Source organism: Delftia deserti, assembly GCF_042653485.1.
Classification (GTDB): Bacteria; Pseudomonadota; Gammaproteobacteria; order Burkholderiales; family Burkholderiaceae_C; genus Comamonas; species Comamonas acidovorans.
The window spans coordinates 3877088-3932656 of record NZ_JBHSIH010000001.1 but is presented as its reverse complement, the minus strand read 5'-3'; the positions used below and the strand labels follow the sequence as shown (position 1 = coordinate 3932656).

The window sequence follows — 55569 nt, the reverse complement described above, 5'->3', positions numbered from 1 at the left end:
GATCCAGGGCTGGCCGAACACGCGCGCCAGCCAGGCCGTGGAGAACTCCAGCGGCAGCGCCGCATTGCCGGCCTGCTTGAAGCTCAGCTGGGCCAGCGTGTCGAAGGCCATGAGCACCAGAAAGCCAATGAAATAAAAGCGCTTCATACCGGTATTTCAGTTCCTTGATGCTCGCTCTGCACGCATCGCGTGGGACTGCCGCGGCGCATGCGCGGGACGCCGAGCAAGAGCCGCCTCGCAGCGAAGGTGTCGTCCCCCTCCCAGGGGGAAGCGGCGCAGCCGCTCAGGGGGTATTCCATCTTCAATGCAGGCCCACGATGGCGACGCCTATGGACACGAGGACAATTCCGGCGACCCGCATGGGTGCCAGCTTCTCGGCAAACAGCAGCCGGCCCGCGATCATGATGGCCACGATGTTGATGGAGCCCAGCAGCACGCCTTCGGACAGCGGCACCAGCGAGAGAAAGGCCAGCCACAGCACGAACTCGGCCACATAGCAGCCCACGCCCAGCCACAGCCAGGGCCTGGAGGCCATGAAGCGCCAGCGCGCCAGGCCGTCGAGTTCACCGGGCTGGCTGGCGGCGGCCTTGAAGGCCAGCTGGCCCCCGCTGTCCACCAGCACGTTCAGCACCCACAGCGTGATGACCAGCGGCGACAGATCACTGCCCATGCCGCGCGGCCTCCGCATCCCGCACCTCGCGGGGGGCGGCACCGCTGGCGATGCGCGCCACGAATTCGGTGGTGCGCGCGATCACGGTGCGGCGGTCGCGGTCGATGGTGACCATGTGGTAGCTGTTGTCCAGCAGCACCAGCTCGACATGGGCCTGGCTGGCGCCGTGCACGATGTCATGGGCGTTGGCCACCGACGAGATGTCGTCGTTGCGCGCATGGATGACCAGGCAGGGCGAGCGCAGCTGGGGCAGGCGCGCCAGCACATGGGCCGAGAGGCGGCGCAGCTCGATGATGGACCACCAGGGATTGCCCGGCAGGCCGGCCGCCGCGCTGTCGCCCGAATGCATTTGCTCGACCACGCGCGCGCGCAGGGCCTCGTCCTTGATGCCGTAGGGCGGCTGCTCCATGAACACGCTGTGGCGGCCAATGCCCAGCGCGCGGAACAGCGGCAGCAAAAAGGCCAGGCGCGTGTAGAAGGGGATGCTCCAGCCGTCGTAGCGGAAGGTGGTGGACAGGGCGCAGACGCCGTCCACCTTGTCGGGGTGGCGCTGGGCCACGGCCAGGGAGAGCACGGCGCCCATGGACAGGCCGCCGACCACCACATGGTCCATGTGCTGCGACAGCCGCTGCAGGCCGGCCTCCACGCTGGCCAGCCAGTCGGTCCAGCGCGTGTCGACCAGATCTTCCATGCTGCCGCAATGGCCGGCCAGCTGGACCGCATAGACGGTGAAGCCCTGCTTGTTCAGCCCCTTGGCCAGCAGGCGCATCTCGGCCGGCGTGCCCGTGAGCCCGTGCACCAGCAGCACGCCGGTGCGCGCGGCAGCGCCCGTGCCGGGCATGACGAATTCATGCTCGGTCACGCAGACGCTGTCCAGCCCCGTGGCAGCAGCCTGCTCGCTGTGCTGAACCAAGGAGAGCCCATCACTCAAATTCATGTCAATTTTCCATGACGCTGCGCGTCGCCCTCTGACCATGAAACTGGCGTGCCCTGAGGCCAGAGACACCAAGGAAGGGCCTTGGCCGGCCGCGCCGCCCCGCACCGAAGGTGTCGTCCCCCTTGGGGGGCGCCGTGCAACGGGAAGGCGCGAAGCGACTCAGGGGGTGGTATGTCATGCCAGCGCCTCCAGGCTCAGGACCACCTTGTCGAGCAGGGCCGTGGCCTGCTCGAAATGCTCGAAGGGCGCATGGGCGATGCCCCGGCTTTCGCAGTGGGCGATGAGCTTGTACTTGGCCAGCACGAAGTCGGCCCGGCCCGAGACGCAGAAGTCCGAGGTGCTGTCGCCCACGTAGAGCACGCGGCCGTGCAGGGCCTGCTGCTCGGCCAGGCGCTCGCACTTGCAGTTGCCGCTGGCGCGCGCGCACTGCGCGCTGGCCCAGGGAGAGTCCAGGCGCCAGCTGCGCTCGCCGGTCTGCACCAGGCGGTTGGCGATGACCTGCAGATGGCCCAGGCCATGGCGCTCCAGCACATGGCGTATGGCGTAGTCGATGCCGTCGCTGACCACCTGCACCACCATGCCGAGGGCCTGGGCGGCCGCCACGAAGCCGGCAAAGCCGGGGTCGATCTCGATGGTGTCCAGGTGGGCGCGCAGCCCGGCCTCGTCCATGTCCAGCAGCGCGACCTGGCCCTTCATGCATTCGCGCGAGCCGATCTCGCCGCGCTCCCAGGCGTCCTCCAGCTCCTGCCAGCCGGGCTTGCCGAAGCGGTTGAGCAGGGTGTCGGTCACGTCCAGCAGGCTGATCGTGCCGTCGAAATCGCTTTGCACCATCCAGCCGGGGGCGGCGGTGTCCAGGTACAGGGGAATGCGCTTATTCATGAAAAAGCACCCTTACGTTCTGGCCCACGCGCACGGCGGCGGCGGGGGCCTGGTCGAAAACCAGCACACAGTCGATGACGCGCACCGGCCCGCGCTGCTGGTCGTCCTGCAGCCGCGCCGTGCCGTAGACGGGGCTGATGCGCAGCACACGTGCCGAGGGCAGTTGCTGCTGCGCGGCGCCATCGGCGTCCAGCGTCACCGTGGCCCGCATGCCTTCGCGCACGGCGGCGGCGAAGCTTTCGTTGATTTCGGCGCGAACCTGCAGCGGGCGCTGCGGCAGCAGCACCACGGCCGGCGTGCCGGGCACGGCCTGGCTGCCCGCATGGGTGGCCAGGCGCACCACGGTGCCGGCCTCGGGCGCGCGCAGTTCCTGGCGCTTGTGCTGGGCGCGCAATTGTTCGAGCTTGCGCTGTGCCACCTGGGCCTCGGCCGCGGCCACGTCGATCTCGGCCTGGGCATCGCGCAGCGCCTGCGCGGCCTCGTCCACGTTCTGTGCATCGGCGGCGCCCTCGCGCGCTGCGGCCTGCCAGCGCGACAGGGTCTGCTTGAGCTGGGGCAGGCGCGCGGCGCGCGCCTTCTGGCGCGCCTTGGCCAGCTGGGCCTCGGACTCGGCCACGGCCAGGTCGGCCTGGCCGGTATCGTCGGCCAGCCTCAGCAGCAACTGGCCCCGCTGCACGGACTGGCCTTCCTTGACGGACAGCTGCTGCACCACGCCGGCAACGGCGGGCGACAGGTCAAGCAGGCCGCCTTCGACCTCGATCTTGCCGCGCGCCACGGCCACGGCCGCCGGGCCGTTTTGCTGCGCCTTGGCGCTGACCTGAGCGGCGTTGGCGGCAGCGTCGTGCGAAGGACCGCAGCCCGCCAGCAGCGCGGCGGCGGCCAGCGCCGCAGCCAGACCGGCAGTGGAAGCGGCAAAGCCGCTCATTGGGTACTTCATTCTTTTTCCTTCAACGGAGAGGTCTGGCGCCAGTCGCTGCGGATGGCGCCGTCCTCCATGCCGAGCACGCGGTCGGCATGGCGCACCAGGCGTGGGTCATGGCTCACGCACAGCACGGTCGTGCCATGGTTGCGCGCCGCGCGGTGCAGGATGTCGATGACGCGCTGGCCGCTTTCGGCATCCAGCGCACTCGTGGGTTCGTCGGCAAACAGCAGCTGAGGCGCCTTGGCCATGGCGCGGGCGATGGCCACGCGCTGCTTTTCGCCGCCCGACAGTTCGGCCGGGCGCATGTGGGCGCGGTGGGACAGGCCGACCTCGTCCAGCGCCTGCTGCGCGCGGCGCAGGGCCTCGTCGCTGCGCAGGCCCATGTAGCCCAGGGGCAGCTGTACCTGCTCGATGGCCGTCAGCGCCGGGAACAGGTTGAAGCCCTGGAAGACGAAGCCCGTGTGGCGCAGGCGGAATTTCTCCAGCGCCCGCGTGCCCAGCTTGCCCAGGTCCTCGCCCAGCGCCATGGCGTGGCCGCTGTCGGGCGCCTGCAGGCCCGACATCAGCGACAGCAGCGTGCTCTTGCCGCAGCCCGAGGGCCCGGAGATCAGGCTCAGCTCGCTCGGGTACAGCGACACCGAAAGGCCTTGCAGCACCTGCACGCTGACCATGCCCGACAGAAAGGACTTGCACAGGCGCACGGCCTCCAGGCTGGGTGCCGTGCGGGGCGCCGCCGTGGGCGCGGGGGAGTGGGCATTCATCACGTTCATGGCGTCTGGCCGTCTTCAGCGCAGCAGCGTGGCCGGGTCGGCGCGCAGCAGGCTGCGCATGGCGCCCAGGCCCGACAGCAGGGACAGCACGGCCACCAGCACGGCGCAGGCCAGCACGGCCGATGCGTTCAGCGCCACGGGCACGCGGTAGGCCATGGCCAGGGCCAGCAATACGGCGCTGGCCAGCGCGGCCATCACAAAGCCCAGGCCGCCGATCCAGCAGGCCTGCTCGACCACCACGCGGCCCAATGCCGCGCGGCTCACGCCCAGCGCGTTGAGCACGGCGTACTCGCGCGAGGAAGCGGCCACCACGGCCTTGAGCGACTGGCTGGTGACCACCGAGCCCACCAGGCAGACGATGACGGCCATGAACAGCACGCCCGCGCCGGCACCCGTGTCGAACATCCAGTAGCGCTGCGAGCGCCGCGCGAATTCCCTGGCCGTCCATGCCTCGTAGGGGCCGAAGCTGGGCGTGGGCTGGTTCAGGCGCTGCTTCACGGCCTTGGCCGAGGCGCCCTGGCGCACACGCGCCACGAAATAGGTGCTGCCCTGGCCGGGGTCGCCCGCAATCCCGCGGGCCGTGGCCAGCGAGGCCAATACGTTCACGCCGCCCAGGCCACGCAGGCCGTCCACGGCGGCCACCACTTGCACGCGGTGGTTGTTGACCCAGGCCACACCGCCTTCGTTGGTGCCCAGCGTCTGCAGGTCGGCCCGGTCCACGATCACGGCGCCGGGCTCGCGCAGGCGCTGGCGCTGCCAGGGCTGGAGCACGTGGGAAAACAGCATGGAGGCGTCATCGGTGGCAATGCCCGACAGGTAGACCGACACGCCGCCGCCGTGCTCGCTCGCCGCGCCGCCGGCCGCCGAGTCCGAGCGCCAGTCGCCATCCACCCAGACATAGGGCTCGACCGCTGCGACATCGGGGTCCATGCGCAGGCGCATGTCCACGTCGCGGCCGATGGTGCGGCCGAAGTTCACGCTCTGCGTGCCCGGGTAGCCGATCCACAGGTCGGCCGAGGAAGCCGTCACATACAGCGCGGCCGAGCCGAAGATGCCCAGCACCAGCGCGGCCTGCATGGCCAGCAGCACGCCGGAGAAGCCCACGGCGAAGACGGAGGGAATGAAGCGGCGCCACTCGTGCACCAGCGTCTTGCGTGCCAGGGCGATCATGAGGGCGCCCCTTCTGCCCGTGAGGCCCGCGGCGCCATGCCGCTGTCGGCATCGTCCTTGTCCTCGGCCGGCAGCGGCGCGCCACCCAGGGCCTTGTACAGCGCCACGTAGGCCAGCGCATGGGCGGCCAGGGCCGTGGTCTGCTCGCTGCGCGCCTGCAGCGCGGCGCGCCGGGGCGCCAGGCCGCCGAATTCGCTGGCCAGGCCCAGCTTCAGGCGCTGGTCCTGCACGCGCTCGCGTTCGGCCAGCACCTGCTGGGTGGACTGCAGCGAGGCGATGCGCTCGCGCTGGGCGTCCAGCGCGGCCAGCGCGGACTCGACCTCGGCCACGCCGTCGAGCACGCTTTGGCGGTAGGCCTGGACGGCGGCCTGCAGCGCCAGCTCGCTGGCGTCGGCCTGCGAGCGGCGGCGGCCCCAGTCGAACAGGGGAATGTCGATCTGCGGCCCGAAGGTGGGTGCGTTGTCCTGCGTGGTGCGAAAGTTCTGGGTGATGTTGAACGAGTACAGCAGCGAGCCACCGAGCACGAAGCGCGGGTACAGCGCCGCATGCGCAATGCCCTGCTCGGCTGCAGCACGCTCCACGGCAGCCTGCGCCACCTGGATGTCGGGGCGCGTGCGCAGCAGGTCGGCCGGCAGGGCGGCCACGCCCAGTGCCTGGGCACCGGGCAGCGGGGCCTTCGCATCGGCCTGCAGCCACTGCGCCTCGGGCCGCGTGCGGCCCAGCAAGGCGGCCAGCATGTGGGCGCTGCGGGCCTGGGTTTCGCGCAGGCTGGCACGCAACGCCGCGCTCTGGCCGGCCTGCAGTTGCAGCTGGTGCACGGACTCTGCCGTGCCCAGGCGCTGCTGCTGGCGCACCTGGGCCAGTTGCAGGGCACGCGCATCCAGCAGTGCCTGCTCGTCGATCAGGGCGCGCTGGCGCTGGGCCATGCGGATGTCCAGATAGCGGTGGACCACATCGGCCACCAGGGCCACGCGGGCCGCCTGCAGGCGGCCCCGTGCGTCAAGCACGGAGGCGGCGGCATTGCGCTCGCCGGCCTCGCGGGCGCCGAACAGGCCCAGGTCCCAGCTCACGTCGATGCTGGCGTGGAAATACGAGTCGATGGCCGCAATGTCCTGCAGCGTGCGCGCACCGGCCGTCAGCACGGGCTGGAAGGCCGATCCGGCCGTGCCGGCCAGCAGGCGCTGCTGGCGCAGCCGCGACTGTGCCTGGGCCAGGTCCAGGTTGGCGGCCAGCGCCTCGTCCACCAGGGCGTCGAGCGCCGCATCGTCCCAGGCCTTCCACCAGCCCTGCAGGTCGGGCGCGGCGGCGGCCCCTGCGGCCGGCACGGGCTGCGTCCACTGGCCCGGGACCGTGCCGTCCAGCTGCGCAGGCGGCGGCGAGGAGCAGCCGCCCAGCGCCAGGACGGCACCCAGGCACAGGCAGGAAAAGCGGTGCGTCGCGGCGGCAGCAGTGTTCACAGGGTGGGCAGGGGCAGTCGGAAAGAAGGGTGGAGGGAGCCGGCGGGCCCGGGGGACCATGCCTCCAGGAATGTCCATTGGACGCGGCCAAGCTTGCGGCAGGTTGCAGGCTTTATGGAGGGAATATGGAGACATGCGCGGCAGCGGGCATCACCCCATAATGCGCTTTTGAAGCCGCCTGCGGCGGTCTGAGGCAACGCCGCAGGCCCGCAGCGACCGGCCCCGGTGCCTGCCATGAATACGTCCACCCAGCCCGCCACCACCCCCCTCGTGCTCGTCGTCGAAGACGAGCCCGCCATCGCCAGCATCCTGACGGCCTATCTCGAGCGGGATGGGCTGCGTTCGCGCATGGCCTCGGACGGACAGGAGGCGCTGCAGCTGTTCCGCCAGCTGCGGCCCGACCTGGTGCTGCTGGACATCCACCTCCCCGGCATGGACGGCATCGACGTGCTGCGCGCCATCCGCGACGACAGCCAGACGCCCGTGATCATGGTCACGGCCCTGGCCGACGATGTGGACAAGCTGCTGGCCCTGCGCCTGGGCGCCGACGACTATGTGGTCAAGCCCTTCAACCCGCCCGAGGTCGTGGCCCGCGTGCGCGCCGTGCTGCGCCGCACCCAGGCGCGCAAGAACCCGGCGCCCGCGCCCATCCGCGTGGGCCCCATCGAGATCGATGCCGAGGCGCACAGCGCCGTGGTCTACGACAACGAGGGCCGCGCCCTGCCGCTGCCCCTGACGCTGACCGAGTTCCGCCTGCTGGCCTGCCTGGCGGCCCAGCCCCGGCGCTGCTTCTCGCGCTCCCACCTGATCGAGCACTGCCTGCCCGAGAGCGATGCGCTGGAGCGCGTCATCGACTCCCACCTGTCCAAGCTGCGCCGCAAGCTGCAGCTGGCCGGCCAGGAAGGCCTGATCGAGACCGTGCGCGGCATCGGCTACCGGCTATGGCCCTGGGACTGAGGCCCAACCGCATCTGGGTGCGCTTCGGCCTGTGGATCACGGCCACCGTGCTCAGCACCATTGCCCTGCTGGCCATCGGCGTGCTGGTGTTCTCGGAGATCCAGTACCGCGATTTCTACAGCAGCCTGCCGCCGGCCGTGCAGATCGAGCTGGACGAACTCAACGCCCAGTCGCTGGAAGACAGCCCGCGCGCCATGCAGATCTACGGCCAGTACTGGACGGGCGATCTGCTGTTCGGCGAGAAATGGTCCCTGGTCATCGGCCTGCTGGTGTGCCTGCCCTTCGGGCTGGCCGTGGGCTTCTGGGTCTCGCGCCTGGTAACGCGGCCCCTGGCGTCCATGGTCGAGGTGGCCAAGCGCGTGGAGCTGGGCGACTTCAGCGCGCGCGCCCTGCCCGGCAAGGCGCATGGCGAGATGGCCGAGATGGTGGTGGCCTTCAACCGCATGATCGATTCGCTGGAGACGCTGGAGACCGAGCGCCGCGCCACGGCGGCCTCGATCTCGCACGAGCTGCGCACGCCGCTGACCGTGCTGCAGGCGCGCCTGCATGCCATCTGCGACGGCGTCATCGCCGCAGACGACACCGAGCTGAACACGCTGCTGTCCCAGGTCGAGCACCTGGGCCGGCTGGTGGGCGACCTGCACACGCTGTCCATGGCCGATGCCGGCCAGCTGTCGCTGCAAAAGCAGCGCCTGGACCTGGCCGAACTCGTGGCCGAGACGCTGGATCACCTGCACCCCCAGCTCCAGCAGCATGGCATGCAGCTGGAGATGCACCTGCCCGCGCCCAGTGACATCGGCATGGCCGACATCCGTGCCGACGCCGACCGCATGCGCCAGATCCTCTCCAACCTCGTCAGCAACGCCATCCGCCATGCGGCCAGCGGCGCATGGCTGGGCGTGGCGCTGACGGTGGAATCCGATATCGAAGGCCACGCCTGGGCCGTGCTGCGCATCAGCGATGCAGGCCCCGGCCTGCCCAGCGAGCTGCGCGCCCACCCCTTCCAGCGTTTTGCCCAGGTGCCCGGCAAGCGCCGCCGCGAGGGCTCGGGCCTGGGCCTGTCCATCGTCAAGGCACTGACCGTGTCCCAGGGCGGCAGCGTGCAGGCCGACGACTCCGAGCAGGGCGGCGCCCGCTTCACGCTGCGCTTTCCGCGTGTCTGATCCTGCGACTCGACAGGGCCGCTGAAGGCCGCTGGAACCGCTACGCGGACGGAGCCTGCGCCTCGCGCAGCAGCGCATGGATGGCCCAGCCCAGCGGCGCGCGCAGCTGCGGCAGCGTCTGCTGCGGCCCCAGGGCCAGCAGCGACTGCGACACCCAGCCATAGGTCAGCGTGTGCAGCAGCCGTGCCAGGGGCTGGGCCGGCTCGGGCAGTGGCGGATCGCAGTCCTGCAGCGCCATGGCCCATAGCTGCACATAGGCCTGGTAGTGGCGACGAAAGGGCTCGGGCGCGGACACCTTGCGCTCCAGCATGAACAGCACGGCCCACATCGGCGCCTCGCGCGCAATGCCATCGACCAGGGTGTCCAGCAGGCGGTCCACGCGCGTGGCCAGCGGCATGCCGGCACTGTCCTGCAGCGTTTGCAGCCCCTGGGCGTGCAGGGCCTGCACCTGGCGGTGGATGCACATGGCCGCCAGCGTGTCCATGTTGCCGAAGTATTCATAGAAGGTGCCCAGGCCCACGCCGGCCACGGCGGCTACCTCGCGCACCGTGGTGCGCTCGTAGCCCTGCTCGATCACAAGCCGAACAAAGGCGTCCTGCAGCGCCTGCGACGTGGCCTGCGCGCGCGATTGCAGGGGGCGGCGCCGCACTTTGGGCGGCTGCGGCTGCTGCCTTGAAACCCGAACACCTTTGCTGGGCATTTTTCCTAGACTTTTGCGTTGAGACCAATGATCACGGAGACACGCATGAGCAACGGCCAGACATTGCAGAGCTGGGACACGCACGAGGTCCTGAACCAGTTCGACGAATACACCGATTTCAACCTGCTGGAGGCCGACCCCGCCCTGGCCGAGGCCCTGCAGCGCAGCGGCGCCGCACGCCACATCCCTTCGCTGTCGCGCTATGCGCAGCAGCTGGGCGAGCGCGCCACCTGGGAACTGGCCGAGCAGGCCAACCGCCACACGCCCGAGCTGCACCGCTTCGACGCGCGCGGCCGCATCATCGACGCCGTGGAGTTCCACCCGAGCTGGCACACGCTGCTGGGACTATACCGGCAGCAGGGGCTGATCTCCCTGCCCTTCGAGGACAGCAGCGCGGGCCGCTGGAGCGCCTGGGCCGCAGGCTTTTACCTGCACGGCCAGGTCGAACAGGGCACGCTGTGCCCGGCCACCATGACCACGGCAGCCATCCCGCTGCTGCAAAAGGAACCGGCGCTGTGGAAGCAGCTGCAGGGCAAGCTGTTCAGCCACGAATACGATCCGCGCGACCTGCCCGTGGCCGACAAGGCATCGATGTGGCTGGGCATGGGCATGACCGAGAAGCAGGGCGGCTCCGACGTGCGCGCCAACACCACGGTGGCCATGCCGGTGCACGCCGGCGGGCGCGGCGGCGAGTACCTGCTGCGCGGTCACAAGTGGTTCTTCTCGGCACCCATGTGCGATGCCCACCTGGTGGTGGCGCGCATGGGGGAAGGCGGTGGCCAGGCCTGCTTCTACGTACCGCGCTGGCGCCCGGACGGCAGCAGGAATGCCGTGCGCGTGCAGCGCCTGAAGGACAAGGTCGGCAACCGCAGCAACTCCAGCAGCGAGGTGGAGTTCGAGGACGCCTGGGGCATCCTGATGGGCGAGGAAGGCCGGGGCATTCCCACCATCATCGAGATGGCCACCTACACCCGCCTGAACTGCGTGCTGGGCAGCGCCGCCATCCTGCGCTCGGCCACGGTGCAGGCCCTGGCCTATGCGCGCCGGCGCAGCGTCTTCGGCAAGCTGCTGGCCGAGCAGCCGCTGATGCGCACCGTGCTGGCCGACCTGGCGCTGGAGAGCGAGGCCGCGCTGCAGATCGCCATGCGCCTGGCCCGGGCCTACGAGAACGACAGCGGCAGCGATGGCGGCAGTGGCGACCCGCTGGAGCGCGCCTGGAAACGCATCATGACGCCGGCCGCCAAGTTCTGGGTCTGCAAGCGCGGCGTGGAGCTGACGGGCGAGGCCATGGAGGTGCTGGGCGGCAACGGCTACGTGGACACGGGCGTGATGGCGCGCCTGTTCCGCGAGGCGCCCGTGAACTCGATCTGGGAAGGCTCGGGCAACGTCATGTGCCTGGACGTGCTGCGCGCCATCTCGCGCGAGCCCGACGGCGCGCAGCTGCTGCTGCAGGACCTGATCGACACGGCAGCGGGCGAGCCCGTGCTGCTGCAGCAGGCGCAATCGCTGGCGCGGCGCCTGTCCGGACCGCCTGACCAGCTCGAGGCCCAGGCACGCCGCCTGGTGCAGGACCTGGTATTGCTGGCCCAGGCCTGCCTGCTGCGCCGCCATGCGCCGCCCGCCATGGCCGATGGCTTCATCGCCACGCGCCTGGGGGCGCAGCAAGGCGCCATGGTGGCGGGCGCCTTCGATCCCGCAGGGCTGGACATCGCCGCCATCCTGCAACGCGCATTGCCGGCCTGAAGCGGCGGCAGGAACCCCGACAGAAAAACCACAAGGAGACAAGACATGAACCTGCTCGACGCCTTCGACAGCGCCGTGCGCAAGACGCCCGCCAAGGCCTTTGTGCGCGACCGGGGCGCCTCCATCAGCTATGCAGACATGCAGCGGCGCTCGCAGCGCGCTGCCGCCGTGCTACAGGCCCAGGGCGTGGGCCGGGGCGATACCGTGGCGCTGATGTGCCTGAACACGCCGGGCTTCGTCGAGGCCCTGTTCGGCGCCTGGCGCCTGGGTGCCGCGCTGGTGCCCGTCAACCACAAGCTGCAGGCGCCCGAACTGCAGTACATCCTCGACCACGCGCAGTGCAAGGCCCTGGTGTTTGACGCCGCACTCGCGCCCGTGGTCGCGGCCGCGCCGCACCCCTGCGCCCGCCTTGTGACCGAGGCGCAAGAGGCCGTCCCGGGTGTCCAGGACTGGGACACGCTGGTGGCGGCCGCCAGGCCCATGGAAGGCACGCGGCCCGCCGATGGCGACATCGCCCAGGTGCTCTACACCTCGGGCACCACGGGCCGGCCCAAGGGCTGCCTGCTGAGCCACCGCGCCGTCACGCTGGCGGCGATCACGGCCGCGCTGGGCCTGTCCATCACGCGCGAGGAACGCACGCTGATGGCCATGCCCATCTGGCATTCCTCGCCGCTCAACAACTGGTTCGGCGGCACGCTGTACATGGGCGGCACCGTGGTGCTGCTGCGCGAGTACCACCCGCAGCATTTCCTGCAGGCCGTGCAGGACGAGGGCGTGACGCTGTACTTCGGCGCCCCCGTCTCCTACTTCGCGCCGCTGCAGATGCTGCCCGACTTTGCCCGCTACGACCTGAGCAGCGTGCGCGCCTGGGTCTACGGCGGCGGCCCCATCGGCGCCGAGATGGCGCGCAAGCTGGCCACGGCCTACCGCAGCGACCGCTTCTACCAGGTCTACGGCATGACCGAGACCGGCCCCACGGGCACCACGCTCTACCCCGAGGAGCAGGTGGAGCGCGCCGGCTCCATCGGCCGCGTGGCCCTGCCCGGCGTGGACATGCGCGTGGTGCGCGACGACGGTGCGGATGCCGGCCCCGGCGACACCGGCGAGATCTGGCTGCGCACCGGCAGCGTGATGGACGGCTACCTGCACGACGCCCAGGCCACGGCTGCCGCCTTCGCACCGGGCGGCTGGTACCGCACGGGCGATCTTGCCCGCCTGGACGACGCGGGCTATCTCTTCATCGTGGACCGGACCAAGGACATGGTCATCACGGGTGGCGAGAACGTGTATTCCAAGGAGGTGGAGGACGCGCTGTCGGCCCATCCCCAAGTCGCCGATGTCGCCGTCGTGGGCCGGCCACACGCCGAATGGGGCGAGACCGTCATCGCCCACGTGGTGCCGCGCGGCGAGACCGCCCCCGATGCCGAGGCACTGCAGCAGTTCCTGGCCGACAGGCTGGCGCGCTACAAGATCCCGCGTGAATTCGTCTTTGCGGCCAGCCTGCCGCGCACGCCCACAGGCAAGCTGCAGAAGTTTCTGCTGCGTCAGGAGCGCAGCGCCACCTGAGGCGCCGGCCCCCTGCGTGGCCTACTTCACGGTCTACTTCGTGGCCTACTTCGCGGCCTTGAAATCCGACTCGCTCATGCCGCGCCGCCAATAGGCCACGACCAGCTGCTCGTGCTTTTCCAGCCCGCGCTCCTCGCGCGCCCACTGGCGCACGGCCTGGGCGGTGTCGAACTCGCCAGCGGCCCAGACGAAGCGGCTGGCGGGATGACCGGCCAACAAATCCGGCCAGCGCACGGCGCGCAGCGCGTCGATCAGCAGCGTGGTGGTGCCGGCCTCGGCAGCGCCACGGTGCAGCCAGTGCCATTGCAGGCCTGCGGGCGCCTGCACGGGCTGCTCGTCCTGCGGGCCCTGGACCTCGGCAAACACATGGCCGCGCGTGTGCGCGGGCAGGGCGGCCGCGATGCGCAGCATGGCCGGCAGGCCGGTGTCGTCGCCGGCCAGCAGCATCCAGTCGGCCGGGGTGGCCGTGCGCCCGCCGGGGCCGGTCATGCCGATGCGCTGGCCCGGCTGGGCGCGCGCGGCCCAGGCCGACCCGGGGCCGGCGTCCTCGTGCAGCACGAAGTCCACATCCATCCAACCATTGGCGCCGCCCGCCTCGCTGTCCACGCCATCCACACCCATCGCACGCATGGTGTACGTGCGCATGTCCAGACGCCTGTCGCCCTCGGGCAGGCGCAGCAGGCCGCTGGCCGACAGCGTGGGCCACTCGGGCTCGGCCACGCCCGGCTGCGGAAACAGCAGCTTGACGTGGATGTTGCTGTCCTGCGCATAGCGTGCCATGTCGTCACAGGCAAAGCGCACGCGGCGCATGTGCGGCGTGAGGTCGCGCACGGCCAGCACCTGCAGCTCGCGGAAGGCCGGGGGACGAAGCATTGCGGCGCCGTCGCCGTCCCAGGCCAGCGCGGCATCGGCGGCGCCCGTGGCCCCCAGCAGCAGGTGGGCCAGCATGAGCTTCATGTCCTGCAGCAGCTCCACGCCGGGCGCTGCCACCTCGGCATGGATCTGTCCGTCCTCCAGCCACAGCTGGCCCCGTCCGCCTTCGTAGGCCGCCACCCAGCGTGCACCTTCACGGCGCACGGCGATGTCGTGTTCCAGCATGTGTTCGACCACGGCGGCCATAGCCTCGTCGGCGCGCTCCGAGCGCACCGAGGTGCGTGCCTGCAGCAATGTCATTCGGGGTTTTCCTTTCGTTCGATGGATTGCAGCACCGCCCGATGGCTGCGTGGTTTGTGCCAGCTTCGCCGACGTTTGCGCCACGCGCCAAGGCCCGCGGCACACGCCCTCAGAGCCGGGCACGCACCAGCTTGGGAGAGATGCCGAAGCGCCGCTTGAAGGCGGTGGAGAAATTGGCTGCGCTGGTGTAGCCGGCCGCATGCGCGACCTCGGACACATTGCAGCCGGTCTGCTCCAGCGCGGCCCAGGCGCGCTCCAGCCGCTGTTCGCGCCGGTATTCGTCGATGCTCGAGCCATAGGCGTGGCGGAACTGGCGCTGCAGCGCGCTGGCGCTCAGGCCCACCTCGCGCGCGATCTCGGCCAGCGTGCGGCAGCCGTCGCCGCCGCTGTCCAGCAAGGCCTTGAGCCGCGCCATGCGCCGGTGCTCGCGTACGCCCAGCACGCCCGGCACGGTCTGCGCCGGGTCGGGCTCGACCACGTCGAGGGCCTGCAGGGCTTCATGCACCAGCTCCAGCGTGCGGCTGGCCAGCAGCAGGGGCGCCGAGCCCTCGCGCGCCAGCTGGATGATCTGCTCGGCCACCGCCACGGCACGCGGCGAGGGCTGCCAGGGCTGTATGGCCAGCACCTGCTGCTCCATCCAGTGGCGCAGCATGGCGGGCGCCGCCCTCGGCAGGGACTGGGCGGCGAACCATTGCGGCTGCACGGTGATGCTGAGCTTGCGCTCGAACTTGCCGCGCCGCCAGTGGCGCGTGAACAGGTCGCCGGGCCGCGAATGGATGACGGCACCGCAGGCCTGCGCATGCGCGCCGGCGGGGCTGGAGGGTGCCACCTGCAGCTGCAGGCCCTGGTTGCCGAAGGCCACGTCCACGCAGCCTTCCAGCAGCACGACCAGGTGCAGGCCCGGCACGGCCGGAGAGCGCGTGCTCATGGTGCGCAGATCGCGCGCCTCCACGCCATGCAGCCAGAGCCCGGGCTGGACCTGCCAGGCCTGCAGGTGCCCGGCCAGCAGCGCGTCCTGGGCCGTGACCTCGGCATCGAGGATGCGGTAGTCGGGCCCGGTGAAATCGCAGGCACGCAGCGTGCCCCGCCCCAGCCAGCGCGGCGGGCGTGCGGGGGGTTGGACAGAGGAGGAAGCCATGGCCAGCCGGAGCGTTGCGCGCCCCACAGACAAGAATGATTCTTATTTTAAGGCACGCAAGGCTGCGGGCGCCGGCCGCGTCTGTACACCCCGCAGGCGATGAGACATAAAATGCGATTCATTCGCATTTGACACTCCGAGGTGCCTCGCATGCCCGCCGTTCCCCCTGCCGCCACCGACACGGTGCAGACCCTGTACCTACAGCACCATGGCTGGCTGGTGGCACGCCTGCGCCGCAAACTCGGCTGCGGCTGGGATGCGGCCGATCTGGCGCAGAACACCTTCGTGCGCGTGCTTGCGGCACGCGACCTGCCGCTGGACCGTTTGGCCGAGCCGCGCGCCTACCTGACCACCATCGCGCAGCGGCTGCTGTCCAACCACCTGCGCAGGCGCCAGATCGAACGCGCCTACCTCGATGCCTTGGCCCTGCTGCCCGAGCCCGTGACGCCGCCACCCGAAGCCCGGCTGATGGTGCTGGAGACACTGGTCGCCATCGACCGGCTGCTCGATGGCCTGCCCGTGGTGGCGCGCAAGGCCTTCCTGCTGTGGCGCCTGGAGGAGCTGACGCAGGAGGAGATCGCGGACCAACTGGGTCTCTCGCGCACCAGCGTGCGCCGCCATCTGGCCGCAGCTGCCACACGCTGCTACTTCGGCCTGGCGGATTGATGGCAGACCCCGCTGCAGCCCCCATACCGCCCGAGGTGGCCCGGCAGGCCGTGCACTGGCTGCTGGAACTGGGCCTGGAGCCCGGTCCAGGGACCGAACAGTTGCACCGCCAATGGCAGATCTGGCTGGCAGCCGATCCCCTGCATGCGCAGGCCTGGCAGCGCATTGCCGGCATCGACGGCCAGTTGCGGGGCCTGCCGCCCGCCGTGGCACTGCAGACACTGGCCGCACGCGGCATGGGCCGGCGCCATGCGGTGCGGCTGGCCGTGCTGCTGGCGGGGGGCGCAGGCGGCTTGCTTGCCGCGCGGTACACCGCACCGGGCGAGCGGGCCTGGCAGCAATGGGCCGCCGACCTGTCCACCGCCACCGGCCAGCGCCGCGAGGCCGTGCTGGCCGATGGCACCCGCCTCATGCTCAACACGGCCTCGGCCGTGGACTTGCGCTATTCGGAAAGCGAGCGCCTGATCGTGCTGCGCGCAGGCGAAATCCTGGTGCAGAGCGCGTCCGACACTGCCCACCGCCCCCTGCGCGTGCGCACGGCCGAGGGCACGGTACGCGCCATCGGCACGCGCTTCACGGTGCGCCAGCATGAGGGCGCCACCGCCGTGGCCGTGCTGCAGGGCGCGGTGGAGCTGCAGCCCCTGCATGGCACGGCAGCCGCAAGCCGCCTGTCGGCCGGGGAACAGGGCCGCTTCACCGGCACCCGGACCAGCCCCGCCACCCCGCTGCCCGACAGCGCCGGCGCCTGGAGCGAAGGCATGCTGGTGGCCGACGACATGCCGCTGGAGGACTTCATCGCCGAATTGGCCCGCCACCGGCCCGGCCTGTTGCGCTGCACGCCCGAGGCAGGCCGGCTGCGCGTCTCCGGCGCCTATCCCCTGGCCGACACCGACCGCGTGCTCGCCGCACTCACGCACACGCTGCCCGTGCAGGTGCGCAGCCGCACCGGCTGGTGGGTGACGGTGGAGCTCAGCGACTGAAAGCGCTATCCCCTCAGGAGCGCCATCGCCAGCGCAGACGGCAGACAGCGCGCCATCCCTCCAATTTCCTTCAAAAAAAGCGGCCATTTGTGCCGCCGTGCGTGTCAAGCCCCTCAGACGCACTGCGCCGCGCGCGCCGTGCCGCATCTGCCACCGACCATCCGAGGGAACCGACGCATGAACCGCCAACCATCCAACCGACCATCCATCCCGCGCCGCACCGCCTGGGCCGCGCACCTGCTGTGTGCCGGCCTGGCCGTCTGGACCGCCACGGCCTTGCCGAAGGCCCTGGCCCAGACGGCCGCCGCCGGGGCGGCACGCAGCCATGCCATTGCGCCGGGCCCGCTGGCCGCGGCCCTCAACCGGCTGGGCCGGGAGTCCGGCATGCTGATCAGCTTCACGCCCGAGATGGTGGCCGGCCTGCAGAGCCCGGGCGCCAGCGGCAGCCTCACCCCCGTCCAGGCGCTCGATGCGCTGCTGGCAGGCACCGGCCTGCAGGCACGCCCCCAGGGAGATGGCAGCATGACGCTGCAACGCATCCCCCAGGCCTCCGCGCCCGTCCCGGGCGCCACCCTGCCCCAGGTGCAGGTGACCGCCTCCGCGCCCGTCAGCAGCCTGACCGAAGGGACCGGGCTGTATGCGGCCCGCAGCACCGCGGCCGCCACGGGGCTGGCGCTGGCGCCCCGGGAGACGCCGCAATCGCTGGAAGTGGTCACGCGCCAGCGCATGGACGACCAGGCGCTGCGCTCCCTGGCCGATGTGTTGCGCACCACCACCGGCGTATCCGAGAGCGCCTATGACAGCGAGCGCTCATCCTTCAGCTACCGCGGTTTCAGCGTGGACAACTACCTCTACGACGGGGTGGCCACCGCGTTCGAATCGCCCTACTCTGCCGGAGAGGGCGAGTTGGACGCCATCCTCTATGACCGGGTGGAGGTCGTGCGTGGCGCCACCGGGCTGCTCACGGGGGCGGGCAATCCCGGCGGTTCGGTGAATCTCGTGCGCAAGCGCGCCGGCAGCCGCACGCTGACCGGCTCCGTGGCGGCCACGCTTGGCTCATGGAGCCACTACCGCAGCGATGCCGACCTGTCCGCGCCACTGAGTGCCGACGGCCGCATCCGGGGCCGCATCGTGGGCTCGGTGCAGCGCAGCGACACCTTCATGGAGCGCCAGAAGAAAAACAAATCCCTGCTCTATGCCACCGTCGAGGCCGACCTCACGCCGCAGACCCTGTTGCGCGTGGGCATGGACCACCAGAGCAACCGTCCCCGCGCCTCTTCCTGGGGCGGGCTGCCGATCTGGTTCACCAACGGCCAGCCCATCGACTGGAAACGCTCCACCAATCTCGCTCCCGACTGGGCGCGCTGGCAGACCACCACCCAGACCCAGTTCGCCGTGCTGGAGCACCAGTGGGACAGCGGCTGGAAAACGCACCTGGGCTACACGCACAGCAAGCAGTCCTATGACGCACCGCTGGCCATGGCCCTGGGCAGCATCGACCCGCAGACCTGGCAGTCCGGCAGCGGCACGCCCTACATCTTCCGCTACACAGGCCACCGCGAGCAGCATGCGCTGGATGCCAAGACCGAAGGCAGCTTCGAGTGGCTGGGCCGCGAGCATGAACTGGTGCTCGGCGCCACGGCCTCGCGCCAGAGGCAGTTCATCATGGGCACGCCGGCCGCGCAGAGCGCCTCCTACGAAGACAGCATGCTGGACTGGAACGGCTCCTACCCCGAACCGACCTGGGGCGAGTCCTATGTGGAGTCCGATATGGCCACGCGGCAAACCGGCGCCTACGCGGCCGTGCGCCTGTCCCTGGCCGAACCGCTGAAAGTCATCCTCGGCAGCCGCTACTCGGTCTGGGACAGGAATACGCAGGACCGCTTCACGCAGTTCACGCCCTATGCAGGCGTGGTGCTGGAGCTGGGCCATGGCCTGTCGGCCTATGCCAGCCACACCGACATCTTCCAGCCGCAAAGCCAGATGGACCGCCGGGGCCGCTATCTGGACCCCGTGATCGGCAAGAGCCGCGAAATCGGCCTCAAGGGAGCCTTCCTGGAGCAGCGCCTGCAGGCCAGCGCCGCCGTGTTCGACATCCTGCAGGACAACCTGGCCCAGGTGGACACCAGCGCCACCACGCCCGACGGGCTGGCCCAGGCCTACTACGGCGCCAAAGGCGCCAGAAGCAAGGGCTTCGAGGCCGAGATCGCCGGCGAGATACGGCCCGGCTGGCAGGCCAAGCTCGGCTACACGCGCTACGACATCAAGGACGCGCAAGGCACGCCGCTGAGCACCACGCTGCCGCGCAACATCCTCGACCTCTTCACCACATTCAAGCCCGGCGGCCCGCAGGCCAGGCTCACGCTGGGAGCGGGACTGCGCCGCCAGGGCAGCATCTGGGGCCTGGCCTGGGGTGCGGACGCCAGCGGCACCGTGCTCCAGCGGCGCAGCGAACAGGGCAGCTACACCCTGGTGAACCTGATGGCGCGCTACGAGTTCGATGAGCGCACCGCGCTGCAGTTGAACATCCACAATGCCTTCGACCGCAAATACCTGAGCCAGGTGAACTTCTACAGCACCAAGTCGTATGGGCCACCGCGCAACCTGCTGGTGACCCTCACCCACAAGTTCTGAAGGGCTGCCCGCAGGCGCTCCGCCGTGCGCCACAATGCGTGATGCTCAGCCTCCAAGACATCCAGAACGCCGCCGGCCGCCTGCGCGGCGCCGTGCTCGAAACGCCCTGCGTGGAATCGCGCACGCTGTCCCAGATCACGGGAGCGCAGGTCTATCTCAAGTTCGAGAACCTGCAGTTCACGGCCTCGTTCAAGGAACGCGGCGCCCTCAACAAGCTGGCCCAGCTCTCGCCCGAGGAGCGCGCACGCGGCGTGGTCGCCATGAGCGCCGGCAACCATGCCCAGGGCGTGGCCTACCACGCGCAGCGCCTGGGCGTGCGTGCCGTCATCGTCATGCCGCGCTTCACGCCGGGCGTGAAGGTGGAGCGCACGCGCGGCTTCGGCGCCGAGATCGTGCTGCACGGCGACTCCCTGGCCGAGGCGCGCCAGCATGCCTACACGCTGGCCGAGCAGCAGGGCCTGTGCTTCGTCCACCCCTATGACGACGAGCAGATCGCGGCCGGCCAGGGCACGCTGGCGCTGGAGATGCTGGCCGAGCAGCCCGACCTGGACCAGCTCATCGTGGCCATTGGCGGCGGCGGCCTGATCGCGGGCGTGGCCACGGCGGCCAAGGGGCTGAACCCGGGCATCGAGGTCATCGGCGTGCAGACCCAGCGCTTTCCGTCCATGTTCAATGCCGTGCGACAGGCCGGGCTGCCCATGGGCACCTCGACCATCGCCGAGGGCATTGCCGTCACCCAGCCCGGCGCGATCACGCAGGAAGTCGTGTCACGCCTGGTGGACGACATGCTGCTGGTCGATGAAGGCGACATCGAGCAGGCCGTGCTCATGCTGCTGGAGATCGAGAAGACCCTGGTCGAGGGCGCGGGCGCCGCAGGCCTGGCCGCACTGCTGCGCCACCCGCAGCACTTCGCGGGCAAGAAGGTGGGGCTGATCCTGTCGGGCGGCAACATCGACCCGCTGCTGCTGGCGGCCATCATCGGGCGCGGCATGGTGCGCTCCGGGCGGCTGGCGCGCATCAAGGTCAGTGCGCGCGACGTGCCCGGCGTGCTGGCGCGCATCACGGCCACGGTGGCGGCGGCGGGTGCCAATATCGAGGAAGTCCACCACCAGCGGGCCTTCACCATGCTGGCCGCGCAAAGCGTGGAGATCGAGCTGGTGCTGCAGACGCGCAACAAGGCCCATATCGACGAGGTCATTGCCGCCCTTCAGGCCGAGGGCATGCAGGTCAACGCCGTCTAGAGCCCTAGCAGGCCCCTGGCCCTTGTGTCATGGCTTTCCCCGAAGGCGCTGGCGGGCAGGCCTGCCTAGAATGGGGCATCCCCATTGGCAGCCAGGAGCTTTTGCATGTCGCATGATCCCGCAGCGAACCACGGCGAGCAGTCGCCCCCCGAAGACGCCACCGAGGCCATCGTCCCCTACATGCCCGTCATCCTGCCCCTGGCGGGCGCCGTGATGATGTTCCTGCTGGCCTTCATCGCCGTCAACATGGCCTGATCCGGCCTCTTCGCCCACTGCACCGAGCCCCGCTTTGCGGGGCTTTTTGTTTGCCTATGCAATAGGCAGACAGACAAAGTATCTTGCATATTTCAATGCATAGAATGCATAGTTTTTGCCATTCGTTTGCTGACAAATTCGTGACCGCTCCCTAGAATCGAATCCCCAGCCGGTGCGCCGCCAGCTTCCGCCAGCGCCGCCTCGCCGCCCCGAGAAGAGCTTCCTTCGCGCGCCGACTGAACGAGAGCCCGTTTCTCAAAGTTGGCGCGGCAACAGGCGCGTCCCCTTTGAAAAACTGGTTTTTTCAATTGAAGGAAGCTCCGCGATGAACGCACCCGTCATGCAAGGCCTGAACATCCAGGCCCCTGCCTACGTCAAGAACAGCCGACTGATCGCCTGGGTGGCCGAGATGGCCGCACTGTGCAAGCCCGCCCGGATCCACTGGTGCGACGGCTCCCAGGAAGAGTACGAGCAGCTGTGCCAGCAGCTCGTCGATGCCGGCACCTTCAAGAAGCTCGATCCCGTCAAGCGCCCCGGCAGCTACCTGGCCTGGTCCGACCCGTCCGACGTGGCGCGCGTCGAGGACCGCACCTACATCTGCTCGGCCAACAAGGAAGACGCGGGCCCGACCAACAACTGGATGGCCCCGAACGAGATGCGCGCCACGCTGCAGCCGCTGTTCGACGGCTGCATGGCCGGCCGCACCATGTATGTGGTGCCCTTCTCCATGGGCCCGCTGGGCTCGCCCATCGCCCACGTGGGCGTGGAGCTGTCCGACAGCGCCTATGTGGCCGTCAACATGAAGATCATGACCCGCATGGGCCGTGCCGTGTATGACGTGATCGGCGTGGAAGGCGAGTTCGTTCCCTGCGTGCACACCGTGGGCGCGCCCCTGGCCGAAGGCGAGAAGGACCAGACCAGCTGGCCCTGCAACAAGACCAAGTACATCGTCCACTACCCCGAGACGCGCGAGATCTGGAGCTATGGCTCGGGCTACGGCGGCAACGCCCTGCTGGGCAAGAAGTGCTTTGCGCTGCGCATCGCCTCCACCATGGGCCGCGACCAGGGCTGGCTGGCCGAGCACATGCTCATCCTGGGCGTGACCAACCCCCAGGGCAAGAAGTACCACGTGGCTGCGGCCTTCCCCAGCGCCTGCGGCAAGACCAACTTCTCGATGCTGGTGCCGCCCAAGGTCTTCGAAGGCTGGAAGGTCACCACCATCGGCGACGACATCGCCTGGATCAAGCCCCAGGCCGACGGCTCGCTGCGCGCCATCAACCCCGAAGCCGGCTACTTCGGCGTGGCCCCGGGCACGAACTACCACACCAACCCCAACTGCATGGCCAGCCTCGACAAGAACGTGATCTTCACGAACGTCGCGCTGACCGATGACAACGACGTGTGGTGGGAAGGCATGGACAAGGACACCGGCAAGCAGCCCGATCACCTGATCGACTGGCAAGGCAAGGACTGGACGCCCCAGATCGCCCGCGAGACCGGCGCCAAGGCCGCCCACCCCAACGCCCGCTTCACCGTGGCCGCGACCAACAACCCCGCGCTGGACGAAGCCTGGGACGATCCCAAGGGCGTGAAGATCGACGCCATCATCTTCGGCGGCCGCCGCTCCACCACCGTGCCGCTGGTGACCGAGGCCCGCAACTGGACCGAAGGCGTCTACATGGCCGCCACCATGGGTTCGGAAACCACGGCCGCCGCCTTCGGCGCCCAGGGCGTGGTGCGCCGCGACCCCTTCGCCATGCTGCCGTTTGCCGGCTACAACATGAGCGACTACTTCCAGCACTGGCTCACGCTGGGCGCCAAGATCGAAGGCCAGGGCGCGGCCCTGCCCAAGATCTTCACCACCAACTGGTTCCGCAAGAACGCCGACGGCAAGTTCGTCTGGCCCGGCTACGGCGAGAACATGCGCGTGCTGAAGTGGATGATCGACCGCCTCGAAGGCCAGGCACAGGGCGAGCAGACCGCCTTCGGCATTGCGCCCCAGTATGCCGAGATCAACTGGACCGGCCTGGACTTCTCCGCCGAGCAGTTCGCCAGCGTGACCAGCATCGACAAGGCCGCCTGGGCCGAGGAAATGCAACTGCACACCGAGCACTTCGACAAGCTGGCCCACAAGCTGCCTCAAGAGCTGCTGGTGACCAAGGCCGAACTGGAAAAGCGCTTGGGGACATAAAGCTCCCCCTGAGCGGCTACGCCGCTTCCCCCTCTCGCTTCGCGGGAGGACTGCACCCTTGGTGCCCCTTGCTTTGGGCAGCGCCAGTTTCATGGACTGTGGAAGATGCACAGAACAATGAATCCCTGAGTAGCTCTCGACCCATAGAGAAAGCCTCGCAGTGCGAGGCTTTTTTTGTGGCGTTTCAACGACGCCCCCCAGACAACAAAAAAGCCGCGCCTTGTGGGCAGCGGCTTTTTTGGAGGAGCGCCGAAAGGCGCCCCAGGCAGAGATCAGTTGCCTTGACGATCCATGGCTCGGGCCAGGTCGGCCATCAGGCGGGCGTCCTGCAGGGCGGCATTCCAGATGCGCTCGTCGGCAGCGGCCTGCTGGCGGCTCTCGGTCCAGGCGCGGTAGCCGGCGCGGGCCGTCAGGGCAGCGCGGCGGGCGGGAGCGGAGAACAGGGCCAGGCCCATGAAGGCGGCAACCCACAGCACCACCCAGGCGCCCAGCATGTGGCCGTCGGTCCAGTTGTGGGCGACCTCGTTGACCACCACCATCAGCGCGGCCACCAGGGCAGCGAGCAGCAGGGCGCTGGCGCCACGCTTGCCGGAGAAACGCTTGGCAGCGCTCTTGCGGTCATCGGCGGCTTGATAGACATGCACCACACCAGGGTGCTCGACACAGTAGGAGTTGTAAATGAAGTTGCTCATGGCAGATAAACCCAGTTAAATAGCCGCTTTTGACGGCGTGGCGGGCGACTGGGTGTAACTATAGGGTTTACCCTAGAGTTCTTCAAATTTATATCTTGAATCTGTAGCATTCACAACAGTGATGACTCAGCCCTTGCTGTCGCTGCCATGTCCGCCCTGAACTTCCGCACACTGGATCTGAACCTGCTGCGCGTCTTCGACGAGGTGATGGCCGAGCGCAGCCTGACGCGGGCGGCCCACAAGCTGGCCATCACCCAGCCGGCCGTGAGCAACGCCCTGCGTCGCCTTCGCGAGGCACTGGGCGACGAGCTCCTGGTGCGCCAGGGCCAGGGCGTGGAGCCCACGCCGCGCGCACTGGCGCTGTGGCCCGTGATCCGCGAGGCACTGCAGCAGCTGCAGGACACGCTGATACCGGGCGAATTCCACCCATCCACCGCCACCGCCACCTTTGTGCTGGCCATGGCCGACGCCACGGCCGCCACGCTGATCCCGCCCATGTTCAGCCTGCTGGAGCGCGAGGCGCCCGGCATCGGCATCCGCGTGCTGCCGCTGACCACGCGCGACCCGCGCGGCCTGCTGGAGGCCGGCGAGGCCGACATGGCCGTGGGCTACTTCCCCGCCGCGCTGGCCGACCTGACGGCGCGCGCGCAGTCGGGCGCCCTGGTGGCCTTCGACAGCCGGCGCCTGTATGAAGGCGAGTACCTGTGCGTGATGCGCCAGGGCCATCCGCTGGCCGATGTGCCGCTGACGCTGGACAACTACTGCGCGGCGCGCCACATGCTGGTGAGCTTTTCGGGCCGCTCCTTCGGCTTCATCGACGAGGCCCTGGCCTCGCTGGGCCGCACGCGCCAGGTGGTGCTCACCGTCAACCAGTTCTTCACGGCCGGGCGCGTGGTCATGAACTCCAACCTGCTGACCATCCTGCCGCGCCACTTCGTGCCCGTGACCGGCATGGCCGACAAGCTGGTGCTGCGCGAGCTGCCCTTCGACGTGCAGCCCGTGCACGTGGATGCGCTGTGGCGCCGGCGCGGCCAGCACCCGCTGGCCTACGACTGGCTGCTGCGCACGCTCACGCGCTCGGCCGAAGCCACCTTCCCGCACACCTGAGAACGTGTTGCGGGAGCGCACGCGAGCGCAGGTTCTACACTTGGCCGCATGAAGATCCAGCTGCTGTCCGACCTGCACCTCGAGGCCCATCCGCATTTCATCGCCGAGCCCGCACCCGATGCCGACGTGCTGGTGCTGGCCGGCGACATAGGCTCCTACCAGAGCGGCAGCCTGCTGCAAGGCGAGCACTTCGGGCTGGAGCGTTTCTCTCCCCTGCCCCAGTACGCGGGCTGGCCCTGCCCCGTGATCTTCGTGCCGGGCAACCATGAGTACGACATGCAGGACTTCGACGCCGCCCATGCCCGCCTGCGCGCCGCCTGCGAGCGCATGGGCATGGTCTGGCTGGAGCGCGAGACCGCCGTGCTGGGCGGCGTGCGCTTCGTGGGCACCACGCTGTGGAGCGACTACGACGCCATGTCCATGCACGAAGGCGTGAGCGACCTGACCCGGCTGCTGAAGCTGCGCGAGAAGGCCTTCCGCGCCGCCAACTTCTATCTGCACAAGACCGGCGGCACGCGCGGCGGCGAGCCTTTCCTGGCCGAGCCCATGCGCGAGCAGTCGCTGGTCTGCCAGCAATGGCTGCGCCAGGCGCTGGCGCGGCCTTTCGATGGCCCCACGGTGGCCGTCACGCACTTCGCACCCAGCCTGCGCAGCGCCGATCCGCGCTATGGCCTGGTGCCCGGCACGGCAGGCTTCTGCAATGTGCTCGACGACCTGCTGCCCTTTGCCGATCTGTGGCTGCACGGCCACCTGCATTCGCCCAGCGACTATGTGGCCGAGGGCCTGCGCGACGATGGCAGCGCCTGGCGCTGCCGCGTGGTGGCCAACCCGCTGGGCTATGCACGCAAGGGCGAGCAGGAGGGCTTTTCCCCCCGCTCTACCATCGAGTTGCCGGTGCGCGTGACCTCGGGGGCGGCAGAGGTGGCAGATGCGCCGGCCCGCGCTTGACCTGGATCAAGCACTCCATCCCGGCTTGGGCTTAGTCTCGGGCCATACCAAAGGAGGACTTTCATGAATATCCTGCTCGCAGTCGATGGCAGCCCCTACACCCAGAAGATGCTGGCCTACCTGACCTCGCATCCCGAGATCCTGGGCTCCGCCCACAGCTACAGCGCCATCACCGTCCAGCCCCAGCTGCCGGCGCGCGCGCGCGCCGCCCTGGGCAAGGAGGTGGTGGACGAGTACTACGCCGAGGAATCGACCAAGGTGCTGGACCCCGTGTGCAGCTACCTGGCCGAACACGGCGTGCAGGCCACGCGCCTGAGCAAGGTGGGCCCGATCGCCGACTCCATCATCAAGGCCGCCGAGGAAGGCAAGTTCGACCTGCTGGTCATGGGCACGCATGGCCATGGCGCGCTGGGCCGCCTGGTCATGGGCTCGGTCAGCACCCAGGTGCTGGCCGGCAGCCAGGTGCCGGTGCTGCTGATCCGCTGATCCGCTGATCCACTGCACCGTGGACATGCGGCGCCCATAACCAAAAAAAGCAAAGCGCGGGCTTCACGGCGCAATGAACCAAAGACGGCTCCCCGGCGGGAGCCGTCTTTTTTTGCATGGCAGCTTGCCGCCACCGTGCATGGCCTGCCGTCACCGGGCTGTCACAGCCGCCTTCTACAGTCGCGCGATTTGTCACACAGGGGATGGCGAGCATGCGCACGAATACTTTGGATTGGCGGCACAAGGCGATTGCAACGGCCTGCCTGGCCCTGTGTGGCGCAGCATGGTCCGCACCGTTCACCCCGGGCAACCTGGTGGCCTACCGCGTGGGCACGGGCACAGGCGCGCTGCCCGTGTTCCTGGATGAGTACCGCGTGGACGGCACGCTGGTGCAATCGCTGCCGCTGTCAGGCGGTGCAGCGCCGCTGACGGCCAGCAGCAAGGGCTCGGAAGGCCTGCTCAACCGCTCGGACAATGGCCTGTGCCTGGTGGTCCCCGGCTATGCCGTGGCCACCGGCGGTACCGAGCCCAACGGCGTCACGGCAGCGGCGGCCCCGCGCGCCGTGGCCGTGGTGGGGTTCGACCCCGACGTGAAAAGCCTGCGCCCGCTCGGCATCACCGCCTTCAGCGAGGACACCATACGCTCAGCGGCCAGCAGCGACTGCGGCGCCGTCTGGGCCAGCGGCAAGGGCAAGGTTGCCGCCAACAACGGCGTCTGGCACGTGGCTGCCGACGGCACGGGCATCTCCCAACTGAACAGCAGCAATGTCCAGGGCCTGGCGGTCGCCGGCGGCCGGTTGATCGCCGCCATCAACGGCGGCTCGCTCAACCAGATCGGCACGAATTTGCCGACCACGGGCATCCAGACGGCCCAGCCCCTGGCGGGCCTGACGGCAGCCACCTACCGCGGCATCGCCTTCCTGCAACTCGATGGCGGCCCCGCCCTGGCGAACACCGTCTATGTGGCGGACAACGACACAGGCGCCCTCCGGAAATTCCGCCTCTCGATGGACGGCACCAGCTGGCAGCCCGCAGGCTCCATTGCCGGCCTGTCCAAGATCCACGGCCTGGCCGCCTTCGACACCGGCGGCGGCAATGTGATCCTGATGGCCACCGACACCACGGGCCGTCTGTACCGCGCATTCGATCACGGCGGCTACGCCGGCACGCTGTCGGGCACGGCCGAGTCCATCGCCACGCCGCAGGGCGGCGTGTTCTATGGCGTGGCCTGGGCGCCGCTGGAGACCGTGCCGGCGACCGTGCCTGCCGCCCCCTCCAACCTGGTGGCCACCCCTGCCGGCAACCGCGTGACGGTCGCCTGGGACGCCGTGCCGGGCGCCGCCTACTACGTGATGGAGCTGTCGCAGGACAGCTTTGCATCGGTAGCCTCCACGGCCGTGGCCCTGGGCAACAGCCAGGCGCTGGAAGGCCTGCAGCCCGGCAGCTATACGCTGCGCGTGCGCGCCGTCAACGGCCTCGGCGGAAGCACGGCTGCAGTGAGCGTGCCCTTCATGGCCTCGGCCCCGCCGACGGCCTCGCTGCCCGAACTGACCGCGTTCTCCGGCGTGGTCGGCGACGCCAACGACCCGCTGGCCTCGGCAGGCATCGGCTTCACGGTGCAGGATGCGGGGGGCGCTGGCGGCGTGCAGGTCACTGCGCGTTCGAGCAACCAGGCCGTGCTGGCCGACGCCGGCCTGGCCGCATCCAACCAGGCCGGAAACGCCGTGCTCAGGATCACGCCCACCGGCGTGGGCTATGCCGACATCACCGTCACGCTGACCAACGCGGGCGGCGCCTCCGTCAGCCGCACCATCAAGTACGCGGCCTCGGCCAACACCGCAGCCAACACCAGCCCGCGCTGGCTGGCCGGGCGCTCGGACGCATCGACGGCCATCGTCATCGATGCCGCCACCATGCTGGTGGGCGACGACGAGGCGCCCGCCCAGGATGCCTCGGGCAATGCGCTGCCGGCCGGCAACTCCTTCTCGGCCTATGGCCCGGCCGGCGGGCTGCCCATCAAGCCGCTGATGCTGGACAGGACCGCCCTGGGCCTGGCCGATGCCGCCGCCTGCACCGGCGTCGGCCTCACGGGCCTGGACAGCTGCAAGAGCGACGAGGAAATGGACATCGAGGCCAGCTTTGCCCTGGGCAGCCGCGTGTACGTGGCGGGCTCGCACTCCAACAACAAGAGCGGCAAGTCGCGCACCGACCGCTGGCGCCTGGCCGCGATGGATGTGACCGGCTCCGGCGCCTCCACGGCGCTGACCGCCAGTGGCTACTACCGCTGGCTGCGCGAGGACCTGCGCAGCTGGGACGCGGCCGCGCATGACGGCCTTGCCGCCAACTACCTGGGCCTGGTGGCCAGCTCGGACGGCGGCGCCACCAAGGCGCCCGAGGCCGAGACGATGAGCGGCTTTTCCATCGAGGGCATGTCCACCAGCCCCGACGACTCCGCCGCCTGGCTGGGCTTTCGCGCGCCGCTGGTGCCGGCACCGGGCGCGCCCGCCGCCACGGCCGACGACGCCACGGGCCGCACGCATGCGCTGATCGTGCCCGTGACCAACTTCGCGGCCCTGCCTGCGGCCGATGGCGGCAGCAAGGGCAGCGCGTCCATGGGCCAGCCGATCCGCCTGGACCTGGGCGGCCGCGGCATCCGCGAAATCCGCAAGAACGCGGCCGGCGAGTACCTGATCATTGCCGGCCCCTCGGCCAGCGCCACGGGCACAGCGCCGCGCAACTTCCAGCTCTATTCCTGGGATGGCCGCGTGAACGGCGCAGGCCTGGCCCTGAACCTGCGTCCGCGCGCTGCCGACCTGGCCGCCATTACCGTGCCCAATACCGCCTGCTCGGCCGAAGGCATAGGCGCCATGCCGGCCAGCCTGGACGCAGGCGGCAGCGTGGACATCATCAGCGACTGCGGCGATGCCGATTTCTACGGCGATGGCACCGTGGCCAAGGACCTGCCCCATGCCGCCTGGAAAAAGGCGCGCCTGGACAGCCTGGCGGTGCCCGCCCTGTCCACCGTGGCCCTGTCCGCCCAGGCCGTGGACCAGACATCGGCCGTGGTCCAGGCCACGCCCGGCGTGGGCGGCAGCCTGCGCGCCGTGGCCCTGCCGGCCAACGCACCCGTCCCCAGCTGGGAACAGGTCATGGCCGGCCTGGACGCCGCCGGCCTGCCGGCCCCTGCCAGCAACACGGTCAGCACCGCGGCCAATACCGCTGCCACGCTGTCCTTCGCCGGACTGGACCCTGCCGTGAGCTACCACGTGCATGCGGTCAATCTGCCGGCCTCGGGCACGGCCAGCGCGCCGGCTGTGCTGGCCCTGAGCAAGCCCGTGCCCATCGGCACGCAGATCGGCACGGGCAGCCACACGGCGAGCGTGCGCAACGGCACGGGCAATGTGGGTGCAGACCAATGGCAGTTCGCCTCGAACTCGGCAGGCTTTCAGCCCGCGCCCTCGCAAAGCCCGCTGCCGGGCAACCTGCGCCTGCCCTACGGCAGCCTGAGCTTCGTGCTCATGGGCGGCACGCCGGGCTCCACGGCCACCCTCCGCATGGACCTGCCTGAAGCCGCACCCTCCCAGGCCACGCTCTGGAAGTACGGCCCCACGGCCGCCACGCCCACGGCGCACTGGTATGAGCTGGCCCCCTCGGCCTACCGCTTCGCACTCGATCGCCGCTCGGTGAGCTTCGACATCGCCGACGGGCAGACGGGCGACAGCGACCTGACCGTCAACGGCGTCATCGTGGACCCCGTGGCGGTGGCCGCGCCTGCGGCCCTGCCGTCCGGCGCCACGGCCACTCCCGTGCCCGGCCTGTCCACGCTGGCCCAGGCGCTGCTGGCGCTGGCCCTGGGCGGCATGGCCGCACTGCGCCGCCGCCGCGGCTGACGCCCGCGCGCCTTCTGTACCAGCCGCACCGGCAGCACCCGGTGTCCCCTTCAAGCCCCTGCACGGTTCGCCGCGCAGGGGCTTTTTGCTGCGGCCTGGGAAAACCCTGAATCCCCCGTGTTGACGGGGCTTGTTGCAAAAACAATAATTACCACGTTAACTAAATCCACACCATGCAGATTCAGCCCTTTCTCCTGGATGACGGCCTTGCGCTGGGCACGGTCTACGGCACGCTGCTCAACGAGCGCGCCACCGTGCAGCGCCTGTCGCCGCAGTTCGACAGCGCGCCCTACAAGGCCGCTCCGCGCGCCCCCGTGCTCTACCTCAAGCCGCGCAACACCTGGGCGCGCGATGGCGCTGCGGTGGCCGTGCCGGCCGATCCCGGCGAGGTCCGCGTCGATGCCAGCATCGGCCTGGTGATCGGCCGCAGCGCCACGCGCGTCAGCGAAGCAACGGCCCTGGACCATGTGGCCGGCTGGCTGATCGCCAGCGACCTCACGCTGCCGCATGAGAACTACTACCGCCCCGCCATCCGCCAGCGCTGCCGCGACGGTTTCTGCCCGCTGGGCACGCTGGTGCGCGGCGCAGGCTTCGATGCGCAAGCGGCAGAACTCACGGTGTCCATCAATGGTGAACAGGTCTGGCAGCGCGGTTTTGCCGACCTGGTGCGCCCGCCCGCAAGGCTGCTGGCCGACGTGACCGAATTCATGACGCTGTCGCCCGGCGACGTGCTGCTGCTGGGCCCGGGCGAAGGCGCGCCGCTGGCGCGGCCCGGAGACCGCGTGGTCATCGAGGTGCCCGGCCTGGGCCGGCTCGCGCATTCGGTGGTGGCAGAACAGGGAGCAGCAGCATGAAGCACGGACGCGTCATCTTCGAAGGCCAGACGCTGCAGGTCACCGAAGGCCCGCACGGACAGGTGCAGTTGCCCGATGGCCGCCTGGTGGCGGAGACCGCCGTGCAGTGGCTGCCGCCGCTGCAGTTCGGCACGGTCTTCGCGCTGGGCCTGAACTATGCGGACCATGCCAGGGAAATCGCCTTCAACAAGGCGCCCGAGGAACCACTGGTCTTCCTCAAGGGCGCGAACACGCTGAACGGCCACCACGGCCGCACGTACCGCCCCGCCGACGTAGCCTACATGCACTTCGAGTGCGAGCTGGGCGTGGTCATCGGCAAGACCTGCCGCGACGTGCGCCGCGAAGACGCCTACGGCGTGGTCGCCGGCTACTGCACGGCCAACGACTACGCCATACGCGACTACCTGGAGAACTTCTACCGGCCCAACCTGCGCGTGAAGAACCGCGACGGCGCCACGCCCGTGGGCCCGTGGTTGGTCGATGCAGCCGATGTGCCCGACCCCATGAACCTGCGCCTGCGCAGCTGGGTCAACGGCGAGCTCAAGCAGGACGGCAACACGCGCGATATGGTGCATGACATCCCCTCGCTGATCGCCCATCTGTCGGGCTTCATGACGCTCAACCCCGGCGATCTCATCCTCACCGGCACACCCGACGGCGTGGCCGACTCCCGCGTGGGAGACGAGATCGTCACCGAGATCGAAGGCCTGGGCCGCCTGGTCAACACCATCGTCGGCGACGCGCCGGCCGCCTACTGAACCCCACCGCACACGCCAAGGAATCCCCATGCGCATTGACCACCTGATCGACGGCAAGGCCGTCGCCGGCAAGGACTATTTCGAGACCGTGAACCCCGCCACCCAGGAGGTGCTGGCCGAGGTTGCCGCAGGCGGCGAGGCCGAGGTACAGGCAGCCGTTGCCGCCGCGAAGAACGCCTTCCCGAAATGGGCCAACACGCCCGCCACCGAACGCGCCAGGCTCGTGCGCAAGCTGGGCGACCTGATCGCCCGCCATGTGCCCGAGATCGCTCAGACCGAGACCAACGACTGCGGCCAGGTCATCGCCCAGACCGGCAAGCAGCTGGTGCCGCGCGCGGCCGACAACTTCTACTACTTTGCCGAGATGTGCACGCGCGTGGACGGCCACACCTATCCCACGCCCACGCACCTGAACTACACCCTGTTCCACCCCGTGGGCGTGTGCGCGCTGATCTCGCCCTGGAACGTGCCCTTCATGACGGCCACCTGGAAGGTGGCGCCCTGCCTGGCCTTCGGCAACACGGCCGTGCTCAAGATGAGCGAGCTGTCGCCCATGACGGCCGCGCGCCTGGGCGAGCTGGCGCTGGAGGCCGGCATTCCGCCCGGCGTGCTCAACCTGGTGCACGGCTACGGCAAGGACGCGGGCGAGCCCCTGGTGCGCCACCGCGATGTGCGCGCCGTCTCGTTCACGGGCTCGACCCAGACCGGCAACCGCATCGTGCAGGCCGCCGGCCTCAAGAAATTCAGCATGGAGCTGGGCGGCAAGAGCCCCTTCGTGATCTTCGACGACGCCGACTTCGAGCGCGCGCTGGATGCGGCCGTGTTCATGATCTTCTCCAACAACGGCGAGCGCTGCACGGCCGGCAGCCGCATCCTGGTGCAAAAGGGCATCTACGCGAAATTCGTCGAGCGCTTCGTGGAGCGCGCAAAGAGGATCACCGTGGGCGACCCGCTGGACGAGTCCACCATCGTCGGTCCCATGATCAGCGCCAGCCACCTGGCCAAGGTGCGCCACTACATCGAGCTGGGCCGCAAGGAAGGCGCCAGCATGCTGTGCGGCGGCCTGGACGCGCCGGTGCTGCCCGAGCGCGTGCGCAAGGGCAACTACGTGCTGCCCACGGTGTTTGCCGACGTGGACAACCGCATGCAGATCGCCCAGGACGAGATCTTCGGCCCCGTGGCCTGCATCATCCCCTTCAGCGACGAGGCCGAGGCCGTGCGCCTGGCCAACGACATCCAGTACGGCCTGTCCAGCTACGTCTGGACCGAGAGCGTGGGCCGCGCCCACCGCGTGGCCGCCGCCATCGAGGCCGGCATGTGCTTCGTCAACAGCCAGAACGTGCGCGACCTGCGCCAGCCCTTCGGCGGCACCAAGGCCTCGGGCACGGGCCGCGAGGGCGGCAGCTGGAGCTACGAGGTCTTCTGCGAGCCCAAGAACGTGGCCGTGTCGCTGGGATCGCACCATATTCCGCACTGGGGCGTCTGAACGGGCGACCAGCGACAACGACAAAGAGAACCGAGGAGACAAGACATGCAACGCCGCCATTTCCTGCAATCCGCCGCTGCCAGCACGGCCGCAGCGCTGATGCTCCCGGGCCTTTCCCAGGCCCAGCCCGGTAGCCCGGCCGGCACCTGGCCTGCAAAACCGCTGCGCATCATCGTGCCCTTCACGCCGGGCGGCACCACCGACCTGGTGGCGCGCCTGGTGGGCACCGAGCTGGGCAAGTCCCTGGGCCAGCCTGTGATCGTGGAGAACAAGCCCGGCGCGGGCACGGTGATCGGCGTGGACTATGTGTCCAAGCAGCCGGCCGACGGCTACACCCTGGTGTGCGTGGCCAACAGCTTCACGGCCAACAAGACGCTGGTGAAGAACCTGCCCTACGACACCACGCGCGACCTCAAGCCCGTGGCGCTGATGGGCCTGTCCGAGCATGTGCTGGCCACCCACCCGGGCAGCGGACTGAAGACGCTGGCGGACCTGCGCAGCCGCGCCCGGGCCAAGCCCGGCGAGCTCAGCTATGCCTCGTTCGGCAACGGCACCTCGGCCCATCTTTCGGGCGCGCTGCTGTGCCAGGAGATGGGCATCGAGATGGTCCACATCCCCTACAAGGGCCAGGGCCCGGCGCTGGCCGACCTGCTGGGCGGCCAGGTGGACGTGATGTTCGGCAACTGGCCCGAGTTCCGTGGCCATGTGCAAAGCGGCAAGCTGGTGGCACTGGGCATGGCCACGCGCCAGCGCTCGCAGTTCGCGCCCCAGGTGCCCACGCTGGCCGAGCAGGGCGTGGCGCTGGAATCCAACTCCTGGCAGGGGCTGCTGGCGCCCGGCGCCACGCCCGATGCGCTGGTGCAGCGCATCAACGCCGCCGTGGTCAAGGCCCTGGCCGAGCCCGCCGTGGTGGACGCCTTCGCGCGCGGCGGCATCGTATCGCAGGCCGGCACGGCGCAGCAGTTCGCGGCCTTCGTCACCAGCGAAATCGCCAAGTACGAAGCCATCATCCGCCGCGCCAACATCACGCTGGGCTGAGGCCGACACCGGGAGCCGCCATGAGCCTGTACACCATGCAGAAATTCCTGTTCCAGCTCAACCGCGAGCCCGTAGTGCAGCGGCGCTTTGCCGAGGACCGCGCCGCGCTGCTGGCCGAGTACGCGCTGGAGCCCGAGGAGTACGAAGCCATGTTCCATGGCGACATCGGCAAGCTCTACGTGCTGGGCTGCAACGGCCAGCTGCTCATGCACTTCGCGCCGCTGCTGGGCATGCCCTGGGCCGACTACCTGCAGGCCATGCGCGATGGCGTGCAAAAGCACGGACCGGTGCGCGCGGGCGTCTACGCCATGACCACCGGGCCCAACGAAAAGATCGCAGGAGTTTGAGATGAGTCTGGTATTTGCAGGCGTTTGCAGCCACGCGCCCGGCATCACGGGCCGCGCACACCTGGCCGATCCGGCCACCAGGGATGCCTTCCATGCCGCCTTCCGCGACATGGGCGCACGGCTGGAGGCGGCGCGGCCCGATGCCGTGATCGTCATCGCGGCCGAGCACTTCGCCAACTTCTTCATGAACAACATGCCGGCCTATGCCATCGGCATGGCCGACCAGTACGAGGGCCCCATCGAGGACCCGGCCTGGCTGGGCATAGAGCGCCACCGCATCCCCGGCAATGCCGAACTGTCGCGGCGCCTGATCACCGAGGTCATGCAGACCGTGGACGTGGCCTTTGCCGAGGAGTGGAAGTTCGACCACGGCATCATGGTGCCGCTGCACTTTCTGACGCCGGCCTATGACAAGGACATCATCCCCGTCAACATCAACTGCCAGGGCCCGCCGCTGACGCCGCTGCACCGCGCCTGGGCCTTTGGCGAGGCCCTGCGCCGCGCCTGCGACAAGGCGCCCGAGCGCATCGCCATCGTGGGCACGGGCGGCATCTCGCACTGGCCGGCCACGCCCGACTCGGGCAAGGTCAACTGGGAGTGGGACCAGCAGTTCATGGACCGCTGGTGCCGCAACGACCGGGACGCGCTGCTGTCGTACACCGACGCCGAGACCTACCGCGACGGCGGCCAGGGCGGCTTCGAGATCCGCAGCTTCATCGCCGTGGCCGCCGCCGCGCGCGGCGCGGGCCAGGTGCTGTACTGCCAGCCCATTCCCATCTTCGCCGTGAGCTGCACGGCCGCCACCATGGAGGTGGCCTGAATGCCGCACGTGGTCATCCTCTACACGGCCAGCCTGGACGCGCACACCGACATGACGCAGCTGTGCCGCGCACTGGCGGACACCATGCTCACCGTGCGTGCCGAAGACGGCGCCCAGGTCTTTCCCACGGGCGGCACGCGCGTGCTGGCCTACCCCGCGCCGCACAGCGCCGTGGCCGATGGCGGGGCTGCGGGCCGTGCGGCCGGCGGCGATGGCCACTACGGCTTCATCTACATCAACCTGCGCATGGGCCGCGGCCGCTCGGCCGCCGTGCAGCAGCAGGCCGGCAACGCCCTGCTGGCCTGCGCGCGCCGCCATCTGCAGCCGCTGTTCGCGCAGCGCCACCTGGGCCTGACCGTGCAGGTCGATGAAAGCCCGGGCCAGGTCTACGACGGCAAGCACAGCACACTCCACCCTCTCTTTTCCAGGCCTTGAAATGTTTTCCCAAGAACTGTTGACCCAACTGGCCCAGGAGCTCGACCGCAGCGAGAAGACGCGCGTGCAGGTCGAGCATTTCTCCAAGCGCTTTCCCGGCATGACCGTGGAGGATGGCTACCGCGTCTCGCGCGAATGGGTGCGCCTGCAGATCGCGGCGGGCCGCAAGGTGATCGGCCACAAGATCGGCCTGACCTCGCGCGCCATGCAGATATCGAGCCAGATCGACGAGCCCGACTACGGCACCCTGCTCGACAGCATGCTCTACCGCTGCACGCCGGGCCAGGTGCTGGACATCCCGGCCGCCAACTTCATCGCGCCGCGCGTGGAGGTGGAGCTGGCCTTCGTGCTCAAGGCGCCGCTGCGCGGCCCGGGCCTGCCCGGCGGCAAGGAGATCACGCTGCAGGACGTGCTGGACGCCACCGACCACGTGACGCCGGCCATCGAGATCATCGATGCGCGCATCGAGCAGTTCGACCGCCACACCAAGGCCATGCGCAAGGTCTACGACACCATCAGCGACAACGCGGCCAATGCGGGCATCGTGGTCGGCGCCGGGCAGGCTGTTCCCGGGGTGCTTGACCTGCCCTGGTGCGGCGCCATACTGCGCTGCAACGGCGTGGTCGAGGAGACCGGCCTGGCTGCCGGCGTGCAGGGCCATCCCGCCATCGGCGTGGCCTGGCTGGCCAACAAGCTCGCGCCCTGGGGCGAGGCCCTGGAGGCCGGCCAGACCGTGCTGGCGGGCTCGTTCACGCGCCCCGTGGCCGCCCGGGCCGGCGACCTGTTCGATGCCGACTACGGCCCGCTGGGCCGGCTGCAGTTCCGTTTTGTCTAGGCGCCGTCGTCCCGACGCCTGCCCCGCCCTTATTGGAGATTTCCCATGCCGCTTGCCCTGCGCGACCCCAGCCTGCTCAAGAACCTCTGCCTGATCGACGGCCAATGGCTGGCCGCCGACGATGGCAGCCGCATCGACGTCCACAACCCCGCCACGGGCGAGGCCGTGGGCCATGTGCCCCGCATGGGCGAGGCCGAGACGCAGCGCGCCATCGCCGCCGCCGAGCGCGCCTTCGCCCTCTGGAAGCAGCAGACCGCCGAGGCCCGCGCGCGCCTGCTGCAGCGCTGGTTCGAGCTGATGATGGAGAACCAGGAGGACCTGGCCCTGATCATGACCAGCGAGCAGGGCAAGCCCCTGGCCGAGTCGCGCGGCGAGATCGCCTACGCGGCCTCCTACGTGCAGTGGTTTGCCGAGGAAGCGCGCCGCATCTACGGCTCCACCGTGCCCGCGCCCTGGGCCGACAAGCGCATCATCGTGACGAAGGAGCCCGTGGGGGTCTGCGCCGCGATCACGCCCTGGAACTTCCCGGCCGCCATGATCACGCGCAAGGTCGCGCCGGCCCTGGCGGCGGGCTGCACCATCATCGTCAAGCCCGCGCAGCAGACACCGCTGTCGGCCCTGGCCATGGCCGAGCTGGCCCAGCGCGCCGGCATTCCCGAAGGCGTGTTCAGCGTGATCACGGGCTCCTCGCGCGCCATCGGCGGCGTGCTCACGGCCAGCATGGCCGTGCGCAAGCTGACCTTCACGGGCTCCACCGAAGTGGGCCGCGTGCTGGCCGAGCAATGCGCGCCCACGCTCAAGAAGATGTCGCTGGAGCTGGGCGGCAATGCGCCCTTCATCGTCTTCGACGACGCGGACCTGGATGCCGCCGTCGAGGGCGCCATGGCGTCCAAGTACCGCAACACCGGCCAGACCTGCGTGTGCGCCAACCGCCTGCTGGTGCAGGACGGCGTGTACGACGCCTTCATGGCCAGGCTCAAGGTCGCCGTGCAGGCCCTCAAGGTGGGCAACGGCCTGGAGGCCGGCGTGGGCCAGGGCCCGCTGATCGACCAGGCCGCCGTGGACAAGGTCGAGGAACTGGTGGCCGATGCCGTGAAGAACGGCGCCGAGGTCGTGCTGGGCGGCAAGCGCCATGCGCTGGGCGGCACCTTCTACGAGCCCACCATCCTGGCCAACGCCACGGACCGCATGCGCATCGCCAGGGAAGAGGTCTTCGGCCCCGTGGCGCCCGTGTTCCGCTTCAAGACCGAGGAAGAGGCCATCCGCATGGCCAACGACACCGAGTACGGCCTGGCCGCCTACTTCTACGCCCGCGACGTGGGCCGCGTGTGGCGCGTGGGCGAGGCGCTGGAGTACGGCATGGTGGGCATCAACAGCGGCATCATCAGCACGGCCGTGGCGCCGTTTGGCGGCGTCAAGCAGTCGGGCATGGGCCGCGAGGGCGGCGCCGCCGGCATAGAGGAATACCTGAGCACCAAGTACCTGTGCATGGGCCACTGAGGCCCGGACAATCACACCATGCAGACACCTGTGAACCGCTTCAAGGCCGCCATTGCGGCCGACCAACCCCAGATCGGCCTGTGGCTCGGCCTGGCCGACGCCTATTCGGCGGAAATCTGCGCGGGCGCCGGCTTCGACTGGCTCCTGATCGACGGCGAGCATTCGCCCAACGACACGCGCACCCTGCTGGCGCAGCTGCAGGCCATCGCGGCCTATCCCGACAGCCATGCCATTGCCCGCGTGCCCATGGGACACGGCGAGGTCGGCGAGATGCTGATCAAGCAGTACCTGGACATCGGCGTGCAGACCCTGCTCGTGCCCATGGTGGACACGGCCGAGCAGGCCGCACGCATCGTGCGCGCCGCGCGCTATCCGCAGGCCGACGGCCAGGGCGGCATCCGCGGCATGGGCGGCGCGCGCGCCTCGGCCTGGGGCCGGCGCGCCAACTACGCCCATGAAGCCAACGCCCAGGTTTGCGTGCTGGTGCAGGTGGAGACGCGCCAGGCGCTGGCCCACCTGGACGCCATTGCCGCCACCGAGGGCGTGGACGGCGTCTTCATCGGCCCGGCCGACCTGTCGGCCTCCATGGGCCACATCGGCAACCCCGGCCATCCCGAGGTGCAGGAGGCGATTGCCGACGCCATCGCGCGCATACGCCGCGCGGGCAAGGCGCCCGGCATCCTCACGCCCAACGAGGCCCTGGCGCGCAAGTACCTGGAGCTGGGCTGCACCTTCACGGCCGTGGGCCTGGACACCAGCGTGCTGGTGCAGGCCACCAGCGCCCTGGCTGCGCGCTTCAAGCAGGCAGCGGCCCCCGCGCCGAAAAGCCAGACCTATTGAGGCCCCGGCCTGACAAGGCGCCCGCAACGCCGCTCCGGGGAGGGAGCGGCGGCTGCATAGAATCCAGCCGACAGATGCTGCCGAACATGCCCCAGACCACGCCCTCTTTTGCCCCCGAGCCGCTGCGCGCCTTCTCGCGGTCCCTGCCCATGGCGCTGCTGCGCGCCCGCGAATCGGTCATGGTGCGCTTTCGGCCCATGCTGCGCGCCCATGGCCTGACCGAACAGCAGTGGCGCGTGCTGCGCGCCATGGCGGCAGTCACGCACAGGCTGCGGCCCATGGAACTGTCGCAGGCCACCTACATCAGCATGCCCAGCCTCTCGCGCCTGCTCAAGACCCTGGAAGGCCGGCAGCTGGTGGAGCGATCGCGCCACGCCAGCGACATGCGCGGCGCGGAGTTCGAGCTCACGGCGGCCGGCCACGCCATCGTGGCCGAGATCGCGCCGCACTCCTCCGAGACCTATGCCGAGATCGAGCGCCTGGTCGGCCATGACGAGATCGAGCAGCTCTACGCCCTGCTCGACCAGGTCGTGCAGCGCCTGGGCGCGGCCGACGGCAGCCAGGCCGAGGAATAGCCGCCCCGGCACGCCGGTCGGGCACTGCCGGGCACAATCGCCCCATGCCGCAGCCGATTGCCGTCATCGACTTTGAAACCACGGGCATGGCGCCCGCCCAGGGCGCGCGTGCCACCGAGGTCGCCATCGTGCTGATCGAGGGCGGCAAGGTGGTGGACCGCTTCCAGAGCCTGATGCGCACGGGCGCCTGGATACCGCCCTTCATCACGCGGCTGACCGGCATCACCAATGCCATGGTCGCAGCCGCCCCGCCCGCCGAGGAGGTGATGCGCGATGCCGCCCGCTTCGTGGGCAGCGCGCCCATGGTGGCGCACAACGCGGCCTTCGACAGCAAGTTCTGGCAGTCCGAGCTGGCCCTGGCCGGCGAGGCCGCGCCCCAGCCCTTTGCCTGCACCGTGCTGCTGTCGCGCCGAATCTACCCCGAGGCGCCCAGCCACAGCCTGAGTCGGCTCACCGCCCACCTGGGCCTGCCCGTGGCCGAGCGTGCCCACCGGGCGCTGGCCGATGCCGAGATGGCCGCCGCCCTGCTGGCGCGCATGCAGCAGGACCTGTGCCGGCGCCATGCGCTGGCCTGGCCCGAGCATGCCCTGCTGATGCAGCTGCAGCGCTGCACACGGGCCCGCATGACGGCCTGGCTGAAAGAAAACGCCGCGCCCGCCCAGATGAGCATGGCGCTGTGAGCCGGCATCGTGCACGCAAGGCAAAGACCTCCCTGGCAGAGTCCCCATCGGCCGCTTCTGCCGGCATCCGCACCCATAATGCAAGGTTGCTGCCCGGCTTCGGGCGCCCGTCCCAAACGCTGCAGCCCTGCTGCGGCCTTGCTGCCGCCTGGTTCTTGCACCCGTGAATTCCGCACTGCCTCCTGCCGCCATGGCCGCCCTGCCTTCCCAGTCCCCGTTCTCGTCGCGCGAGTTCCGCGACGCGCTGGGCCAGTTCGCCACGGGCGTGACCATCGTCACCGCACGCAGCCCGCAGGGCCATCCGGTGGGCGTCACGGTGAGCTCGTTCAACTCCGTCTCGCTCACGCCGCCGCTGGTGCTGTGGAGCATGGCGCTGTCGGCGGCCTCGTTGCCCGTGTTCCAGCATTGCTCGCACTACGCCATCCACGTGCTGTCGGCCTCGCAAAAGCCCCTGGCCGAATTGTTCGCGCGCAAGGGCGTGGACCGCTTCGCCAACACCGCCTGGCGCAGTTCGGCACAAGGCGTGCCGCTGCTTTCCGAAGCCACCACCGTCTTCGAGTGCCGCAACCGCCATCGCCATGAAGAAGGCGACCATGTGATCTTCATCGGCGAGGTCGAGCAGTGCAGCCACCAGGCCGGCCACACGCCCCTGCTCTACCACGCAGGCCGCATGCACACGGGCGGACTGGGCTGACACCAGGCCAGCCCCTCGGTGCTGATCGCCGACCTGCTGGCGGCGAACGCGAACCCTCAGTCGAACTCGACCTCGGTGGCCACCACCATCGCGCCATCGGACGAGAGCCGGCCCTTGACCTCCACCACGCGCCCCACGGCAATTTGGGCGGCGCTGCCATCCTCGAAGCGCGCATTGCGATAGTCCACGCGCACGCCGCGCAGCTCGAAGATGCCGGCCAGGCTGTCGACAGCGGTGATGCGGCCCTCGATCTCGAAGCCATCGTCACTGTCCAGCCGCAGCTTGCGTTCGACCTCGGAGGCGCGAAGCACCCCGTCCTGGAACACACCCTCGACCTCGACCAGGTCGCCCACGGCAAGCCCTGCGGGCAGGCGTGTGGCGCTGCCCGCGTCCACGCTCAGGCCGTCCACGACGAAGCGGGTCGGCGAGTCCATGCGGGTGATATGGCCGGTGACGTCGGCCTCCACGCCCGCATGTTCGGGCAGCGTGGGGCGCTGCACCGACAGTGCGGTGGCCACCCACAGGCCGGCGGCATCGGGCTGGCGCGCCAGGCGCAGGCTGACCACGTCGCCGGCAGCCAGCGCGGCGGCAACCTGCACGCCGCTCCAGTTGACGACGGCCTCGCCGATGCGCAGGGTGCGGCGCGACGTGTCAACGGCATCGACAGGCGCGCGCAGGCGCCAGGGCTCGTCGGCGTCGTCCTCGATCTCGACGCGGCTGGCAAGAATACGGCCCTGTGCGTCGCGCAGGCCGTGGATTTCCAGCACACGGCCGACCTGCAGCGCCGCTGCGCGGCCGTCCTCGAACACCGTGGCCGCATCGACGATCACGGTCTGGCCCAGTACGGTCAGCCGGTCGCCCACGACCGCGCTCAGCGGACCTTCCAGGTCGCTGCGCACAAGAATCTGGCGGGCCATGGCGCGCGCCACGCCATCGCTGCCGGTGGTCACGGGGCCGGCCGTGACATTGACCGCCATGCCCAGCTTGAGCGCATCGCTGACCAGCAGGACGCCATCGCCATCGGTGATCCGGGCCTGGCGCTCGTCATACCGTACCCCATTGACCAGGATGGAGCCGAAGCCGTCAATGGTGCCCGACGCATAGCTGGCGCTGGGAGTGACCGGCGTGGGGGCGGGCTTGTCAGCCCCGCCGCCGCCACCGCCGCAGGCGGCCAGCAGCACGGACAGCGAGAGCGCACCGGCGCCCAGGGCCCGGTGCAATGGCGGGGCAGAGCGGGAAAAGCGAAGAGAATGCATGGTGTTCGATGCCAGAAAGAAACAGATGAAAAGGCACCGCGGCGAGGCCGTCGGTGCAACCGCCTGCAGTGTCAGCAAAGGCTTCTAAACCGCACATGAATGGCGCGTTCATGCACTGTTTAAGAACGTGGACATAAGATTCGTGGCCGTGAAATTCCGCCTCGCAATTGCTGCCTTGCTGGCCTTGTCGCTGGCATCCGCCTCTGCCGCCCCGCCAGCGGAGCATGAAAGCGTGCGCCGCGAGGTGCAGTCAAAGCGCCTGCGGCCATTGGCGGAAATCCTCCAGGACGTGCAGCAGCGCCACAAAGGGCGCGTCATCGACATCGAACTCGAGCGCGGGTCCGACGGCCGGCGCTGGTACGAAATCAAGCTCGCCAATGGCCAGCGCACGGAGATCTATGTCGATGCAGTCACGGGGCAGGACATCCCCCGGCCGGGCGCGACCACCGCCATGCTGATACCCATGTCCGCCGTGGTGGCAGCCGTCACCCGTTTGCATCCCGGCACCGTGCTGCAGGTCGAACTGGAGGAAACACGCGGCCCCAGGCCGTACTACGAGATCCAGCTGCTCACGCGCGAAGGCCGTGAGCAGTTGCTGCGTGCCGACGCCCAGACAGGCCGCATCCTGGTGGAGCCTCCCCTGAACCGGGAGCAGGCCGCCACGCTGCAACCGCTGCCTCGCATTCTTGAGGAGCTGGAGCGCAAGTACCAGGCCCGCGCCACAGAGGCCGAGCTCAAGTTCGACCCCCGGCAGCGCGCCTACTATGAGATCGAGTTGCAGTTGAGCGCCGGCCGCAGTATCGAAGTGCATGTGGATGCGTACAGCGGCCAGCCCATCGAAGAGGACGGACTGCGCTGATGCGGGTGCTCATCGTCGAAGACGACGCCGATCTTGCTGCAGGCCTGCAGGCCATCCTGCAGGAGGCCGGCATGCTGGCCGAGTGCTGCGCGGACGGCCGCCTCGCCCAGGAACTGGGCAGCGTCGAACACTATGACGCCGCCTTGCTGGACCTGGGACTGCCAGGACAGGACGGCGTATCGGTGCTGCGCCACTGGCGCGAGCAGGGCCGCTCCTTCCCCGTGCTGGTGCTCACGGCTCGCAACCGCTGGAGCGACAAGCTCACGGCCTTCCAGGCCGGCGCAGACGACTACCTGACCAAGCCCTTTCTGCACGAGGAGGTCGTCACGCGGCTGCGCGTGCTGCACCGGCGCGCAGCAGGCAGCAGCCGGCCCCTGCTGCAGATAGGCCCGCTGGCCTACGACACCATGGCAGACCGCTTCACGCTCGAAGGACGGCCGCTTGCGCTGACCGCGCAGGAGCAACGCATCCTGAGCTTTCTGGCCAACCGGCATGGACAGCTCGTCAGCCGCGCCGACATCAGCGAGCATGTCTACGCACGCGACCTGGACCCGGACTCCAACACCGTGGACGTGCTGGTCGGCCGCATCCGCCGCAAACTGTACCCGCATGGCCTGATCCATACCGAGCGGGGACGGGGCTTTCGCCTGCAGCAGGCCAACGGCGACCATGCGTCCTAGGCACTGGGGCCTGTCGGAGCGCCTGCTGGCACTGAGCCTGGTGGCCACGCTGGCCTGCGGCACGGCCGCCAGCTGGGTGCTGCGCGAGCAGTTGCACGAGGCGGTGCTGCGCAGCTTCAAGGCCGGCCTGCAGGACCGCGCCGAGCGGTTGCAGGCCGAGCTGCAGTCCCCGGCCGCCCTGACCGGACAGGGCACGCGGCTCAATCGTGGCGAGTTCGGCCGTATCTTCTCGGGCTGGTACTGGACGCTGGAGCAGGACGGACGGCTGCAGCAGTCGCGCTCGGTCTGGGACGACAGCCTGGACCTGGACGACGCCCGTCCCTGGCACCCGCACAAGAGCGGCGAGACGCTGCTGTCGTTGCGCGGGCCGCAGGGGCGCGAACTGCTGGGCCTGCGCCGCAGCTTCGATGTCGCGGGCCGGCCCGTACAGTTGCATGTCTTCGGCCCGCTGGACGGTACGCGCCAGGAATGGCGCCGCATCGACCGCATCCTGCTGGTCACCGAGCTGGGACTGGTCGCCGCGCTGCTACTGTGCACTGTGGCGCTGGTGCGCCTGGGATTGCAGCCGCTGCGCAGCCTGCAGCAGGCGCTGCAGGACATGGAAGACGGCACGCGCACGCAGTTGGGGCGGCACTTCGGCCCCGACCTGGACCCGATTGCCGAGGCCGTGGACCAGGTGCTGCAGCGCAATGCCCAGGTCGTGGAGCGCGCACGCCACCAGGCAGCCGATCTGAGCCACGCGCTCAAGAAGCCTCTGGCCGTGCTCGGCATACAGGCACGCGACCATCAGGTGGATGGCCCATGGCTGCGTGACCAGGTACAGGCCATGTCCCACACCATCGACCGCCATCTGGCGCGTTTCGCCAGCGGCGCCGGCAGCGCCGGCAGCGTGGCACTGGACGAGGTGCTGGCGCGGCTGCTGGATGCCATGCGCCAGATCCACGCCCAGCGGCGCCTGTCCTGGTCCATCCAGACGCCCACGCCGCTGCCCGGCCATGGGCTGCGCTGGCGCGGCGCTGCCTCGGACCTGGAGGAGATGGCGGGAAACCTGCTGGACAACGCCGGCAAGTGGGCGCGCAGCCGCGTCACGCTGGTCGTGCGCCAGGATGGCACGACGACGCTGCTGCAGATCGATGACGACGGCCCAGGCCTGGCGCCGCAGCATCTCGCGCAGGCCATGGAGCGCGGTGTCCGCTTCGACGAACAGGCCCAGGGCCACGGCCTGGGCCTGGCCATCGTGCGCGACATCGCGGAGACCTATGGTGGATCGCTGGAGATGGGACCGAGCCCGCTGGGCGGGTTGCGCTGCACGCTGCACCTGGGCTGAGCACGGCGCCGGGCGACGTTTAACGCGAGGCGTCGGGCAGCTCGATCTTGACTTCGAGCACTTCGAGGTTTTCCTGGCGCTCCAGGTGCACCTTGATGTCGTTGACGTCGATGTCCACGTACTTGGAGATCACCGCCATCAGCTCCTTTTGCAGCGCAGGCAGGTAGTCGGGACCGCCGCCATTGCCGCCCACGCGTTCGCGCGCGAGGATGATCTGCAGGCGCTCCTTGGCCACCGAGGCCGTCTTCTTCTTTTCTCCGAGCAGGAAAGAGAGCATGGACATGGCCGCTTACCTCCCCCCGAACATGCGTTTGAAGAAGCCGGGCTTTTGCGCTTCGGTGAAGCGCATGGGCTTTTCCTCGCCCAGGAAGCGTGCCACCACGTCCTGGTAGGCCTCGGCCACGTCCGAGCCCTGCATGTGCACGGCGGGAATGCCCTGGTTGGAGGCCTGCAGCACGGTTTCGGACTCGGGCACGACGCCGATCAGCTCGATGCGCAGGATGTCCTGTATGTCCTCCAGCGACAGCATCTGGCCGTCCTGCACGCGATTGGGGTTGTAGCGCGTGATCAGCAGGTGCTCCTTGACGCTCTCGCCCGCGATGGCGCGCGCGGTCTTGGAGCTGAGCATGCCCAGGATGCGGTCGGAGTCGCGCACCGAGGAGACTTCGGGGTTGGTCACGACCAGGGCCTCGTCGGCAAAGTGCATGGCGATCAGGGCGCCGCTTTCGATGCCGGCCGGCGAGTCGCAGATGATGTACTCGAAGTCCATGCCCGACAGGTCGTCCAGGATCTTCTTGACGCCGTCCTGCGTCAGCGCATCCTTGTCACGCGTCTGGGAGGCGGCCAGCACGAAGAGGTTGTCGCACTGCTTGTCCTTGATCAGGGCCTGGTTGAGGTTGGCCTCGCCCTGGATGACGTTGATCAGGTCGTAGACCACGCGGCGCTCGCAGCCCATGATCAGGTCCAGGTTGCGCAGGCCCACGTCGAAATCGATGACGGCGGTCTTGTGCCCGCGCAATGCGAGGCCCGATGCGAAGCTGGCGCTGGTGGTGGTCTTGCCCACGCCACCCTTGCCGGAGGTCACGACGACTATTTTGGCCATGTTTGCACGGTTCCTTAAAGACTGGAGAGCAAAGAAGAGGGGTCCGGTGTCATACCGGCTCGATGAGGATTTTCTCGCCGTCGAGACGCACCTTGGCGGGCCTGGCAGCCACGTCCGCCGGGAGATCGGTCTCGATTGTGCGATAGATGCCGGCAATCGACAGCAGCTGTGCTTCCATGCAGGTGCTGAAGATGCGCGCCTCGGTGTTGCCGCGTGCCCCGGCGATGGCCCTGCCGCGCAGCGGCGCGTAGACATGGACGTTGCCGTCGGCGATGACTTCGGCGCCATAGCTGACCATGGCCAGCACCACGATGTCGGTGCCGCGCGCATAGACGCGCTGGCCCGAGCGCAGCGGCTTGTCCACGATGAGGGCGTCGGCCTGGGGAGCAGGCACCTCGCGCACCACCTCGATCTCGCGCACGACTTCCTGGATCTCGATCTCGGGCACGGTGGGCCGCACGGGGGCTGCCTCGGGCGCGGGCGCCAGTCCTGCGGCACGCGCCGCCTCCATCTGGGCCGGGCTGCCGCCGCGCACGGCCACGGGCACGGTGTGGTGGGAGCGCAGCGCCTGGACGAGCACGGCGAAGTCGATGGCCTGTTCGGCCTCGCGCACATGGGCCAGGTCGATCAGTACGGGGTCGTTGTCGAAGAAATCCGGGTCGTCGGCCAGGCGCTGGGCCAGGTCGGCCACGAGCACGCTGACATCGGTGTCCCGCAGGGCCACGGCCACCACGGGCAGCTGCGCGCTCTTGAGGTCGAAGCTGGGGCGGGCAGTACTCGTCGTTTCAACGGCCATGGGACTGGGAGTGCGGTGGATGGGAGAGTTGCCTCTCGACGCGCAAAGTGTACTGTGTGCGCAGTACATGGGCGCCCACTCCCGCCGGGAGGCCGGCACCGGGGAGTGTCCATTTGTGTTGTGTCACATACGGCCCATGCCCCCGTGGCGGGGGCCGGGCGGGCCCGGTCACTGAAACCGGGGCTTACGCTTCTCCACGAAGGCCATCACGGCCTCGCGGTGGTCGGCGGTCTTGTGGGCCAGGGCCTGGTAGCCGGCGGACAGCTCCAGCAGCGATTCCAGCGTGCTGTGCTCGCCCTCGCGCAAGAGGCGCTTGGTCATGCGCATCACGGCGCCGGGGTTGGCGGCGATCTTGTCGGCCAGCACGCGCGCCGTGGGCAGCAGCTGGTCGGCGGGCACGACACGGCTGACCAGGCCGCAGGCCAGGGCCTGCTGCGCGTCGATGGCCTCGCCCGTGAACGCCATCTCGGCCGCCTTGGCGCGGCCCACGGCGCGCGGCAGCAGCCAGGCGCCGCCGTCCCCGGGGACGATGCCCACGCGCACGAAGCTCTCGGCAAAGGTGGCCGTCTCGCTGGCGATGCGGATGTCGCACATGCAGGTCAGGTCCAGCCCGGCGCCGATGGCCGGGCCGTTGACGGCGCAGATCAAGGGCACGTCCAGCTGGTTGAGCGCGCGCGGTATGCGCTGTATGCCCTGGCGGTATTCCTCGCGGATGGCGTCGGGCGTGAGCGCGTCGTCGAAGAAGCGCTGCATGTCCTTGACGTTGCCGCCCGAGCTGAAGATGGGGCCGGCACCCGTGAGGATCACGGCCTTGACCGAGGCATCGCGCCGGATCTCGTCGCAGACCTGCACGAATTCCTCCACGGCCGTGTTGCCCGTGAGCGCATTGCGCGTCTCGGGCTGGTTCATGGTGAGGGTGAGGATGGCGCCGTCGCGCGCGATGTTCAGAAAGGGCATGGATGGGGTTCCTTCGAGAGCCTGTCAGGCGGTGAGATCGGCGGTGATATCGGTGGTGGAGCGGATCAGATCCAGGGTGCTGCCCGCGTGGCCATGGACCAGCGCGGCACCCGCCACGCCATGCCAGTACGACTCGGAGCCGGCCGTCTGGCGCCAGGCATGCAGGCGGCGCGTGAGCAGTTGCAGGTCGTATTCCTCGGTGAAGCCCATGGCGCCGTGGATGGCGTGGGCCGCCTCGGCCACGGCCAGCGCGGCCTGGCTGCAGCGCGCCTTGGCCACGGCCACGCGCAGCCGCTCGGGGAAGATGCCCTGCCCCGCGCAGCCCAGCCGGGCCGCCATGCGCGCGGCGAAGACATGCTCGCTCATCACCGCCAGCTGGTGCTGGATGGCCTGGAACTTGCCGATGGGGCGGCCGAACTGCTGGCGGTCGTTCGCATACTGCAGCGTGCGCTGGAACACCTCCATGAGCGCGCCCGCCAGCTGCGCTGCCACCAGGCCGGCCTGCAGCGTGCGCAGGTCCAGCCCACCCGGCAGGGCGATATCGGGAGCAGGCGCCGCGCGGACCTGGTCGGCGCTCCAGCGCAGGTTCACGTCCAGGCAGAAGGCCGCCGGCTCGGACTGCGCCTGCGCCACGGGCAGCAGGCTACAGCCCTGGGCGTGCTGCACCAGCACGCTGTCCGTGACCGCGCCCAGGCGCACGGGTGCGCAGTGCAGGCTGCCATCCGGCTGGAGCAGGCCTTGTGCCAACGCAGTGGCCCCTGGTGGACGCTCCGCCCCCGCGCCCGCCAGCAGCGCGCGCGCCAGCATGGTCTCGCCCAGCGGCACGGGCAGCGCATGAGCGCCGGCCTGCGACCAGACATCGAACAGCTGCGCCAGCGCCAACCCCGCGCCGCCCGCATCCTCAGGCACCAGGGCATCGGCAAAGCCGGCCTGCTCCAGCGATTGCCACAGCGCCCGGGGCGAGCCCCCGGCCTCGATGGCGCGCACCCGCGCGGGCGTGCACTCGCCCTGCAGCAGCTGGCGTGCGGCGTCGGCAAACAAATCGTCTTCCATGTCTCTCTCCATTCATGACACATGACGCCAGGCCTTGGGCGTTCCGTTTGAAACTGGCGCACCTTTAACACCAGGGACACCGAGGAAGGGCCTACGCCGGCCGCGCCGCCCCGCACCGAGGGTGTCGCCCCCCCCCGCGAAGCGAGAGGGGGCGCCGTGCAACGGGAAGACGCGCAGCGGCTCAGGGGGCGCTTCGTGTCAACGAAGCCCCAAACCTCGGGCGATCATTCCGCGCAGGATGTCGCGCGTGCCGCCGCGCAGCGAATACGAAGGCGCAACCTCCGTCACGTAGTTGAGGGTGCGCAGCAGCTCCAGCGGAACCTCGGACGCCTCGCGTGCGAACAGGTCGTCGGCGATGGCGGCGGGAATGGACTGCTCCAGCGTCGTGCCCAGCTCCTTGACCAGGGCCGCCTCGACGATGGGGCTTTCGCCGCGCACCAGCTTGTCCTGCACGGCCACCGACATGGCGCGCAGCGGGGCCAGCTCGGTGAACACGCGGCCGGCCAGGCGCAGCGCGCCTTCGCTGCGCTCGCCCGTTGCACGCAGCCAGGCCAGCCATTCGTCGAACAGCACGATGCTGGAGAACAGCCGCTCGGGCCCGCTTCGCTCGAAGGCCAGCTCGGCCGTGACCTGCTCCCAGCCCTGGCCTTCCTGGCCGATCAGGGCGTCGGGCGGCAGCTGCACGTTGTCGAAGAAGACTTCGCAGAAATGGCTGTCGCCCGAGAGGTCGGTGATGGGCCGCACGGTCACGCCCGGCAGCGACAGGTCCACGATGACCTGGGACAGCCCCTTGTGCCGGTCATCCGCCTCGCCCGAGGTGCGCACCAGGGCGATCATGTAGTGGCAGTGGTGGGCGTTGGTGGTCCAGATCTTCTGGCCGCTGAGCACGAAGCCCTTGTCGTTCGGCACGGCGCGCGTCTTCACGCTGGCCAGGTCCGAGCCCGCGCCCGGCTCGCTCATGCCGATGCAAAAGAAGGCCTCGCCCCGGCAGATGCGCGGCAGGTAGAACCGCTTTTGCGCCTCGGTGCCGTACTTGAGGATCAGCGGGCCGCTCTGGCGGTCGGCAATCCAGTGCGAGCCCACGGGCGCGCCACAGGCCAGGTATTCCTCCACCAGCACATAGCGCGTGAAGGCGCTGCGCCCGCCGCCGCCGTACTCGCGCGGCAGGGTGACGCCGATCCAGCCCTTTTCGCCCAGCTGCCGGCTCAGTTCGGCGCTGTAGCCGCCCCAGGAGCGCGCACGCACATGGGGCGGCAGGCCGCTTATGGCCTGGGCGAGGAAGGCACGCACCTCGGCGCGCAGGGCTTCGTCCTCGGCAGGGATGCGGGTCAGGGCAAGGGAATCAAGCACGCTCATTGCAGGGCTCCATGGTTGGACCCCACTCTAGGCAGCCGGTCTGTCGCAGTCCAATATTAAAAACCGAGCCACTGATACCGTTTGAATATCAGGCAGCCTGTGCCTTGGCATGCTGCGCCGCAAAGCCCACATACCAGTCCAGGCAGCCCGGGTTGGCCATGGCCTCCTTGTTGACCACCTTGTCCAGCGGCTGGCCCAGCATCAGCTTCTTGATGGGCAGCTCCTGCTTCTTGCCGCTGAGCGTGCGCGGGATTTCGGCCACCTGCACGATCTCGTCGGGCACGAAGCGCGGCGACAGGGCCTGGCGGATGGCGCCCTGCAGGCGCGCGCGCAGGGCGTCGTCCAGATCCACGCCCGGGCGCAGCACCACGAACAGCGGCATGTAGCTTTCGCGGCCCAGGTATTCGAGGTCCACGACCATGGAGTCCAGCACTTCGGGCAGGGCCTCGACGGCGCTGTAGATCTCGCTGGTGCCCATGCGCAGTCCGTGGCGGTTGATGGTGGCGTCGCTGCGGCCGTAGATGATGCAGCCGCCCTCCGGGAGGATGCGTATCCAGTCGCCGTGGCGCCAGACCGGGCCCATGGAGGCGGGGCCGTCGCCGCCGCCGGGCGCGCGGCCATGGCCGGCCGGGTACATGTCGAAGTAGCTGGACAGGTAGCGCTTGCCGTCCGCATCGCCCCACAGGTACAGGGGCATGGAGGGGATGGGCTGGGTGCAGACCAGCTCGCCCACCTCGTCGATGACGGGCTGGCCCTGCTCGTTCCAGGCCTCGACGGCCGCGCCCAGCTGGCGGCATTGCATGATGCCGGGCTGCTGGGGCAGCTCGCGGTGGCCGCCGATGAAGGCGCCCGCGAAGTCGGTGCCGCCGGAAATATTGTTCCACCAGATGTCAGGCCGCCCCATGCCTGCGAACTGCGCCGTACCCCAGCTTTGCACCTCGGGCGACAGCGGCGAGCCCGTGGTGCCCAGGCTGCGGATGCGCGACAGGTCGCCGCACTGCGCCAGCTCCACGCCGGCCTTCATGCAGTTGGCGTAGAAGGCCGCGCCCGAGCCGAAGCTGGTCACGCCGGTCTCGGCCGCGAAGCGCCACAGCACGCCCCAGTCGGGCCTGTCCTTGCTGCCGCCGGGGCTGCCGTCGAAGATCACGCAGGTGGTGCCGCCCAGCAGGCCCGAGACCTGGGCGTTCCACATCACCCAGCCCGTGGAACTGTACCAGTGGTAGCGCTCGCCCCAGCTGTTGGGGTGGTAGCTGCAGCCCACGTCGTTGTGCAGGGCCTTGAGCTGCAGGGCCACCAGCACCATGCCGCCATGGCCGTGGACGATGGGCTTGGGCAGGCCGGTGGTGCCGCTGGAGTAGACGATCCACAGCGGGTGGTCGAAGGGCAGCCATTCGGGCTCGAAGGCCGCCGTGGCCGCGTCGTCGCGGGCCATGACCTGGCCGTAGTCGGCGGCATCGGCCAGCCTGGCCTCCAGGTCCAGGTTGGGCACCAGCACCACATGCTCCACGCTGGGCAGGCCTGCGCGCAGCTCCGCCAGCACGGCCATGCGGTCGATGCCGCGCCCGGCGTAGTGCACGCCATCGACGGCGATCAGCGCCTTGGGCGCGATCTGGCGGAAGCGGTCCAGCACCGCGTTGGTGCCCATGTCGGGCGCGCAGATACTCCAGACGGCGCCCAGGCTGGCCGTGGCCAGCAGGGCGACCATGGCCTCGGGGATGTTGGGCAGGTAGGCAGCCACGCGGTCGCCGCGGCCCACGCCCTGGGCCTTCAGGTGCAGGGCCAGGGCGGCGACCTGCCGGCGCAGGTCGGGCCAGGACAGTTCGCGGTGGCGGCCCGTCTCGTTGCGGCTGACCACGGCGGGCATGCCGGCCGCATGGGCGGCATCCACATGGCGCAGCGCCTGGCGCGTGTAATTGATCTGGGCCCCCGGAAACCACTGGGCGCCGGGCATGGTGTTGCGCTCCAGCACGGCCGTGTGCGGCGTGGGCGACTGCAGCGCGTTGTAGTCCCAGATGCTTTGCCAGAAGGCGTCCAGGTCGGTCACCGACCAGCGCCACAGCGCGTCGTAGCTGTCGAACTGCAGGCCGTGGCGCTCGCGCAGCCAGTCCTGGTACAGGCGGATCTGGGGGATGAAGGCAGGGGTGTGGCTCATGACCGGCCACGGTACGCGCGCGCTGCCCGCGAGCCCAGACGGGAAAGCCACTAGCCTGGCACCTGGGCGACAAAGTCTGTGGACCGGATCACGTATCTGCGCACAAACACTAGGAAAAAATTTCCGCTCGCCCCTACCTGCCAGAAAACAAATGCCTCTAATATCGCGCCAATTTTTTACAAGGAGCGATGCCACATGGGCCTTTTCCAATGGACGGAGAAATCCGCCGACCAGCTGCAACGGGGAGGTGTGATCGGCCCCGATGAGCGCCTGCCCTGGCCCCAGACCGGGCTGATGGGCATACAGCACGTGATCGCCATGTTCGGCTCCACCGTGCTCGCGCCCATCCTCATGGGCTTCGATCCCAACGTGGCCGTGCTCATGAGCGGCATCGGCACGCTGATCTTCTTCCTGATCACGGGCGGCAAGGTGCCCAGCTACCTGGGTTCGTCCTTTGCCTTCATCGGCGTGGTGATCGCAGCCACGGCCTATGGCGGCAAGGGCGCCAACGGCAACATCGGCGTGGCACTGGGCGGCATCATTGCCTGCGGCGCGGTCTATGCGCTGATCGGCCTGGTGGTGCAGATGGTGGGCACGCGCTGGATCGAGCGCTTCATGCCGCCCGTGGTCACGGGCGCCGTGGTGGCCGTGATCGGGCTGAATCTGGCGGCCATCCCCGTCAAGAACATGGCGGCCAACAACTTCGAGTCGTGGATGCAGGCCCTGACCTTCGTCTGCGTGGGCCTGGTGGCCGTGTTCACGCGCGGCATGGTGCAGCGCCTGCTGATCCTGGTGGGCCTGATCGCCGCCAGCCTGCTGTACGGCCTGTTCACCAATGTGCTGGGCATGGGCAAGCCCGTGGACCTGTCGGGCGTGGTCAACGCCGCCTGGTTCGGCCTGCCCCAGTTCCACGCGCCCGTGTTCAGCGGCCCGGCCATGGTGCTCATCGTGCCCGTGGTCATCATCCTGGTGGCCGAGAACCTGGGCCACATCAAGGCCGTGACCGCCATGACGGGCAAGAACCTGGACCAGTACATGGGCCGGGCCTTCATCGGCGACGGCGTGGCCACCATGGTCAGCGGCGCGGCCGGCGGCACTGGCGTGACCACCTATGCCGAGAACATCGGCGTGATGGCCGCCACGCGCATCTACTCGACGGCCGTGTTCTTCGTGGCCGCCGTCCTGGCCGTGCTGCTGGGCTTCTCGCCCAAGTTCGGCGCGCTGATCCAGGCGATCCCGCTGCCCGTGATGGGCGGCGTGTCCATCGTGGTGTTCGGCCTGATCGCCGTGGCCGGCGCCAAGATCTGGGTGGACAACCGCGTGGACTTCTCGCAGAACAAGAACCTGATCGTGGCGGCCATCACCCTGATCCTGGGCACGGGCGACTTCACGCTCAAGTTCGGCGACTTCGCGCTGGGCGGCATCGGGACCGCGACTTTCGGCGCCATCATCCTGTACGCGCTGCTGGATCACGCACGCGACGATCAGCCACTGATTCATTGAATGTGAGCACGCGCAAACATTCTTTGAACCTTTGACTGCGCGGCAGGGCCTTTACGGGGAAACCCGAGGGCCGCTGCCAGCGCTGCTACCATCGGTTTCCGGAGATATACCGCCCTTGCGTTCTTGCATGGGGCGGTTTTTTTTAGGCTTGCAAGCCAGCGCTGCGGCATGTTGCCGGCTGGCGCGAGCCGTCAGCCGGAGCCATAGATGTCCCTCGCAGACCGCGTACGTTTCCCAGAATTCCTTTCGCGCACCATGACGGCCGAGCAGGCCGCCGCCCTGATCCCCCACGGCGTCAACGTCGGCATGAGCGGGTTCACGGGCGCGGGCTACCCCAAGGCCCTGCCCCAGGCCATCGCCCGGCACGCCAAGAGCGAACACGCGGCCGGCCGGCCCTACAAGATCAATGTCTGGACCGGCGCCTCCACGGCGGCCGAGATGGACGGCGCGCTGGCCGAGGCCGACGCCCTTGGCCAGCGCCTGCCCTTCAACACCGACCCGACCTGCCGCGCCAGGATCAATGCCGGCGAGATCGACTTCATCGACATGCACCTGTCCCACGTGGCCCAGCATGCGTGGTTCGGCTTCCTGGGCCCCATGAGCGTGGCCGTGGTCGAGGTGCTGGGCGTGACCGAGGACGGGCGCCTCATCCCCTCCACCGCCGTGGGCAACAACAAGACCTGGCTGGAGATCGCCGACAAGGTGATCCTGGAGGTCAACACCAAGCCGCCGGCCAAGATGGAAGGCATGCACGATATCTATTACGGCACGGCCATCCCGCCGCGCCGCGTGCCCATCGCCCTGACCCATGCCGATGACCGCATCGGCGAGCCCTACCTGCGCGTGGACCCGGCCAAGGTGGTCGCCGTGGTCGAGACCCATAAGGGCGACCGCGACAACGTCTTCGCCCAGCCCGACGCCAACTCCAACCTGATCGCCGCGTCCATCATCGACTTCCTCGCGCACGAGATGAAAATGGGCCGCCTGCCCAAGGAGATGCTGCCCATCCAGTCGGGCGTGGGCAACGTGGCCAACGCCGTGCTGGCCGGCCTGCTGACGGGTCCGTTCGAGAACCTGCTGGGCTTCACCGAGGTGCTGCAGGACGGCATGCTGGACCTGCTGCGCGCAGGCAAGATGGCCAAGGCCTCGGCCACCTCGATCTCGCTGTCCGGCAGCGCCTACAGGGACTTCGAGGAGAACATCGACTTCTACCGCGAGCGCATCATCCTGCGCCCCCAGGAGATCAGCAACCACCCCGAGCTGGTGCGCCGGCTGGGCGTGATCGCCATGAACTCCATGATCGAGGCCGACATCTACGGCAACATCAACTC

The 55569-nt window shown here is 69.4% G+C and carries 52 protein-coding genes (2 of these 52 only partly in view); 32 read left to right on the top strand and 20 right to left on the bottom strand.

Translation table 11 applies throughout. The features are described 5' to 3' along the window. From ACFPFG_RS18900 to ACFPFG_RS18865, 8 genes are all read right to left on the bottom strand, one after another. Positions 1-147, bottom strand: the 5' end (the start) of a protein-coding gene (locus ACFPFG_RS18900) for a DMT family transporter (protein WP_012202071.1). The gene continues 348 nt to the left of window position 1, outside the view; 147 of the gene's 495 nt are visible here — the first part of the coding sequence; the start codon lies at positions 145-147; the stop codon falls past the left edge of the window. Positions 148-301: 154 nt separating this feature from the next. Beyond that, on the bottom strand, positions 302-670 hold the full coding sequence (locus ACFPFG_RS18895; RefSeq protein ID WP_183017505.1) for an EamA family transporter: 369 nt from the start codon (positions 668-670) through the stop codon (positions 302-304). Next, positions 660-1607 (bottom strand): alpha/beta hydrolase, encoded by a 948-nt coding sequence (locus ACFPFG_RS18890; protein WP_183017504.1) that lies wholly within the window; start codon positions 1605-1607, stop codon positions 660-662. Before ACFPFG_RS18890 ends, ACFPFG_RS18895 begins: the two co-directional genes overlap by 11 nt. Positions 1608-1781: 174 nt before the next feature. Further along, complete coding sequence (locus tag ACFPFG_RS18885) at positions 1782-2486, bottom strand: MtnX-like HAD-IB family phosphatase (RefSeq protein WP_197954312.1); 705 nt, start codon at positions 2484-2486, stop codon at positions 1782-1784. Further along, positions 2479-3423 carry an HlyD family secretion protein gene (locus ACFPFG_RS18880; protein WP_380107808.1) on the bottom strand — a complete coding sequence of 315 codons (945 nt, stop codon included), beginning with the start codon at positions 3421-3423 and terminating at the stop codon, positions 2479-2481. Before ACFPFG_RS18880 ends, ACFPFG_RS18885 begins: the two co-directional genes overlap by 8 nt. Further along, entirely contained in the window at positions 3420-4178 is a 759-nt protein-coding gene (locus ACFPFG_RS18875; protein ID WP_013800028.1) for an ABC transporter ATP-binding protein, read from the bottom strand. Before ACFPFG_RS18875 ends, ACFPFG_RS18880 begins: the two co-directional genes overlap by 4 nt. Before the next feature lie 15 nt (positions 4179-4193). Beyond that, complete coding sequence (locus tag ACFPFG_RS18870) at positions 4194-5348, bottom strand: ABC transporter permease (RefSeq protein WP_183017501.1); 1155 nt, start codon at positions 5346-5348, stop codon at positions 4194-4196. Further along, positions 5345-6865, bottom strand: a complete 1521-nt coding sequence (locus ACFPFG_RS18865; protein WP_380107806.1) for an efflux transporter outer membrane subunit — start codon at positions 6863-6865, stop codon at positions 5345-5347. Before ACFPFG_RS18865 ends, ACFPFG_RS18870 begins: the two co-directional genes overlap by 4 nt. Positions 6866-7039: 174 nt before the next feature. On the opposite strand from ACFPFG_RS18865, the gene ACFPFG_RS18860 reads away from it, so the two are divergent. Both ACFPFG_RS18860 and ACFPFG_RS18855 read left to right on the top strand, forming a co-directional pair. Then, positions 7040-7762 carry a response regulator gene (locus tag ACFPFG_RS18860; protein ID WP_183017499.1) on the top strand — a complete coding sequence of 241 codons (723 nt, stop codon included), beginning with the start codon at positions 7040-7042 and terminating at the stop codon, positions 7760-7762. Next, positions 7747-8925 (top strand): sensor histidine kinase, encoded by a 1179-nt coding sequence (locus ACFPFG_RS18855; RefSeq protein ID WP_380107803.1) that lies wholly within the window; start codon positions 7747-7749, stop codon positions 8923-8925. The genes ACFPFG_RS18860 and ACFPFG_RS18855 overlap by 16 nt, the downstream gene beginning before the upstream one ends. A gap of 40 nt (positions 8926-8965) precedes the next feature. Here the strand turns inward: ACFPFG_RS18855 and ACFPFG_RS18850 are convergent, their stop codons facing one another. Then, positions 8966-9625 (bottom strand): TetR/AcrR family transcriptional regulator, encoded by a 660-nt coding sequence (locus ACFPFG_RS18850; protein WP_183017497.1) that lies wholly within the window; start codon positions 9623-9625, stop codon positions 8966-8968. Positions 9626-9670: 45 nt separating this feature from the next. Here ACFPFG_RS18850 and ACFPFG_RS18845 point away from each other — a divergent pair, with 45 nt between their 5' ends. Together ACFPFG_RS18845 and ACFPFG_RS18840 are read left to right on the top strand one after the other, a co-directional pair. Next, entirely contained in the window at positions 9671-11368 is a 1698-nt protein-coding gene (locus tag ACFPFG_RS18845; protein WP_197954303.1) for an acyl-CoA dehydrogenase family protein, read from the top strand. Between the two features lie 45 nt (positions 11369-11413). Then, positions 11414-12934: a class I adenylate-forming enzyme family protein gene (locus ACFPFG_RS18840; protein WP_183017495.1), complete on the top strand. Its 1521-nt coding sequence runs from the start codon at positions 11414-11416 to the stop codon at positions 12932-12934. 45 nt (positions 12935-12979) lie between these two features. Here the strand turns inward: ACFPFG_RS18840 and ACFPFG_RS18835 are convergent, their stop codons facing one another. Then, entirely contained in the window at positions 12980-14107 is a 1128-nt protein-coding gene (locus ACFPFG_RS18835) for a siderophore-interacting protein (RefSeq protein WP_183017494.1), read from the bottom strand. Positions 14108-14216: 109 nt separating this feature from the next. After that, positions 14217-15245, bottom strand: a complete 1029-nt coding sequence (locus ACFPFG_RS18830) for a helix-turn-helix transcriptional regulator (RefSeq protein WP_183017493.1) — start codon at positions 15243-15245, stop codon at positions 14217-14219. Positions 15246-15395: 150 nt separating this feature from the next. Between ACFPFG_RS18830 and ACFPFG_RS18825 the strand changes: the two genes are divergently transcribed. From ACFPFG_RS18825 to ACFPFG_RS18800, 6 genes are all read left to right on the top strand, one after another. Then, positions 15396-15911 (top strand): sigma-70 family RNA polymerase sigma factor, encoded by a 516-nt coding sequence (locus tag ACFPFG_RS18825; RefSeq protein WP_183017492.1) that lies wholly within the window; start codon positions 15396-15398, stop codon positions 15909-15911. Next, complete coding sequence (locus tag ACFPFG_RS18820; RefSeq protein ID WP_232245683.1) at positions 15911-16891, top strand: FecR domain-containing protein; 981 nt, start codon at positions 15911-15913, stop codon at positions 16889-16891. Before ACFPFG_RS18825 ends, ACFPFG_RS18820 begins: the two co-directional genes overlap by 1 nt. Before the next feature lie 177 nt (positions 16892-17068). Further along, positions 17069-19525 (top strand): TonB-dependent siderophore receptor, encoded by a 2457-nt coding sequence (locus ACFPFG_RS18815; RefSeq protein ID WP_380107800.1) that lies wholly within the window; start codon positions 17069-17071, stop codon positions 19523-19525. Positions 19526-19566: 41 nt separating this feature from the next. Next, positions 19567-20766, top strand: a complete 1200-nt coding sequence (locus tag ACFPFG_RS18810; protein WP_183017489.1) for a threonine ammonia-lyase — start codon at positions 19567-19569, stop codon at positions 20764-20766. Between the two features lie 105 nt (positions 20767-20871). Beyond that, complete coding sequence (locus ACFPFG_RS18805) at positions 20872-21021, top strand: hypothetical protein (protein ID WP_013800017.1); 150 nt, start codon at positions 20872-20874, stop codon at positions 21019-21021. Between the two features lie 325 nt (positions 21022-21346). After that, entirely contained in the window at positions 21347-23212 is a 1866-nt protein-coding gene (locus ACFPFG_RS18800) for a phosphoenolpyruvate carboxykinase (GTP) (RefSeq protein WP_183017488.1), read from the top strand. A 272-nt stretch (positions 23213-23484) separates the two neighbouring features. On the opposite strand, the gene ACFPFG_RS18795 is transcribed toward ACFPFG_RS18800, so the two are convergent. Next, the gene (locus ACFPFG_RS18795) at positions 23485-23904 is read right to left on the bottom strand and encodes a hypothetical protein (protein WP_183018640.1); all 420 of its coding nucleotides are present in this window, start codon (positions 23902-23904) and stop codon (positions 23485-23487) included. 147 nt (positions 23905-24051) lie between these two features. Between ACFPFG_RS18795 and ACFPFG_RS18790 the strand changes: the two genes are divergently transcribed. The 17 genes from ACFPFG_RS18790 to ACFPFG_RS18710 all read left to right on the top strand — a co-directional run bounded on the left by ACFPFG_RS18790 (position 24052) and on the right by ACFPFG_RS18710 (position 41197). Next, complete coding sequence (locus ACFPFG_RS18790; protein ID WP_183018641.1) at positions 24052-25011, top strand: LysR family transcriptional regulator; 960 nt, start codon at positions 24052-24054, stop codon at positions 25009-25011. A 48-nt stretch (positions 25012-25059) separates the two neighbouring features. Then, positions 25060-25959 carry a metallophosphoesterase gene (locus ACFPFG_RS18785; protein WP_183018642.1) on the top strand — a complete coding sequence of 300 codons (900 nt, stop codon included), beginning with the start codon at positions 25060-25062 and terminating at the stop codon, positions 25957-25959. A 63-nt stretch (positions 25960-26022) separates the two neighbouring features. Continuing rightward, positions 26023-26445 carry a universal stress protein gene (locus ACFPFG_RS18780; protein ID WP_312373428.1) on the top strand — a complete coding sequence of 141 codons (423 nt, stop codon included), beginning with the start codon at positions 26023-26025 and terminating at the stop codon, positions 26443-26445. Between the two features lie 212 nt (positions 26446-26657). After that, positions 26658-30335, top strand: a complete 3678-nt coding sequence (locus ACFPFG_RS18775; RefSeq protein WP_380107796.1) for an IPTL-CTERM sorting domain-containing protein — start codon at positions 26658-26660, stop codon at positions 30333-30335. Positions 30336-30508: 173 nt separating this feature from the next. Further along, complete coding sequence (locus ACFPFG_RS18770) at positions 30509-31189, top strand: fumarylacetoacetate hydrolase family protein (RefSeq protein WP_183018644.1); 681 nt, start codon at positions 30509-30511, stop codon at positions 31187-31189. Beyond that, positions 31186-31947, top strand: coding sequence for a fumarylacetoacetate hydrolase family protein (locus tag ACFPFG_RS18765; protein ID WP_183018645.1), 762 nt, complete (start codon positions 31186-31188; stop codon positions 31945-31947). The genes ACFPFG_RS18770 and ACFPFG_RS18765 overlap by 4 nt, the downstream gene beginning before the upstream one ends. Positions 31948-31975: 28 nt before the next feature. Then, the gene (gene hpaE, locus ACFPFG_RS18760) at positions 31976-33433 is read left to right on the top strand and encodes a 5-carboxymethyl-2-hydroxymuconate semialdehyde dehydrogenase (protein ID WP_183018646.1); all 1458 of its coding nucleotides are present in this window, start codon (positions 31976-31978) and stop codon (positions 33431-33433) included. Between the two features lie 45 nt (positions 33434-33478). Beyond that, positions 33479-34471, top strand: coding sequence for a tripartite tricarboxylate transporter substrate binding protein (locus tag ACFPFG_RS18755; protein ID WP_183018647.1), 993 nt, complete (start codon positions 33479-33481; stop codon positions 34469-34471). Positions 34472-34491: 20 nt separating this feature from the next. After that, a complete protein-coding gene (locus ACFPFG_RS18750) occupies positions 34492-34818 on the top strand; it encodes an aromatic ring-opening dioxygenase subunit LigA (RefSeq protein ID WP_183018648.1) in 327 nt (108 codons plus the stop codon). 1 nt (position 34819) lies between these two features. Then, the gene (locus tag ACFPFG_RS18745; protein ID WP_312373416.1) at positions 34820-35638 is read left to right on the top strand and encodes a DODA-type extradiol aromatic ring-opening family dioxygenase; all 819 of its coding nucleotides are present in this window, start codon (positions 34820-34822) and stop codon (positions 35636-35638) included. Then, positions 35639-36073, top strand: coding sequence for a 5-carboxymethyl-2-hydroxymuconate isomerase (locus tag ACFPFG_RS18740; RefSeq protein WP_380107792.1), 435 nt, complete (start codon positions 35639-35641; stop codon positions 36071-36073). Between the two features lies 1 nt (position 36074). Then, on the top strand, positions 36075-36908 hold the full coding sequence (hpaH, locus tag ACFPFG_RS18735; RefSeq protein WP_183018651.1) for a 2-oxo-hept-4-ene-1,7-dioate hydratase: 834 nt from the start codon (positions 36075-36077) through the stop codon (positions 36906-36908). 45 nt (positions 36909-36953) lie between these two features. After that, complete coding sequence (locus tag ACFPFG_RS18730; RefSeq protein WP_012202039.1) at positions 36954-38408, top strand: NAD-dependent succinate-semialdehyde dehydrogenase; 1455 nt, start codon at positions 36954-36956, stop codon at positions 38406-38408. An 18-nt stretch (positions 38409-38426) separates the two neighbouring features. Continuing rightward, positions 38427-39248, top strand: a complete 822-nt coding sequence (locus ACFPFG_RS18725; protein WP_012202038.1) for an aldolase/citrate lyase family protein — start codon at positions 38427-38429, stop codon at positions 39246-39248. Between the two features lie 86 nt (positions 39249-39334). Then, positions 39335-39823, top strand: coding sequence for a homoprotocatechuate degradation operon regulator HpaR (gene hpaR, locus ACFPFG_RS18720; protein ID WP_312373408.1), 489 nt, complete (start codon positions 39335-39337; stop codon positions 39821-39823). 44 nt (positions 39824-39867) lie between these two features. Further along, positions 39868-40503 carry a 3'-5' exonuclease gene (locus ACFPFG_RS18715; protein WP_183018654.1) on the top strand — a complete coding sequence of 212 codons (636 nt, stop codon included), beginning with the start codon at positions 39868-39870 and terminating at the stop codon, positions 40501-40503. Between the two features lie 190 nt (positions 40504-40693). After that, entirely contained in the window at positions 40694-41197 is a 504-nt protein-coding gene (locus ACFPFG_RS18710; protein ID WP_183018707.1) for a flavin reductase family protein, read from the top strand. A 56-nt stretch (positions 41198-41253) separates the two neighbouring features. On the opposite strand, the gene ACFPFG_RS18705 is transcribed toward ACFPFG_RS18710, so the two are convergent. After that, positions 41254-42453: a DUF5666 domain-containing protein gene (locus ACFPFG_RS18705; RefSeq protein WP_380107789.1), complete on the bottom strand. Its 1200-nt coding sequence runs from the start codon at positions 42451-42453 to the stop codon at positions 41254-41256. A gap of 148 nt (positions 42454-42601) precedes the next feature. On the opposite strand from ACFPFG_RS18705, the gene ACFPFG_RS18700 reads away from it, so the two are divergent. Genes ACFPFG_RS18700 through ACFPFG_RS18690 form a run of 3 tightly spaced genes read left to right on the top strand, consistent with a single transcriptional unit; the run spans position 42602 to position 45319 of the window. Beyond that, positions 42602-43312 carry a PepSY domain-containing protein gene (locus ACFPFG_RS18700; RefSeq protein ID WP_312373404.1) on the top strand — a complete coding sequence of 237 codons (711 nt, stop codon included), beginning with the start codon at positions 42602-42604 and terminating at the stop codon, positions 43310-43312. Then, positions 43312-43992 (top strand): response regulator transcription factor, encoded by a 681-nt coding sequence (locus ACFPFG_RS18695; RefSeq protein WP_183018657.1) that lies wholly within the window; start codon positions 43312-43314, stop codon positions 43990-43992. Before ACFPFG_RS18700 ends, ACFPFG_RS18695 begins: the two co-directional genes overlap by 1 nt. Further along, positions 43982-45319 carry a sensor histidine kinase gene (locus ACFPFG_RS18690; RefSeq protein WP_183018658.1) on the top strand — a complete coding sequence of 446 codons (1338 nt, stop codon included), beginning with the start codon at positions 43982-43984 and terminating at the stop codon, positions 45317-45319. Before ACFPFG_RS18695 ends, ACFPFG_RS18690 begins: the two co-directional genes overlap by 11 nt. A 19-nt stretch (positions 45320-45338) precedes the next feature. Here the strand turns inward: ACFPFG_RS18690 and minE are convergent, their stop codons facing one another. From minE to ACFPFG_RS18655, 7 genes are all read right to left on the bottom strand, one after another. Further along, positions 45339-45602, bottom strand: a complete 264-nt coding sequence (gene minE / locus ACFPFG_RS18685) for a cell division topological specificity factor MinE (protein ID WP_012202033.1) — start codon at positions 45600-45602, stop codon at positions 45339-45341. 6 nt (positions 45603-45608) lie between these two features. Then, on the bottom strand, positions 45609-46421 hold the full coding sequence (gene minD, locus ACFPFG_RS18680) for a septum site-determining protein MinD (RefSeq protein ID WP_034397563.1): 813 nt from the start codon (positions 46419-46421) through the stop codon (positions 45609-45611). A gap of 49 nt (positions 46422-46470) precedes the next feature. Then, a complete protein-coding gene (gene minC / locus ACFPFG_RS18675) occupies positions 46471-47217 on the bottom strand; it encodes a septum site-determining protein MinC (RefSeq protein WP_380107785.1) in 747 nt (248 codons plus the stop codon). A gap of 168 nt (positions 47218-47385) precedes the next feature. Beyond that, the gene (locus ACFPFG_RS18670) at positions 47386-48174 is read right to left on the bottom strand and encodes a crotonase/enoyl-CoA hydratase family protein (protein ID WP_183018661.1); all 789 of its coding nucleotides are present in this window, start codon (positions 48172-48174) and stop codon (positions 47386-47388) included. Between the two features lie 24 nt (positions 48175-48198). Next, positions 48199-49227: an acyl-CoA dehydrogenase family protein gene (locus tag ACFPFG_RS18665; protein ID WP_380107782.1), complete on the bottom strand. Its 1029-nt coding sequence runs from the start codon at positions 49225-49227 to the stop codon at positions 48199-48201. A gap of 198 nt (positions 49228-49425) precedes the next feature. Then, the gene (locus ACFPFG_RS18660) at positions 49426-50583 is read right to left on the bottom strand and encodes an acyl-CoA dehydrogenase family protein (protein WP_380107780.1); all 1158 of its coding nucleotides are present in this window, start codon (positions 50581-50583) and stop codon (positions 49426-49428) included. Positions 50584-50671: 88 nt separating this feature from the next. Further along, positions 50672-52735: an acetoacetate--CoA ligase gene (locus ACFPFG_RS18655; RefSeq protein WP_380107778.1), complete on the bottom strand. Its 2064-nt coding sequence runs from the start codon at positions 52733-52735 to the stop codon at positions 50672-50674. Positions 52736-52930: 195 nt separating this feature from the next. On the opposite strand from ACFPFG_RS18655, the gene ACFPFG_RS18650 reads away from it, so the two are divergent. Further along, positions 52931-54238, top strand: coding sequence for a solute carrier family 23 protein (locus tag ACFPFG_RS18650; RefSeq protein WP_197954285.1), 1308 nt, complete (start codon positions 52931-52933; stop codon positions 54236-54238). Positions 54239-54445: 207 nt separating this feature from the next. Next, positions 54446-55569, top strand: the 5' portion of a protein-coding gene (locus ACFPFG_RS18645) for an acetyl-CoA hydrolase/transferase family protein (protein WP_312373394.1). The gene runs 391 nt beyond the window's last position; only the first 1124 of its 1515 coding nucleotides appear in the window; the start codon lies at positions 54446-54448; the stop codon falls past the right edge of the window.

Excerpts from the sequence above, each read along its gene's own strand:
- ACFPFG_RS18895 (WP_183017505.1), bottom strand. The coding sequence starts at position 670 with ATGGGCAGTGATCTGTCGCCGCTGGTCATCACGCTGTGGGTGCTGAAC.
- ACFPFG_RS18890 (WP_183017504.1), bottom strand. The coding sequence starts at position 1,607 with ATGAATTTGAGTGATGGGCTCTCCTTGGTTCAGCACAGCGAGCAGGCT.
- ACFPFG_RS18885 (WP_197954312.1), bottom strand. The coding sequence starts at position 2,486 with ATGAATAAGCGCATTCCCCTGTACCTGGACACCGCCGCCCCCGGCTGG.
- ACFPFG_RS18880 (WP_380107808.1), bottom strand. The coding sequence starts at position 3,423 with ATGAAGTACCCAATGAGCGGCTTTGCCGCTTCCACTGCCGGTCTGGCT.
- ACFPFG_RS18875 (WP_013800028.1), bottom strand. The coding sequence starts at position 4,178 with ATGAACGTGATGAATGCCCACTCCCCCGCGCCCACGGCGGCGCCCCGC.
- ACFPFG_RS18870 (WP_183017501.1), bottom strand. The coding sequence starts at position 5,348 with ATGATCGCCCTGGCACGCAAGACGCTGGTGCACGAGTGGCGCCGCTTC.
- ACFPFG_RS18865 (WP_380107806.1), bottom strand. The coding sequence starts at position 6,865 with ATGGTCCCCCGGGCCCGCCGGCTCCCTCCACCCTTCTTTCCGACTGCC.
- ACFPFG_RS18860 (WP_183017499.1), top strand. The coding sequence starts at position 7,040 with ATGAATACGTCCACCCAGCCCGCCACCACCCCCCTCGTGCTCGTCGTC.
- ACFPFG_RS18855 (WP_380107803.1), top strand. The coding sequence starts at position 7,747 with ATGGCCCTGGGACTGAGGCCCAACCGCATCTGGGTGCGCTTCGGCCTG.
- ACFPFG_RS18850 (WP_183017497.1), bottom strand. The coding sequence starts at position 9,625 with ATGCCCAGCAAAGGTGTTCGGGTTTCAAGGCAGCAGCCGCAGCCGCCC.
- ACFPFG_RS18845 (WP_197954303.1), top strand. The coding sequence starts at position 9,671 with ATGAGCAACGGCCAGACATTGCAGAGCTGGGACACGCACGAGGTCCTG.
- ACFPFG_RS18840 (WP_183017495.1), top strand. The coding sequence starts at position 11,414 with ATGAACCTGCTCGACGCCTTCGACAGCGCCGTGCGCAAGACGCCCGCC.
- ACFPFG_RS18835 (WP_183017494.1), bottom strand. The coding sequence starts at position 14,107 with ATGACATTGCTGCAGGCACGCACCTCGGTGCGCTCGGAGCGCGCCGAC.
- ACFPFG_RS18830 (WP_183017493.1), bottom strand. The coding sequence starts at position 15,245 with ATGGCTTCCTCCTCTGTCCAACCCCCCGCACGCCCGCCGCGCTGGCTG.
- ACFPFG_RS18825 (WP_183017492.1), top strand. The coding sequence starts at position 15,396 with ATGCCCGCCGTTCCCCCTGCCGCCACCGACACGGTGCAGACCCTGTAC.
- ACFPFG_RS18820 (WP_232245683.1), top strand. The coding sequence starts at position 15,911 with ATGGCAGACCCCGCTGCAGCCCCCATACCGCCCGAGGTGGCCCGGCAG.
- ACFPFG_RS18815 (WP_380107800.1), top strand. The coding sequence starts at position 17,069 with ATGAACCGCCAACCATCCAACCGACCATCCATCCCGCGCCGCACCGCC.
- ACFPFG_RS18810 (WP_183017489.1), top strand. The coding sequence starts at position 19,567 with ATGCTCAGCCTCCAAGACATCCAGAACGCCGCCGGCCGCCTGCGCGGC.
- ACFPFG_RS18805 (WP_013800017.1), top strand. The coding sequence starts at position 20,872 with ATGTCGCATGATCCCGCAGCGAACCACGGCGAGCAGTCGCCCCCCGAA.
- ACFPFG_RS18800 (WP_183017488.1), top strand. The coding sequence starts at position 21,347 with ATGAACGCACCCGTCATGCAAGGCCTGAACATCCAGGCCCCTGCCTAC.
- ACFPFG_RS18795 (WP_183018640.1), bottom strand. The coding sequence starts at position 23,904 with ATGAGCAACTTCATTTACAACTCCTACTGTGTCGAGCACCCTGGTGTG.
- ACFPFG_RS18790 (WP_183018641.1), top strand. The coding sequence starts at position 24,052 with ATGTCCGCCCTGAACTTCCGCACACTGGATCTGAACCTGCTGCGCGTC.
- ACFPFG_RS18785 (WP_183018642.1), top strand. The coding sequence starts at position 25,060 with ATGAAGATCCAGCTGCTGTCCGACCTGCACCTCGAGGCCCATCCGCAT.
- ACFPFG_RS18780 (WP_312373428.1), top strand. The coding sequence starts at position 26,023 with ATGAATATCCTGCTCGCAGTCGATGGCAGCCCCTACACCCAGAAGATG.
- ACFPFG_RS18775 (WP_380107796.1), top strand. The coding sequence starts at position 26,658 with ATGCGCACGAATACTTTGGATTGGCGGCACAAGGCGATTGCAACGGCC.
- ACFPFG_RS18770 (WP_183018644.1), top strand. The coding sequence starts at position 30,509 with ATGCAGATTCAGCCCTTTCTCCTGGATGACGGCCTTGCGCTGGGCACG.
- ACFPFG_RS18765 (WP_183018645.1), top strand. The coding sequence starts at position 31,186 with ATGAAGCACGGACGCGTCATCTTCGAAGGCCAGACGCTGCAGGTCACC.
- hpaE (WP_183018646.1), top strand. The coding sequence starts at position 31,976 with ATGCGCATTGACCACCTGATCGACGGCAAGGCCGTCGCCGGCAAGGAC.
- ACFPFG_RS18755 (WP_183018647.1), top strand. The coding sequence starts at position 33,479 with ATGCAACGCCGCCATTTCCTGCAATCCGCCGCTGCCAGCACGGCCGCA.
- ACFPFG_RS18750 (WP_183018648.1), top strand. The coding sequence starts at position 34,492 with ATGAGCCTGTACACCATGCAGAAATTCCTGTTCCAGCTCAACCGCGAG.
- ACFPFG_RS18745 (WP_312373416.1), top strand. The coding sequence starts at position 34,820 with ATGAGTCTGGTATTTGCAGGCGTTTGCAGCCACGCGCCCGGCATCACG.
- ACFPFG_RS18740 (WP_380107792.1), top strand. The coding sequence starts at position 35,639 with ATGCCGCACGTGGTCATCCTCTACACGGCCAGCCTGGACGCGCACACC.
- hpaH (WP_183018651.1), top strand. The coding sequence starts at position 36,075 with ATGTTTTCCCAAGAACTGTTGACCCAACTGGCCCAGGAGCTCGACCGC.
- ACFPFG_RS18730 (WP_012202039.1), top strand. The coding sequence starts at position 36,954 with ATGCCGCTTGCCCTGCGCGACCCCAGCCTGCTCAAGAACCTCTGCCTG.
- ACFPFG_RS18725 (WP_012202038.1), top strand. The coding sequence starts at position 38,427 with ATGCAGACACCTGTGAACCGCTTCAAGGCCGCCATTGCGGCCGACCAA.
- hpaR (WP_312373408.1), top strand. The coding sequence starts at position 39,335 with ATGCCCCAGACCACGCCCTCTTTTGCCCCCGAGCCGCTGCGCGCCTTC.
- ACFPFG_RS18715 (WP_183018654.1), top strand. The coding sequence starts at position 39,868 with ATGCCGCAGCCGATTGCCGTCATCGACTTTGAAACCACGGGCATGGCG.
- ACFPFG_RS18710 (WP_183018707.1), top strand. The coding sequence starts at position 40,694 with ATGGCCGCCCTGCCTTCCCAGTCCCCGTTCTCGTCGCGCGAGTTCCGC.
- ACFPFG_RS18705 (WP_380107789.1), bottom strand. The coding sequence starts at position 42,453 with ATGCATTCTCTTCGCTTTTCCCGCTCTGCCCCGCCATTGCACCGGGCC.
- ACFPFG_RS18695 (WP_183018657.1), top strand. The coding sequence starts at position 43,312 with ATGCGGGTGCTCATCGTCGAAGACGACGCCGATCTTGCTGCAGGCCTG.
- ACFPFG_RS18690 (WP_183018658.1), top strand. The coding sequence starts at position 43,982 with ATGCGTCCTAGGCACTGGGGCCTGTCGGAGCGCCTGCTGGCACTGAGC.
- minE (WP_012202033.1), bottom strand. The coding sequence starts at position 45,602 with ATGTCCATGCTCTCTTTCCTGCTCGGAGAAAAGAAGAAGACGGCCTCG.
- minD (WP_034397563.1), bottom strand. The coding sequence starts at position 46,421 with ATGGCCAAAATAGTCGTCGTGACCTCCGGCAAGGGTGGCGTGGGCAAG.
- minC (WP_380107785.1), bottom strand. The coding sequence starts at position 47,217 with ATGGCCGTTGAAACGACGAGTACTGCCCGCCCCAGCTTCGACCTCAAG.
- ACFPFG_RS18670 (WP_183018661.1), bottom strand. The coding sequence starts at position 48,174 with ATGCCCTTTCTGAACATCGCGCGCGACGGCGCCATCCTCACCCTCACC.
- ACFPFG_RS18665 (WP_380107782.1), bottom strand. The coding sequence starts at position 49,227 with ATGGAAGACGATTTGTTTGCCGACGCCGCACGCCAGCTGCTGCAGGGC.
- ACFPFG_RS18660 (WP_380107780.1), bottom strand. The coding sequence starts at position 50,583 with ATGAGCGTGCTTGATTCCCTTGCCCTGACCCGCATCCCTGCCGAGGAC.
- ACFPFG_RS18655 (WP_380107778.1), bottom strand. The coding sequence starts at position 52,735 with ATGAGCCACACCCCTGCCTTCATCCCCCAGATCCGCCTGTACCAGGAC.
- ACFPFG_RS18650 (WP_197954285.1), top strand. The coding sequence starts at position 52,931 with ATGGGCCTTTTCCAATGGACGGAGAAATCCGCCGACCAGCTGCAACGG.